The 57,671-nt window shown below is 71.5% G+C and carries 44 protein-coding genes and 1 pseudogene (1 of these 45 running past the window's edge); 22 read left to right on the plus strand and 23 right to left on the minus strand.

The window, feature by feature from the left end:
• Positions 1 to 767: the 5' portion of a Gfo/Idh/MocA family protein gene (locus OHT61_RS09130; protein WP_329036692.1), read on the minus strand. 163 nt of this gene lie to the left of the window's left edge; 767 of the gene's 930 nt are visible here — the first part of the coding sequence; its start codon is at positions 765 to 767; its stop codon lies off the left edge, out of view.
• 195 nt (positions 768 to 962) lie between these two features.
• Between OHT61_RS09130 and glnII the strand changes: the two genes are divergently transcribed.
• From glnII to OHT61_RS09145, 3 genes are all read left to right on the plus strand, one after another.
• The gene (glnII, locus tag OHT61_RS09135) at positions 963 to 1,997 is read left to right on the plus strand and encodes a glutamine synthetase (RefSeq protein ID WP_329036693.1); all 1,035 of its coding nucleotides are present in this window, start codon (positions 963 to 965) and stop codon (positions 1,995 to 1,997) included.
• Positions 1,998 to 2,402: 405 nt separating this feature from the next.
• Positions 2,403 to 3,014: a winged helix-turn-helix domain-containing protein gene (locus tag OHT61_RS09140; protein WP_329036694.1), complete on the plus strand. Its 612-nt coding sequence runs from the start codon at positions 2,403 to 2,405 to the stop codon at positions 3,012 to 3,014.
• 313 nt (positions 3,015 to 3,327) lie between these two features.
• A complete protein-coding gene (locus OHT61_RS09145) occupies positions 3,328 to 4,824 on the plus strand; it encodes a DUF1996 domain-containing protein (protein WP_329036696.1) in 1,497 nt (498 codons plus the stop codon).
• Positions 4,825 to 4,923: 99 nt separating this feature from the next.
• On the opposite strand, the gene OHT61_RS09150 is transcribed toward OHT61_RS09145, so the two are convergent.
• The gene (locus OHT61_RS09150; RefSeq protein WP_329036697.1) at positions 4,924 to 5,400 is read right to left on the minus strand and encodes a hypothetical protein; all 477 of its coding nucleotides are present in this window, start codon (positions 5,398 to 5,400) and stop codon (positions 4,924 to 4,926) included.
• Between the two features lie 110 nt (positions 5,401 to 5,510).
• Between OHT61_RS09150 and OHT61_RS09155 the strand changes: the two genes are divergently transcribed.
• Positions 5,511 to 7,436, plus strand: a complete 1,926-nt coding sequence (locus OHT61_RS09155) for a hypothetical protein (protein ID WP_329036699.1) — start codon at positions 5,511 to 5,513, stop codon at positions 7,434 to 7,436.
• Between the two features lie 68 nt (positions 7,437 to 7,504).
• Positions 7,505 to 8,227 (plus strand): TetR/AcrR family transcriptional regulator, encoded by a 723-nt coding sequence (locus OHT61_RS09160; protein ID WP_329036701.1) that lies wholly within the window; start codon positions 7,505 to 7,507, stop codon positions 8,225 to 8,227.
• A gap of 4 nt (positions 8,228 to 8,231) precedes the next feature.
• Here OHT61_RS09160 and OHT61_RS09165 read toward each other — a convergent pair whose 3' ends face one another.
• From OHT61_RS09165 to OHT61_RS09180, 4 genes are all read right to left on the minus strand, one after another.
• A complete protein-coding gene (locus OHT61_RS09165) occupies positions 8,232 to 8,582 on the minus strand; it encodes a 5-carboxymethyl-2-hydroxymuconate Delta-isomerase (protein WP_329036703.1) in 351 nt (116 codons plus the stop codon).
• Positions 8,583 to 8,741: 159 nt separating this feature from the next.
• Positions 8,742 to 14,048, minus strand: coding sequence for a pullulanase-type alpha-1,6-glucosidase (gene pulA, locus OHT61_RS09170; protein ID WP_329036705.1), 5,307 nt, complete (start codon positions 14,046 to 14,048; stop codon positions 8,742 to 8,744).
• Between the two features lie 93 nt (positions 14,049 to 14,141).
• Entirely contained in the window at positions 14,142 to 15,857 is a 1,716-nt protein-coding gene (locus tag OHT61_RS09175; protein WP_329036706.1) for a carbohydrate-binding module family 20 domain-containing protein, read from the minus strand.
• A gap of 536 nt (positions 15,858 to 16,393) precedes the next feature.
• The gene (locus OHT61_RS09180) at positions 16,394 to 16,831 is read right to left on the minus strand and encodes an ATP-binding protein (RefSeq protein ID WP_329036707.1); all 438 of its coding nucleotides are present in this window, start codon (positions 16,829 to 16,831) and stop codon (positions 16,394 to 16,396) included.
• Between the two features lie 163 nt (positions 16,832 to 16,994).
• Between OHT61_RS09180 and OHT61_RS09185 the strand changes: the two genes are divergently transcribed.
• Both OHT61_RS09185 and OHT61_RS09190 read left to right on the plus strand, forming a co-directional pair.
• Entirely contained in the window at positions 16,995 to 17,873 is an 879-nt protein-coding gene (locus OHT61_RS09185; protein ID WP_329036708.1) for a helix-turn-helix domain-containing protein, read from the plus strand.
• A complete protein-coding gene (locus OHT61_RS09190) occupies positions 17,870 to 18,079 on the plus strand; it encodes a DUF397 domain-containing protein (RefSeq protein WP_329036709.1) in 210 nt (69 codons plus the stop codon). The genes OHT61_RS09185 and OHT61_RS09190 overlap by 4 nt, the downstream gene beginning before the upstream one ends.
• 58 nt (positions 18,080 to 18,137) lie before the next feature.
• Here the strand turns inward: OHT61_RS09190 and OHT61_RS09195 are convergent, their stop codons facing one another.
• The 5 genes from OHT61_RS09195 to OHT61_RS09215 all read right to left on the minus strand — a co-directional run bounded on the left by OHT61_RS09195 (position 18,138) and on the right by OHT61_RS09215 (position 24,145).
• Positions 18,138 to 19,196: a LacI family DNA-binding transcriptional regulator gene (locus OHT61_RS09195; RefSeq protein WP_329036711.1), complete on the minus strand. Its 1,059-nt coding sequence runs from the start codon at positions 19,194 to 19,196 to the stop codon at positions 18,138 to 18,140.
• The gene (locus OHT61_RS09200) at positions 19,181 to 20,863 is read right to left on the minus strand and encodes a glycoside hydrolase family 13 protein (protein ID WP_329036714.1); all 1,683 of its coding nucleotides are present in this window, start codon (positions 20,861 to 20,863) and stop codon (positions 19,181 to 19,183) included. Before OHT61_RS09200 ends, OHT61_RS09195 begins: the two co-directional genes overlap by 16 nt.
• A gap of 97 nt (positions 20,864 to 20,960) precedes the next feature.
• Positions 20,961 to 21,839, minus strand: a complete 879-nt coding sequence (locus tag OHT61_RS09205) for a sugar ABC transporter permease (RefSeq protein WP_329036716.1) — start codon at positions 21,837 to 21,839, stop codon at positions 20,961 to 20,963.
• On the minus strand, positions 21,836 to 22,852 hold the full coding sequence (locus OHT61_RS09210) for a carbohydrate ABC transporter permease (protein ID WP_329036717.1): 1,017 nt from the start codon (positions 22,850 to 22,852) through the stop codon (positions 21,836 to 21,838). Before OHT61_RS09210 ends, OHT61_RS09205 begins: the two co-directional genes overlap by 4 nt.
• A gap of 21 nt (positions 22,853 to 22,873) precedes the next feature.
• Entirely contained in the window at positions 22,874 to 24,145 is a 1,272-nt protein-coding gene (locus OHT61_RS09215) for an extracellular solute-binding protein (RefSeq protein WP_329036719.1), read from the minus strand.
• A 358-nt stretch (positions 24,146 to 24,503) separates the two neighbouring features.
• Between OHT61_RS09215 and OHT61_RS09220 the strand changes: the two genes are divergently transcribed.
• Together OHT61_RS09220 and OHT61_RS09225 are read left to right on the plus strand one after the other, a co-directional pair.
• Positions 24,504 to 25,547, plus strand: a complete 1,044-nt coding sequence (locus tag OHT61_RS09220; protein WP_329036721.1) for a LacI family DNA-binding transcriptional regulator — start codon at positions 24,504 to 24,506, stop codon at positions 25,545 to 25,547.
• A 76-nt stretch (positions 25,548 to 25,623) separates the two neighbouring features.
• Positions 25,624 to 26,580, plus strand: a complete 957-nt coding sequence (locus tag OHT61_RS09225; RefSeq protein ID WP_329036724.1) for a phosphatase PAP2 family protein — start codon at positions 25,624 to 25,626, stop codon at positions 26,578 to 26,580.
• Positions 26,581 to 26,683: 103 nt separating this feature from the next.
• On the opposite strand, the gene OHT61_RS09230 is transcribed toward OHT61_RS09225, so the two are convergent.
• Together OHT61_RS09230 and OHT61_RS09235 are read right to left on the minus strand one after the other, a co-directional pair.
• The gene (locus OHT61_RS09230) at positions 26,684 to 29,680 is read right to left on the minus strand and encodes a bifunctional [glutamine synthetase] adenylyltransferase/[glutamine synthetase]-adenylyl-L-tyrosine phosphorylase (RefSeq protein ID WP_329036726.1); all 2,997 of its coding nucleotides are present in this window, start codon (positions 29,678 to 29,680) and stop codon (positions 26,684 to 26,686) included.
• Between the two features lie 246 nt (positions 29,681 to 29,926).
• Entirely contained in the window at positions 29,927 to 30,712 is a 786-nt protein-coding gene (locus OHT61_RS09235; RefSeq protein ID WP_329036727.1) for a putative protein N(5)-glutamine methyltransferase, read from the minus strand.
• A gap of 326 nt (positions 30,713 to 31,038) precedes the next feature.
• Between OHT61_RS09235 and OHT61_RS09240 the strand changes: the two genes are divergently transcribed.
• Positions 31,039 to 31,692, plus strand: coding sequence for an acyl-CoA-like ligand-binding transcription factor (locus OHT61_RS09240; RefSeq protein ID WP_329036729.1), 654 nt, complete (start codon positions 31,039 to 31,041; stop codon positions 31,690 to 31,692).
• Between the two features lie 40 nt (positions 31,693 to 31,732).
• Positions 31,733 to 32,074: a hypothetical protein gene (locus OHT61_RS09245; RefSeq protein WP_329036731.1), complete on the plus strand. Its 342-nt coding sequence runs from the start codon at positions 31,733 to 31,735 to the stop codon at positions 32,072 to 32,074.
• A gap of 50 nt (positions 32,075 to 32,124) precedes the next feature.
• Here OHT61_RS09245 and OHT61_RS09250 read toward each other — a convergent pair whose 3' ends face one another.
• Complete coding sequence (locus OHT61_RS09250; RefSeq protein ID WP_329036732.1) at positions 32,125 to 32,610, minus strand: hypothetical protein; 486 nt, start codon at positions 32,608 to 32,610, stop codon at positions 32,125 to 32,127.
• 221 nt (positions 32,611 to 32,831) lie between these two features.
• On the opposite strand from OHT61_RS09250, the gene OHT61_RS09255 reads away from it, so the two are divergent.
• Positions 32,832 to 33,746, plus strand: a complete 915-nt coding sequence (locus OHT61_RS09255) for an NADP-dependent oxidoreductase (RefSeq protein WP_329036735.1) — start codon at positions 32,832 to 32,834, stop codon at positions 33,744 to 33,746.
• A 120-nt stretch (positions 33,747 to 33,866) separates the two neighbouring features.
• Here OHT61_RS09255 and OHT61_RS32495 read toward each other — a convergent pair.
• Positions 33,867 to 33,953: pseudogene (locus tag OHT61_RS32495) on the minus strand (glutamine synthetase); the annotation flags it as partial.
• Positions 33,954 to 34,161: 208 nt separating this feature from the next.
• On the opposite strand from OHT61_RS32495, the gene OHT61_RS09265 reads away from it, so the two are divergent.
• A complete protein-coding gene (locus OHT61_RS09265; protein WP_329036739.1) occupies positions 34,162 to 35,844 on the plus strand; it encodes an AIPR family protein in 1,683 nt (560 codons plus the stop codon).
• A 625-nt stretch (positions 35,845 to 36,469) separates the two neighbouring features.
• Here OHT61_RS09265 and glnA read toward each other — a convergent pair.
• A complete protein-coding gene (gene glnA / locus OHT61_RS09270) occupies positions 36,470 to 37,831 on the minus strand; it encodes a type I glutamate--ammonia ligase (protein ID WP_327119220.1) in 1,362 nt (453 codons plus the stop codon).
• 243 nt (positions 37,832 to 38,074) lie between these two features.
• Here glnA and OHT61_RS09275 point away from each other — a divergent pair, with 243 nt between their 5' ends.
• The 5 genes from OHT61_RS09275 to OHT61_RS09295 all read left to right on the plus strand — a co-directional run bounded on the left by OHT61_RS09275 (position 38,075) and on the right by OHT61_RS09295 (position 43,715).
• Positions 38,075 to 38,749, plus strand: coding sequence for a DUF3105 domain-containing protein (locus tag OHT61_RS09275; protein WP_329036742.1), 675 nt, complete (start codon positions 38,075 to 38,077; stop codon positions 38,747 to 38,749).
• Positions 38,746 to 39,501, plus strand: a complete 756-nt coding sequence (locus OHT61_RS09280; RefSeq protein ID WP_329036743.1) for a DUF305 domain-containing protein — start codon at positions 38,746 to 38,748, stop codon at positions 39,499 to 39,501. Before OHT61_RS09275 ends, OHT61_RS09280 begins: the two co-directional genes overlap by 4 nt.
• Positions 39,502 to 39,769: 268 nt before the next feature.
• Entirely contained in the window at positions 39,770 to 40,195 is a 426-nt protein-coding gene (locus OHT61_RS09285) for a CBS domain-containing protein (protein WP_329036744.1), read from the plus strand.
• 106 nt (positions 40,196 to 40,301) lie between these two features.
• Positions 40,302 to 41,870: a multicopper oxidase family protein gene (locus OHT61_RS09290; RefSeq protein ID WP_329036746.1), complete on the plus strand. Its 1,569-nt coding sequence runs from the start codon at positions 40,302 to 40,304 to the stop codon at positions 41,868 to 41,870.
• Positions 41,871 to 41,960: 90 nt separating this feature from the next.
• A complete protein-coding gene (locus tag OHT61_RS09295) occupies positions 41,961 to 43,715 on the plus strand; it encodes an NAD+ synthase (RefSeq protein ID WP_329036747.1) in 1,755 nt (584 codons plus the stop codon).
• Between the two features lie 122 nt (positions 43,716 to 43,837).
• On the opposite strand, the gene OHT61_RS09300 is transcribed toward OHT61_RS09295, so the two are convergent.
• From OHT61_RS09300 to OHT61_RS09315, 4 genes are all read right to left on the minus strand, one after another.
• Positions 43,838 to 45,076, minus strand: coding sequence for an MFS transporter (locus OHT61_RS09300; protein WP_329036749.1), 1,239 nt, complete (start codon positions 45,074 to 45,076; stop codon positions 43,838 to 43,840).
• Between the two features lie 368 nt (positions 45,077 to 45,444).
• Positions 45,445 to 46,467, minus strand: a complete 1,023-nt coding sequence (locus OHT61_RS09305; protein WP_329043163.1) for an endonuclease/exonuclease/phosphatase family protein — start codon at positions 46,465 to 46,467, stop codon at positions 45,445 to 45,447.
• Positions 46,468 to 46,634: 167 nt separating this feature from the next.
• Positions 46,635 to 47,339, minus strand: a complete 705-nt coding sequence (locus tag OHT61_RS09310) for a TetR/AcrR family transcriptional regulator (protein WP_329036751.1) — start codon at positions 47,337 to 47,339, stop codon at positions 46,635 to 46,637.
• Between the two features lie 92 nt (positions 47,340 to 47,431).
• Positions 47,432 to 49,024: an MFS transporter gene (locus tag OHT61_RS09315; RefSeq protein WP_329036753.1), complete on the minus strand. Its 1,593-nt coding sequence runs from the start codon at positions 49,022 to 49,024 to the stop codon at positions 47,432 to 47,434.
• Positions 49,025 to 49,209: 185 nt separating this feature from the next.
• On the opposite strand from OHT61_RS09315, the gene panB reads away from it, so the two are divergent.
• The 3 genes from panB (at position 49,210) to OHT61_RS09330 (ending at position 52,081) form a co-directional block, all read left to right on the plus strand.
• Positions 49,210 to 50,097: a 3-methyl-2-oxobutanoate hydroxymethyltransferase gene (panB, locus tag OHT61_RS09320; protein ID WP_329036754.1), complete on the plus strand. Its 888-nt coding sequence runs from the start codon at positions 49,210 to 49,212 to the stop codon at positions 50,095 to 50,097.
• A 119-nt stretch (positions 50,098 to 50,216) separates the two neighbouring features.
• Complete coding sequence (locus tag OHT61_RS09325; protein ID WP_443049383.1) at positions 50,217 to 51,227, plus strand: ATP-binding cassette domain-containing protein; 1,011 nt, start codon at positions 50,217 to 50,219, stop codon at positions 51,225 to 51,227.
• Positions 51,224 to 52,081 (plus strand): ABC transporter permease, encoded by an 858-nt coding sequence (locus tag OHT61_RS09330; RefSeq protein WP_329036757.1) that lies wholly within the window; start codon positions 51,224 to 51,226, stop codon positions 52,079 to 52,081. The genes OHT61_RS09325 and OHT61_RS09330 overlap by 4 nt, the downstream gene beginning before the upstream one ends.
• A 59-nt stretch (positions 52,082 to 52,140) precedes the next feature.
• Here the strand turns inward: OHT61_RS09330 and OHT61_RS09335 are convergent, their stop codons facing one another.
• A complete protein-coding gene (locus tag OHT61_RS09335; RefSeq protein WP_329036758.1) occupies positions 52,141 to 55,476 on the minus strand; it encodes a BTAD domain-containing putative transcriptional regulator in 3,336 nt (1,111 codons plus the stop codon).
• Between the two features lie 136 nt (positions 55,477 to 55,612).
• Between OHT61_RS09335 and OHT61_RS09340 the strand changes: the two genes are divergently transcribed.
• Positions 55,613 to 56,425, plus strand: a complete 813-nt coding sequence (locus OHT61_RS09340; protein WP_329036759.1) for a site-2 protease family protein — start codon at positions 55,613 to 55,615, stop codon at positions 56,423 to 56,425.
• Positions 56,426 to 56,650: 225 nt separating this feature from the next.
• Here OHT61_RS09340 and OHT61_RS09345 read toward each other — a convergent pair whose 3' ends face one another.
• Together OHT61_RS09345 and npdG are read right to left on the minus strand one after the other, a co-directional pair.
• Positions 56,651 to 56,836 (minus strand): hypothetical protein, encoded by a 186-nt coding sequence (locus OHT61_RS09345; protein WP_329036762.1) that lies wholly within the window; start codon positions 56,834 to 56,836, stop codon positions 56,651 to 56,653.
• Between the two features lie 80 nt (positions 56,837 to 56,916).
• Complete coding sequence (npdG, locus tag OHT61_RS09350; protein WP_329036764.1) at positions 56,917 to 57,627, minus strand: NADPH-dependent F420 reductase; 711 nt, start codon at positions 57,625 to 57,627, stop codon at positions 56,917 to 56,919.
• Positions 57,628 to 57,671: the final 44 nt, after the last annotated feature.

Here is a 57,671-nt window from a genome sequence, read left to right on the forward strand (position 1 = left end):
GGCAGGCTGGACACTCCGGCCTCTCCCCGGACCTCCAGCTCGGTCCCGGTCGCTCCCTCCGGCGCGTCCAGCGCGAGCGTCACGGTGCTCGACGCACCGGAGGCGTGGCGCAGGAGCAGATGCGCGGCGTCCGCCGGTCCGGGGACGGCGGTCACCTCCGTCACCTCGCCCAGCACCGGGACGAGGACCGAGAGCGCGTGCGGGCCGACGTCCCAGAGGCCGCCCTTCTCCCGGCGCCAGGGCGAGGCGCCGAACTCGTTGTCCGCGCCCGGGGCGAACAGTGCGCCGATCCACATGGCCCGTGCCGTGAACCAGCCTCCCTCGGCGGCCCGGTCGGCGATCCAGGCGGCGGTGCCCGCGTCGAACCGCATGGTGCAGAAGACCACGGAGGCGACCCCGGCCCGCTCGGCCGCCTCGGCGACCTCGCGCGCGCCCTCGACCGTGGTCGCGACGGGCTTGTCCAGCAGCAGGTGGCGCCCCGCGGCGGCCGCCCGTGCGGCGAGCGGCGCCTGGACGTCCGGCGGCACGGCGAAGGCGAGCGCGTCGCTGCCGGCCAGGAGCGCGTCGAATCCCTCGTCGCCGGTGAAGGCCTGGGTACCGTGCGCCGAGGCGAGCGCCTCCGCGGCTTCGGGGCGCCGTCCCCAGACACCGCTCAGGACGACGTCCGGATGGGAGGCGAGGGCGGGGGCGTGGGTCATGCGGGCCCAGGGGCCGGCGCCGACGAGGCCGATACGCAGCGGTCCGCCGGAGGCGACGTGTGTGTTCATGCTACAAGTGTGCCTGGACGCGGCCGGGCGGCGCGCCCCGCACCCCGTGCGCCGGGGCGGTACGGCGCCCGGCGGAGGATGCGACACCCGGGGGAAACACCGGTAACACGCGGTTCACATACGGGCAACGGACGGGAAATCGCGTCTTGCGAAGCTGCCCACCACAGACCGCAGCACCCGCAAAGGATGGCGTCCGTGACGTTCAAGGCTGAGTACATCTGGATCGACGGCACCGAGCCGACCGCCAAGCTTCGCTCCAAGACGAAGATCATGCCGGGCAGCCCGTCCACGGACGTGGCGGACCTGCCCGTCTGGGGCTTCGACGGTTCGAGCACGAACCAGGCCGAGGGCCACGCGTCCGACCGGGTGCTGAAGCCGGTCTTCACATGCCCGGACCCGATCCGCGGCGGCGACGACGTCCTCGTCCTGTGCGAGGTCTTCGACATCGACATGACCCCGCACGAGTCGAACACCCGCGCGCTCCTGCGTCCGGTCGCCGAGCGGTTCGCCGGGCAGGAGCCGGTCTTCGGCATCGAGCAGGAGTACACCTTCTTCGACGGCCACCGTCCGCTGGGCTTCCCCGAGGGCGGCTTCCCGGCCGCGCAGGGCGGCTACTACTGCGGTGTGGGCGCGGACGAGATCTTCGGCCGCGACATCGTCGAGAAGCACCTCGACAACTGCCTGAAGGCGGGTCTGGCCATCTCCGGCATCAACGCCGAGGTCATGCCCGGCCAGTGGGAGTTCCAGGTCGGACCGGTCTCGCCACTGGAGGTCTCCGACCACCTGTGGGTCGCGCGCTGGCTGCTGTACCGCACCGCCGAGGACTTCGACGTCTCCGCGACGCTGGACCCGAAGCCCGTCAAGGGCGACTGGAACGGCGCGGGCGCGCACACCAACTTCTCGACGAAGGCGATGCGCGAGGGCTACGACGCGATCATCACCGCGGCCGAGTCGCTCGGCGAGGGCTCGAAGCCGATGGACCACGTCAAGAACTACGGCGCGGGCATCGACGACCGCCTGACCGGCCTGCACGAGACCGCCCCGTGGAACGAGTACAGCTACGGCGTTTCCGACCGCGGCGCCTCGGTCCGCATCCCGTGGCAGGTCGAGCAGGACCGCAAGGGCTACATCGAGGACCGCCGCCCGAACGCCAACGTCGACCCGTACGTCGTCACGCGGCTGATCGTCGACACCTGCTGCACCGCGCTGGAGAAGGCCGGCCAGGTCTGATCCCACCGGGGAGCCCGGGTTCGCCGGCCTCCCCGGCACGGTCGTCGAAGGGGCGTCCCCGCGGACGCCCCTCCGGCGTGCCCGGGCTCTCCGCGTCACCGTGAGGCGGCCGGTTGCGCGGGGCAGCGGCGGGACGTCCGGCACGGGTGCCGTATCGACGGGTGAGAGGGCTCTGATGCACAGCCGTAATCTCTGCTTCAATGGGGACATGGCCAGCTTCCAGCACACCGCGTCGGGTCGCAGCGACCTCGAGCCGTTCTGGCCCTCCCGTCAGCACCACGACTTCGACCGGGTGTGTTGCCGCGCGTGGAACGCGCAGGCCCTCTAAAGCCGCCTCACACCGGCCTTCGGCCCGCGCGCACGACGTACGTCCTCGACGACTCCTCGCGCGAAAGAGCTGACCCCATGGCGAACACCCGTACCCTCTCCACCGCGTCCGCCGCCACGGCGGCCTCCGCGGCCTCCACCACCGTCCGCGCCCCCCTCTCCTCCGGCCGTCCCAGGCTGCGCGCCGTCGACCGCGACGAGGTGGTCGAACTCACCGACGTGGCGGGCTTCCTGCCGCCCGGCGCCACCTGGCTGCCCGCGCCCCAGCACACCCTGCCGGCGCTGCCGGGCCGGCCCCCGATGGTCGGCTACCTGGTGCTCGTGCCCGCGGACCAGCAGCCGGCCCTGGCCGGAGCCGTGGCCACCGCGCAGCAGCAGCTCGTGCCGGAGCCGGTGGGTGCTCCCGCGAGCGGCCCCGTGCTGATCGACTCCACACGGCGCACCGCGGCCGTGGACGGCGTGCCGCTGGACCTCACGTATCTCGAATTCGAGCTGCTGGCCCACCTGGTGGCGCATCCGCACCGGGTGCACACCCGTGACCAGCTGGTGACGACGGTCTGGGGCTACGGGCACGTGGGCGACGGGCGGACCGTCGACGTCCACGTGGCCCGCCTGCGCCGCAAGCTGGGCGCGGAGCACCGACGGGCGATCCAGACGGTTCGGCGCGTGGGCTACAAGTACGCGCCCTGATCGCCGGCGCACGCGGCGGGAGGCCCCGGGGACCCGCTCCCCGGGGCCTCCCGCCGTCCCCGTCACCACCATCCGCGCCGCGATCTCCCCGGAGCACGCGGTGGCTGAGGCGACGGGTCCTCAGCCCGCGAACCGCCTTGCGCGTCCTGCCGCAAGGGGTGCGGCCGAGCCGGCAGGTCTCCTGACGGGGTCCCGTGGACGCCGTCCCGGCGTGATCCGCCGGAGGAATTCCCGGCCGGACTGAACGGCTGGGGCTCCCGGTCCGTATGGGACGTCACGCTTCTGACTCGAAGCCCCGAAGCGGAGGAGTTCCATGGGACGCACATCGCGCAAGAAACATTCGACACTGGCCAACCGGGCGATCGTCGCCTCGGCCGCGCTGATCCTGGGTGGAGGTGGGCTGGTCGCCGTCAACGTCTACGCGAGTGCGGGCGAGAGCGGTACCGGCTCGCCCCCCGGTCAGGCTCAGGCGGCGGCTCGCCAGATGTCCACCATCGACTGCCCCGACGCGGGGACAGCCCTCCCCGACGTACCGGAACAGGCGCGGCCGGAGGTCGATCGCGAACTGGCAGCCATGGATACGCAGATCACCGACGCGTACCGGCAGTTCGCGGACCGCAGGGAGCAGATCTCCCGGGATCCCGGCCTCGCGCAGAACGCGGTACTGGGCCCCTTGCAGAGCAAGCGGACGGCCAGCCTCGACCGCATCGGGATCGCCGTGGAGCGGGTGGCGGGTGACCGCCCCCAGGGGCTCGACGGTCTCGCCGGATGCAGCCTGCGCGCGGACGACGAGGACGGCGGCGGGTCCGGAGGCCAGGGCGACGGCCGGAACGGCGGCCAGGGCCCCGGGGAGGGCGCCGACCAGGGCCAGGACGGCGGTCAGGACGGCGGTGACGACCAGGGAGAGGACCAGGGGCAGCAGGGCAACGGCCCCGAGGCCTCCGACTTCGTCGACATCGAGTCGGTCCAGCCCAACGTCGACCGCCCCCGCCTCCGCCGGGGAGCCTCGCGCGGCACGTTCACCACCTCCTGCGGCCGCAACGAGAACGGCAAGTTCAACCCCGACAACGTCATCGCGGCCCCGGGCGTGAGCAACGGCGCCCACCACATGCACGACTACGTCGGGAACCAGGCCACGGACGCCTTCGCCGGCGACGACGACCTGGCGGCCGGCGAGACGACCTGCCGCAACCGCGGCGACCGGTCGACCTACTACTGGCCCGTGCTGCGCCTGCAGAACGGGCAGGACGAGGACGACGTGGCCGCTGACGGCGGCGGCAAGGACCAGAACACCGGGGAGATCCAGACCCCTTCCCAGGTCACGCTGAAGTTCGTGGGCTCCCCCGCCGGGAAGGTCACGGCCATGCCGCGCTTCCTGCGCATCATCACCGGGGACGCCAAGTCGCTCACCAACGGCGACGCCAACGCGAACGCCTCCTGGAGCTGCACCGGATTCGAGAACAGGCAGCTCAAGGACAAGTACCCGATCTGCCCCGAGGGCAGCCAGGTGGTGCGCTCCTTCGCCTTCCAGAGCTGCTGGGACGGCCGGAACACCGACAGCGCCAACCACCGCACGCACGTCGCGTTCGCGCAGGACGACGGGCGGTGCCCCAGCGGCTTCCGGGCCATCCCGCAGCTGGTGCAGCGCATCGTGTACGACGTCCCGCCGGGCCCCGGCTTCGCCGTGGACTCGTTCCCGGAGCAGCTGCACAAACCGATCACCGATCACGGCGACTTCATCAACGTCTTCGACGACCGGCTCATGAAGAAGGTGGTGAGCTGCATCAACGGCGCCCGCAAGTGCCGCTGACGCGGTGACCCCGCCACCCGGGGTCCCCGTCCGGGCCGGGCCGTGAGCCCGGTGGTGTCCGGACGGGGGCCCCGTGGCCGGCCCCCCGGACCTGCGCGGTCAGCTCCCGTGGTGACCGGAGTGCCCGTCCTCGCTCCCCCCACTGCCACCGGTCCCCGAGTGGTGCGGCGAGGCGGTCTCCACCGTCCCCCCGAGCCGGCCGCGCAGCGCCGCGACCACCTCCGGGTCACCGACGGCGACCCATTTGCGGCCGACCAGGTAGGACCCGCCGTAGTCGTTGGCCTCGTTGATCCACTCCCGCTGCCCCCGGTCGGTGGCGAACGTCGCGAGGACGTAACGCCCGTCACCGGTCGTGCAGTTGGCCTGGCGCAGCTCGTCGGCGTCCGTCTGTACGTCGGGCTCGCAGTCCGCCTTCGAGGCCAGCTGCTCGAGTGTCCCCTTCGCGGTCGCCGGGACGTCGGGCCCGTCGTCACCGTCCGCTCCCCCGCCGCAGGCGGTGAGCAGGGCGAACCCGGCCAGCACGGCTGCGGCGGCCCGGGGGGCCCGTACTCGTCGCCACTCCTGCTGTTGCACCATCCGGCCATCGTGCCCCGGTGGTACCACCCGGCGCGGGGAAACCGCGCAACCCGCTCCCGGGGGCGTGCGTGCCGGAGTGACCATCGCACCATTCGCTCGTTCTGCTGAACATGCCCCCACAGCGAGCAGTACCGCCGCCCGCCGGCCGCCCGTTCGCGACACCGGCCGCCTCGGACCGGACCGAGGCCGCGCCCGCCGAGCACTACGCGCGCCTGGTCCGGGTCGCCTACCTCGTGCTGGCCCCCTCGCTGGGCCGCAACCGCCGTGTCGTGTCGGCCCACTGGCTGGCGCAGCGGGCCCTGGCCGCCGGGGAGGGCGCTGACCCGGGCCACGCGTACGCGTACGTACGGCTCCGGGTGGTGCGCTCCGCGCTGGAGGCCGGGCTGCCGTTGCTGCGGTTCGCCCGGCCGCGCCGGGCGCAGTTCCCCCCGCTGGTCCCGCAGGTGTGGGGGCTGCGGCTGTTCCCGCACTCGTGCGGGGCGGAGGAACTGGCCCTGGAGCAGGCGCTGGCCGGCGTCTCGGGGCCCTCCCGGGCCGCACACGTCCTGCGGGGGCTGGAAGGGCTGGACGACGCCGAGGTGTGCGGGGTGCTCGAAGCGGCCGGGGTCGCGGACCCGCGTGCCGCGCTGCTGGAGGCCGACGCGCTCACGGCGCCCTACACCCTGCTCGCCTCACCGGAGTTCGACCCGTGCTCGCTCCAGGTGAGGCCGGCCGACGCGGCCCGGCGCGGCCGGCGCGGGCGGGCCGTCCTCGCGGGGCTCGGGGCCGCGGTGGTCTGCGGGACGCTGATGCTCGCCCCGGGGGACGGGCTGGGCGGCCCGGGCCCCGCCTCCGCGCCGCTCTACTCCCAGCACCACTCCGCCCAGCGGGCGCTGGACCCCGCCGCGTTGCGCAGGGTGCCGGCCGGGCGCTGGCGGGGCTCGGAGCGTACGGACTTCACCGTCTGGCCGACGCGCGGCGACCGCACCGGGGACACCCGGCTGCTGCGCCGCGCCCTCGCCGCGTGGGCGCGGCCGGGCCCCGGGGTGGCCGCGTCCGCCACGCCCGGCACACCCGACGGGCCCCCGATGGGCCCTCCGCAACTGCTCTACGCGGGCGAGGTGGGCCCGGCGGCGGTGGTGATGTTCCACGACGGTCTGCGCGTGGTGCGGTACGCCGAGCCGCGCAACGCCGACCCGGCCGGGGGCGCGGCCCTGGACTTCGCACGGGTCGACGGCGCGGACGCCGTGTCGGCCAGTGCGCTGGTGGTGCAGCGACGGGGCGGGTGGATCCGCTATCTCACCGCGCCCTGGGTGCGCGGGGCCGCCGTACGCGATCTGCTCGCGCCGTTGCGGGCGCCCCGGGTGCTGGCCCTGGACCCGCACGGCGTGACGGGCCCGGTGGCGGCGCCGGAGCCGTCGGAGGACGGCCGGGCGGACTGCCGGTCCTGGCAGGCGCTGGAGGTGCGGGACGGCACGGCGGTGCGGCTGATGACGGACCTCGGCGAGCTCACCCCCGCCCGCCTCACGTCGGGGGCGCCGTCCGCTCCGCACGACGTGTCGGGCCGTGCCGAGCGGGAGAGCTGGGCGCGCACGGCCTGCCTGCTCCCCGCGGTGCGGTCCCACGGCGTCCGCTCGGTGAACTCCTGGGCGTACGCGCGACAGCAGCTCCCGGAGGGGGCGGGAGCCGCTCAGTGGCTGTGCACCAGGGCGGACACCTGGCGGGGCACGGGGAGCAGGGTCCTGGCGCAGTTCCAGGCGCCGCCGGAGCTGTCGGGCGGCGCGGGGGCGCCCGGTGCGGTCGCGGCGCGTGCCGAGGACTCGCCGGACTGCGGGATGCGCAGGCCGCGGGTACTGGCGGGTGTGCTGTGGAAGTCGGACGGCGGCCGGTGGTACGTACTGGCCGCGGGCTCAGGGCAGTTCGCCTCGCTGACGGCGGACGGCGGGGTGCGGGGCCGGACCGACGGGCGGCTGCTGGCGCTCCCGGCCAGGGAGGGTGACCGGGCGCGGCTGGCGGGAGTGCTGGCGGACGGCAGCCGGGTGGGCGCCCTTCGCTGACCGCTCCGGGAAGCCCCTGGTGGAGGTGGCGGACCGGAGCGTGGTCACTCCCCGTTAGGCTGTCCGGCATGACGACCGGTGTGCGGCGCAGGATGGGCGTCGACGAGCGCAGGGCCCAGTTGATCGGCGTCGCGCTGGAGTTGTTCAGCCACCGCTCGCCCGACGACGTGTCGATCGACGAGATCGCCGCGGCGGCCGGCATCTCGCGTCCGCTCGTCTATCACTACTTCCCCGGCAAGCGGAGCCTGTACGAGGCTGCGCTGAAGCGGGCGGCCGACGAGTTGGCGGGCCGTTTCCTGGAGGCGCACGAAGGTCCGCTGGGGGCCAGGCTGATCCGGGTGATGCACCGCTTCTTCGACTTCGTCGAGGAGCACGGGCCGGGCTTCGCCGCGCTGATGCGCGGGGGTCCCGCGGGTGGTTCGTCCACGGCGGACGCCCTCGTCGACGGGGTGCGTCAGGCGGCGTACGAGCAGATCGTCGCGCACCTCGGTGTGCCGTCGCCGCCCGCGCGGCTCGAACTGGTCGTGCGGTCCTGGGTGTCGCTGGCCGAGTCGACGGCGCTGCTCTGGCTGGACGGGAAGCGCGTCCCGCGTGCGGAGCTGGAGTTGCAGCTGGTGCACGACTTCGCGGCGCTCGCGTCGGTGAGCGCCGCGTACGACCAGGAGATGGCCGGGATCATGCTGCGGGTCTTCGCCCAGGAACCGGCGGACGGCCCGTTCGACGAGCTGCTCTCGCGGCTCGCCGCCCTGGCGCCCGCCGTGCCTGTGGTGCCGCCGCAGCGGCGGGCCTGAGGACTCAGCGCTTGGCGTAGGACGGGTCGAGGTCCCTGGTCTCGGCCGAGGTGTGGACGACCAGGCCGTCGGCGGGCTTCAGGTGGCCGGCCAGCAGATCGAGGATCGCCTCGGCCAGCCGCTCCTTGAGCTCGGGGGTGCGGCCGGCCAGCAGCGCGACCTCGACGTGCACGATCGCGTCGCCCGCCGGGGAGTCCCCGACGACCGACTCCTCGACGCGGCGGAAGCGGGTCTTGCAGCTGGGAATCTTCGTGGTGACGGTCTCGGCGACCATCGGGTGGAGGGCGAGGGCGAAGCCGCGTCGGTCGAAGCCGTCGTCGAGCTCGGCGGAGTAGTCGACGGTGATCTGCGGCATGTGGTGCTCCTGAGTGCGGGTGCGAAGGGACTTCCGGACCTCAGCCTTCCCCGGCCGCCCCTCCCGCACAAGCCCGTTCCGGCCGGTGGGACCGGACGAGGACGGCCGGCCCCGCCTCGGCACCCGGAGGGCGGAGGCGGGACCGGCCGGTGCGGGCCGTCAGCGCGCGGAGAACACGGCGACCGTGCGTCCCGGCACGGTGAAGCTGCCCGACGTCCTTTCGTACGAGGACTTCCGGACGGTGGCGTCCGAGCCCGCGGCCTGGACCGGGTGCAGGGCGTAGGACTTTCCGGCCAGGCCGGGGACGGTCTGGCTCCGCGTGTCCGGGGTGGCGTTCAGGACGACGACGAGCCCGCCGAGGCGCATGGTGATGACACCGGGCGTCTCCTCGGTGCCGGAGAGCGGGAAGGACAGGGTGTCCTGCACCTGGGCCGTGGTGGTGAGGCCGAAGTCCCGCTCCGTGGTCCGGATGGTCAGCAGGTCCTGGTACGCGGCGGACGCGCCCGTGATCTCCGCGCACCCGGGGGTGAGCGCGGCGGAGGTCAGCAGCGGCTTGCCGTAGGTCCACTTGTCCTTGTTGTCGGCGGCCGGTGGCAGCCCCCGGCCGAAGCCGTTGCCCTTGCGGCAGTCCCAGTGCAGCGCGTTGAACCAGTCACCGCTGTCGTAGGAGTTGCGGTCCAGCGACTTGGAGCGCAGCAGGTCGGTGCCCGCCTGGGAGAGCGACGGGCCCTGGGAGAGGACGGCGGTCGCCATCGCGACGACCTGCATGCGGGCCCGGTCGGCGGCCGGGGTGTCCGCCGGGAGCTTGAAGGCGAGGGCGTCGTAGAGGGTTTCGTTGTCGTGGGCGTCGGCGTAGGCGAGGGCGTCGCCGGGTGCCGCCGCGTATCCGGCGGGGGCGCCGTTGTAGTCGACCGCCGATCCCTTGACGGTGCGGCCCCGGGTGTCGGTGAAGGTGTAGTCGGCGAGGTTGCCGGTGAGGCCGACCTTGATCAGGTCCTGGTAGTGGAGGAGCCGCGCCTTCTGCTCGGCCTCGGTACCGTTGGCGGCCGAGGTGTTGGGGTCGGTGTAGAGGCCGGAGGCGAAGCCCTGGACCCGGGGGTCCTCGTCGAAGGGGCCGCCGCCGCGCACGGCGTCGCGGGCCCGGTCGGAGAAGGTGGCGACGCCGGTTGTGGCCATGTTCTTCTGGGTGGCCTGGACGAAGCGGGCGTCGTCGGCGATCTCACCGAAGTTCCAGCCCTCGCCGTACAGGATGATCTTCTTGCCGTCGACGCCGTCCTTGGCGGGGGTCAGCTCGTCGAGCGCCTCGCGGACGGCGAGGATGTTGGCCTTGGGGTGGTGTCCCATGAGGTCGAAGCGGAAGCCGTCGACCTTGTACTCCCTGGCCCAGGTCACGACCGAGTCGACGACGAGCTTGCCCATCATCGTGTTCTCGGTCGCGGTGTTGGCGCAGCAGGTCGAGGTGGCGACCGTGCCGTCCTCCAGGAGCCGCTGGTAGTAGCCGGGCACGATCCTGTCGAGGACGGACTTGTCGTCCTGGCCGGCGGCGACGGTGTGGTTGTACACGACGTCCATCACGGTCCGCAGTCCGGCGCCGTTGAGCCCCTGGACCATCCGCCGGAATTCGACGGTGCGCTTCGTCCCGTCGGGGTCGGAGGCGTAGGAGCCTTCGGGGACCGTGTAGTGCAGGGGGTCGTAGCCCCAGTTGAAGCCGTCCTTCGCCGCCGCCTTCGTGACGCAGGCCTGCTGCTCCTCGGAGTCGGGGGCGTACACGGACAGGTCGCAGGCGGGCTGCTGCCGGTCGGACTTCTTCTCCGGGATGGTCCCGATGTCGAAGACGGGCAGCAGGTGCACGTAGCTGGTGCCGGAGTCCGCGAGCTCCTTCAGGTGCTTCATCCCGTCGGAGCGGGTGTCGGTGAAGGCGAGGTACTCCCCGGGGTGCCCGGACGTGGGGTCCGTGATCGAGAAGTCGCGGACGTGCAGCTCCTGGATCTGGGCGTCGCGCAGCGGGACGGCGGCGGGCTTCCTCAGCCGGGACCAGCCGTTGGGCGCGAGCTTCGGGTCGTCGAGGTCGACGACGAGGCTGCGGGCGGAGTCGGTGGTCAGGGCGGTGGAGTAGGGGTCGGTGACCTTGTTGGTGACCAGCTTCTGGACGGTGGGCGCCCAGACCTGGACGGCGTAGCGGTAGGGCTTGCCCGTCCAGGACTTCGTGCCGGTGACCGCCCAGACGCCGGTGCGGTCGTCGCGCCGCATCGGGACGGTCCTGCCGTCGAGTTCGAGGGAGACCGTGCGGGCGGTGGGTGCCCAGACGGACAGCGTCGGGCTGCCCTCGCGGAAGACCGGGCCGAGGGCGGCGCCGCTCGCCGCCTTCCCGTACAGCTCGTCCAGCACTCCGGCGGTCTGGACGCCGGTGGCGGCGAGCAGGGCGCCGTTGGCTGCGCGCTGGGTGGCGATCAGCTGGCCGCGCAGCGACTCACGGACGCGGTCCCGGTCCCGGGTGTCGACGGTGAAGGCCGGATAGTCCTTGAGGTGCGGGTACCTGGCCTTCTGCGCGTCGGTGAGCTCGGTGGCGCCGAGGCGGAGCCACCGCCCCTCGTCGGACAGGGCGCCGTCGACGACGGAGATGCCGCCCTTCTCCGCGTACACGAGCTGCTGGCTGGTGGCTTCGGTGGCCTTCACCTTCCAGACGACGGTGTTCGCGTCGATCCACTGGGCTTCGGCCTTGGCGAGGTCGGGCGCCGGGGCGCCGCCCGTCTGCGGGAGCAGGTAGCCGGGCCGGCCGCCGAGCATCCAGACCTCGTGCCCGTAGGAGGCGATGTCGAGGGACTGGTCGCTGGGGAGGTCCTTCTCGTCGCCCTTGTGGAGGATGTAGCTGAGTGAGGTGGCGCCGTCGGTGAGCGGGACCTCGAAGGTCACGCCGTACGCGTCGGTCCTCACCGGCTGCAGCGGCTTGGCCCAGTCCGTGGGGGCGGCGGCCCCGGTCCAGGTGTGCAGGCCCCAGCCGGCGTAGTCGCCGTCGGCCCGGTGGTAGTGCAGGACGGCCTTGGAGGTGTCCTGGGGAGGGGCTTCGGGGGCCTCGGCGGACTGTTCGTCCTTGCCCTGCTCGATCCAGACCTGGCCGGTCCTCGCGAGGTCGACGGTCCGCTCGGGCCCGTCGGGAGTACCGCCCTTCTCGACGGTGTACGGCACGGTGCTGGCGCCTTCGTCGAGGTCGATCCAGGCGAAGGCGCCGTAGGCGTCCCGTCCGGCGAAGTCCGCGGTCGTGTCCCCGGACTTGAGTTGCCAGCCCTCGTAGTCGCCGTCCGCGCGCTTGTAGTGGACGACGGCCTGGTCGCGGTCGACGGCGACGGGCTTCGGGGCGGGCGGGGCCTGGCCGGCGGCCGTGGAGGCGAGGGCGCTCGCGGTGCGTCCCGCGCGGTCGACGACGACGGCCTTGTAGCGCAGCGGGGTCCCGGCCTTCACCGAGGCGTCCAGGTGCTGGGTGACCTTGTAGGGGGCGTGGTCGGCGGAGCCGAGGGTGGTCCACTTCCCGTCACCGGTCTGTGCGGCGAACACGACGCGGTTCAGGTCGCCGCCGTCGACGTCGGCGCCGATCTCCACGGTGCCGGTCGCTCCGGCGGCCGGTGCCTTCAGGGCGATCGAGGGCTTGGTGGCGGGGGCGCCGAGCGGCTTGTCGGCACGGAGCACGATGCTGGACAGCGCGGGCACGGTGATCTCGACGGCTTTGTCGGCGCCGCTGCGGACGGAGCCGGAACCGCCGTACAGCGTGCGGAAGTTCATGCCGGCCGACTCGGTGGGGAGCTTCACCGTCCGCGCGTCGGCGCTGTTGTTGGACGCGACGAGGTATTCGTACGGGCGCTTGGTGTCCGTACGCGAGAAGGCGTGGACGGAGTCCTTGGCGTAGCGCTCGGTCTGGGTGCCGTCGCGCAGGGCCGGGTGCTCCCGGGTGAGCTTCGAGAGGGCGGCTACGGACCGGTAGAGAGGGTGTGAGGTGTCGTACGCGTCGGACGCGTGGGTGCGGTCGGTGCCGATCTGGTCGTCGTCGAGGTAGTCGGCGGTCTTCGAGGCGAAGAGCGTCTGCCGGGCGTCCTTGTCACCGCCCGCACCGGTGTAGCCCTGCTCGTCGCCGTAGTAGATGACCGGGTTCCCGCGGCCGAGGAACATCAGCTCGTCGGCGAGGCGGGCGCGCTTGAGGAGTTCGGCGTCGCCGGCCTCCGGGTTGTCCTGCTTCAGGAAGGTCCCGATGCGGCCCATGTCGTGGTTGCCGAGGAAGGTCACCTGCTCGTAGGCGTTGGCCCTGTCGCTGGTGTAGCGGTAGTCGTCGGCGTAGACGGCGGCGAGCTTCGAGGCCGGGGCGCCCTGTGAGGCGTACTGCCGGGCGGCTTCCTGGAAGGGGAAGTCGAGGGTGGCGTCGAGACGGCCCCGGGTGACGTACGGCGAGGTGATCGCGGTGTCGGCGGAGTAGACCTCGCCGAACATGAAGAAGTCGTCCCGGCCGCGCTCGGCCGCGTAGTCGTCGAGCGCGGTCGCCCACCGGGTCCAGAAGTCCAGGTCGACGTGCTTGACCGTGTCGATGCGGAAGCCGTCGATGCGGAAGTCGCGGACCCACTTCTCGTAGATCTTCTCCATGCCGGAGACGACCTCGGGGCGCTCGGTCCACAGGTCGTCGAGACCGGAGAAGTCGCCGTACTCGGTGGACTCGCCGGCATAGGTCGAGTCACCCCGGTTGTGGTACATCGTGGTGTCGTTGAGCCAGGCCGGGACCTTCTTCCCCTTGTTCTCGGGGGTGTAGGGGAACGAGTCGGCGTCCACCTCCGCCATGCCCCCGGCGTCGTCGAACGGACGCCCGTCCTCGTCGAGATAGGGGAAAGCGCCCTTGGGCTTGTAGGCGTACTTCTTCTCGGCGTAGTCGACGGTGTCGGCCGTGTGGTTGGTGATGACGTCGAAGAAGACCTTCATGCCCTTGCCGTGGGCCTTGTCGATCAGCTTCGTGAGATCGGCGTTCGTCCCGAAGTGCGGGTCGACCTGGGTGAAGTCGGTGATCCAGTAGCCGTGGTAACCGGCCGAGGCGTTGTCCCCGGTGCCCTGCACGGGCCGGTTCTTGAAGATCGGCGCGAGCCAGATCGCGGTGGTACCGAGGCCCTTGACGTAGTCGAGCCGCTGGGTGAGGCCCTTGAGGTCGCCGCCCTGGTAGAACCCCTTGTCCGTGGGGTCGAAGCCCGTCTCCAGCCGCGAGCCGGTGAGACCGCCCCGGTCGTTGGAGGTGTCTCCGTTCGCGAACCGGTCGGGCAGCACGAAGTAGAACTGCTCGCGGGTCAGGTCGTGCCTGGCCGGCTCCTTCGCGAGCTTCGCGTCCGAGGGCGGGGACGGCGGTCCGGGCGCGGCGGACGCGGAGGCCGCCGGTACGACGGGCAGCAGCGCCGCGCACAGTGCGGCGACGGCTCCCCGGCGGAGGGTGGTTCGGGACACGGGAAGGTACTCCTCGGCTTCGGGGATCGGGCGGTGGAGCGGTGCGGGCCGGGGACGCTCACCCTCGCGTCCCCGGCCCGGCGGTGAAGGGGGTCAGCTGCGCCAGACGTCGGCGGTCAGCGTGACCTTGCCGGACGACGGCACGGTGGCGGTGCGGTTGGCACCGCTCTCCCAGGTGACGTTGCCGCTCGCGTCCTTGCGGAGGTACTTGTACTCGAACGAGGTCCCGGCGGGCAGGGCCACGTCGAGCTTCCACACGGGGTACGTCGCCGGGTCGAGCTTCAGGGCGCTGCCGGGCGCCCAGTTGCCGAGGGCCGGCTGGTTCCCGGTGACGTAGATGTTCTGGCCGAGCTGGGTGGTGGCGTTGACGCCGAAGGAGGCTCCGGACTGTCCGTTGCCCGGGTCCGGGTCGGGGGTCGTGCCGCCGCCGGCGCAGGTCCGGGCTCCGGCGTGCAGGGCCACGGCGGTGCCGGCGCCCAGGGTGGCGGTGAACTGGCCGGAACCGTTGACGGTGACGCCCCTGCCGGACTGGACGTCGCAGTAGTCACCGGCGGGCAGTGAGGTCTGGAAGGTCCGGGTCAGCGAGGAGCCTTCGTGGTTGATCGCCACGTAGGCCTTGGAGCCGCGGCCGAAGGCGATCTGGTCGCCGCCGTTGTCCCACCAGTTCGAGACGGCCTGACCGCGGGCGGCGTTGCGGAAGCCGACCATGGAGGAGATCTCGCGCCAGGCGTGCTGGCATTTCCAGCCGTCGCTGTAACAGGCGTTGACCTGGCCGCCGTTGGGCGGACCCGCGTCCTTGTCGGACCACTCGTAGCCGGAGTGGACGTCCGGGGAGCCGTAGGGGTACGCCAGCATGAAGACGCTCGCCAGGGTGTACTTGGCGCCGTCCTTGTAGTTCAGGGTGTCCCCGCCGCGCTCGGTGTCGTGGTTGTCGACGAAGACCGCGGACTTCCCCGACTCCATGAAGCCCCAGCCCTCGCCGAAGTTCTTGAGGTTGGCGAGGTTCTCGTTGTTGAAGACCTGCTTGAGGCTGCGGGCGTAGCGGAACTCCTGCACGTCGCCGCTGCCGAGGTACTCCGAGGGCGACACCGCCTCGCCGGCTCCGTGGATCGCCTCGTGCTTCCAGTAGACGCCGGTGTTGCTCAGCCGGGACTTGATGTTCGCGAGGTCGGCGGCCGGCATGTGCTTGGCGGCGTCGATCCGGAAGCCGTCGACGCCGAGGGACAGCAGGTCGTTGAGGTAACCGGCGATCCTGCCGCGTACGTAGTCCTCGCCCGTGTCCAGGTCGGCCAGACCGACCAGTTCGCAGTTCTGGACGTTGGCGCGGTCGCCGTAGTTGCTGATCTGCGCCTGGCAGTCGTTCATGTCGTTGACCGAGTAGAGCCCCGGGTAGTCGTACTTGCCGTACGAGGAGCCACCCGTGCCGGTGCCCGAACCGGCCGACATGTGGTTGATGACCGAGTCGGCGATGACCTTCACGCCCGCGGAATGGCAGGTGTTCACCATGTTCGCGAAGGCGGTGCGGTCGCCGAGACGTCCGACGATCTTGTAGCTGACGGGCTGGTACGAGGTCCACCACTGGCCGCCCTGGATGTGCTCCTGGGGCGGGGAGACCTGGACGAAGCCGTAACCGGCGGGCCCGAGGCTGTCGGTGCAGGCCTTCGCCACGGAGGCGAACTTCCACTCGAACATCACGGCGGTGACGTCCTTGCCGCCGGGCGGCGCGGCCTGGGCGGTGCCGGCGGGTATGGCGAGGACGGCGGCGCCCGTGGCGAGGGCGAGCGCGGCAGACAGGGATCTGCGTGCCATGACTTTCCTCCTGCGGTGGGGGAGGTGCGGGGGATGGCGGAGCAGCCTCACGTGGCAACGCGCCGTGCCGTCCAAGGCCTTGAAGGTTCTTGCAGCAAGAATGCAAAACCTTCGGTGCGGCAGACCGTACGAGTCCGGCCAGTCCCGGTCAACCCCCGTGACACGACACGATCACCTCCCGCTCACATCTGTGAAATACGGGAGATCGCCACCTGCAAGGGCTTACGCAACTTATTGCGGGGCTGTTAAGTTCATCCCGACTCCGGTCCGGCCGGCCGGGGGTCCGGCACCCCGGACCCCACGCGCCCGTCCGGCCGGGCCGGTCACGCCACGGAGGGGCCCGGACGTCGCTTCCCCGCCGGCCCATCCCGGGCCGACGTCCGGGCCTCTCCTGTGCGCTGCGAGGTCACGCTTGCCGGAGAACGGAGTCGATGGCCAGGCCCGACACGGGGGCGCGCGAGCCCAGCATGATCCGAACGAGAGACCCCGACGTCACAGCCCACCGGACCGCGCGCTCGCGCGACCCGGTGGGGCGGTCACCGCACGAGGTCGACTTCGGCCCACACCGTCTTGCGCGGGGCGGGCCCCGCATCGGTGCCCCAGCGGTCAGCGAGCGCCCCGACGATCAGCAGGCCGCGCCCCGACTCCGCCTCCCCGGCCGGCAGGCCGACGGCCTCGGGCGCGGGAGGCAGTCGTTCGCCCCGCGCGTCGGTCACCTCGATCCGCAGCAGCGCACCGCGATGGACCGCGAGACACAGCCTGAAGTCCCGGCCCGGTACGCGGCCGTGCGCGATGGCGTTCGCGGCCAGTTCGGCCACGATGTGGGCGGCCGGTTCCGCGGGCAGCCCCCAGTGGCCCAGATGGGCGGTGGCGAGCAATCGGGCGAGCCTGGCCCCCCGGCGGGTGGGAGAGAGCAGCACCGTGAACTGCCGTGTCGGAGCGGAATGTTCGGTTCGGGTGATTTCTTGGGTCACGCCTCCCAGCCTGGACCCGCCTGCCTACCGTGAAGAGCGACAAGGCGGTTACGTACGGTGATTGTCCAGTCCTTGTCCGGTGCTGTCCCGGCTGTCCAGGGTGACCAGCCGGGGACGACAGAGGTTGGTGGAGAACCGCAGGCGCGTCGGAAGTGGGGCACGGATGAGCGTGGAGCAGGTCGGTACGTCAGGCGGCGGCGAGGGAGCGGACGAACCGGGTTGGGAGGTCGACCCCGATGACGAGTCGGGAGCGGCGCTGGTCGCCTCCGTAGGCCGTCAGATCAAGGCCTGGCGGGAGTCGGCGGGCATGCGGGCCGGCGAGTTCGGGGCCGCGATCGGGTACGGCGAGGACCTGGTCTACAAGGTCGAGGGTGGCCGCCGCATCCCCCGGCCGGAGTTCCTGGACCGCGCGGACGACGTGCTGGGGGCGGGCGGGAAGCTCGCCATGCTGAAGCGGGAGTTGGCGGAGGTCCGGTATCCGAAGAAGATTCGGGAACTGGCGAAGCTGGAGGCCAGAGCGATGGAACTCTCGGCCTACGGCAGCCACAACCTCCATGGCCTTGTGCAGACGGAGGAGTACGCGCGGGCACTCTTCGGGATGCGCCGCCCGGCATTCACTGCGGACGAGGTGGAACGGCTCGTGGCCGCTCGCCTGGCCCGACAGTCGATTTTCGAGCGGTCACCCGCACCTGAGCTCAGTTTCGTGCAGGAAGAGGTGACGCTCCGGCGCCACCTCGGGGGCAGAATGGTGATGCGTGGCCAGCTTGAACGCCTCCTGATCCTGGGGCAGTTGCGGAACGTAGAAATCCAGGTCATGCCGACTGAACGCGATGACCACGCAGGTATGGGAGGGGAGATGCAGGTACTGAAATTCGGGGACGGCTCAGCCGTAGGACGCTCCGAGGGCGACTTCGGGAGCCGCCCGGTCTCCGACCCGAAGCATCTCCGAATCATCGAACTACGGTGTGGCATCATCCGGGCTCAGGCTCTCACGCCTCGGGAGTCGCTGGCCTTCATCGAGCAGGTGCTAGGAGAGACATGACCCGCAAGCCCTCCGCCGGAGAGTACACGGAGCTGGAGTGGTCCAAGAGCAGCTACAGCGACAGCAGTAACAGCAATGAGTGCGTCGAGGTGGCGACCACGCCCGGAACCGTGCACGTGCGCGACTCCAAGAATGCCCGGGGCCCGCTTCTCGAGTTCGCCCCCACCACATGGGACGCCTTCCTGACCTACGCCTCGGAGCGCTGAGAGGGGCCGGGTCCCCCCTCCGGACCCGGCCCCTCCCGCCTCCCGCCCCCGCTCGGCGTCAGGCGCTCCGCACCGCCGCGGTGGACCCCCGTACCACCAGCTCGGGCTGGAACACGTACTCCGTGCGCTGCACGGGGCTGCCGCCTATCTCCTCCAGCAGCGCGCCCACGGCCGCCGCCGCCATCGCCTGCACCGGCTGGCGCACGGTCGTCAGGGGCGGGTCGGTGAAGGCGATGAGCTGGGAGTCGTCGAAGCCGACGACGGAGACGTCGCGCGGGACGTCGAGTCCTCTCCCCCGGGCCGCCCTGACGACCCCGAGCGCCATCAGGTCGCTGCCGCACACGATTCCCGTGCAGCCGCGGTCGAGCAGCGCCCCGGCCGCGACCTGGCCGCCCTCGACGCTGAACAGCGTGGAGCAGACCAGGAGTTCGGCCTCCTCCCGGCCCATCCCCAGCACCTCTGCGGCCGCGTCGACGAAGCCGTCGCGCTTGCGCCGGGAGGGCACGTAGCGCTGCGGCCCGATGGCCAGGCCGATCCGCCGGTGACCGAGTTCGGCGAGGTGCCCGACGGCCATCCGTACGGCGGCCTGGTCGTCGGGCGAGACGAACGGGGCGCTGATGCGCTCGTTGTAGCCGTTGATGAGGACGAACGGCACGCCCCGGTCGCTGAGCGCCGCGTACCTCGCCGGGTCCGCCGAGGTGTCGGCGTGCAGCCCGGACAGGAACACGATCCCGCCGACGCCTCGCTCCACGAGCTGTTCGACGAGCTCGTCCTCGGTCGCGCCGCCGGGGAGCTGGGTGCAGAGCACAGGCGTGTAACCGTGCCCCGCGAGCACCTGCTCCACGGACTGCGCGAAGGCCGGGAAGATCGGGTTGGTCAGTTCGGGCGTGACCAGCCCGATCAGGCCGGCGCTGCGCTGCCGCAGCCGTACGGGGCGCTCGTAGCCCAGGATGTCGAGCGCCGCGAGCACCCGCTGACGCGTGGTGTCCGCGACGCCCGGTTTCCCGTTCAGGACACGGCTGACGGTGGCCTCGCTGACTGCCGCCTGTCCGGCGATGTCGGCGAGCCGCAGCGCCGGGCCGGTCCTGGGTGCGGGGACGGTCACACCGTCCACCACACCGTGGTGTCGGCGGGCAGGCCGACCGTGCCGCCGTCGACGGCGACCGGTCCGCCGGCGAGCAGAGGGACGCCGGGGACGGTGATCCGCACGGGGGCGCCCGTGGTGTTGACGGTGCACACGAAGCCGGGGCGGCCGAAGGCGAGTACGCCTTCGGGGGCGTCCAGCCACTCGACGTCCGTGCCGGCGCCGAGTCCGGGGTGCTCACGGCGGGCGGCGATCGCGGCCCGGTACAGCTCCAGCGTGGAGCCCTCCGCGCCGCTCTGCGCCTCGACGGACAGCTCGCCCCAGCTGTCGGGCTGCGGGAGCCAGCTGCCGCCGCTGCCGAAGCCGTAGGAGCTGCCTCCGCGGGTCCACGGGATCGGCACCCGGCAGCCGTCGCGGAAGCCGTCCTGCCCCTCGGCCCGGAAGTACGACGGGTCCTGGCGCACCTCGTCGGGCAGGTCGGTGACGTCGGGGAGGCCGAGCTCCTCGCCCTGGTAGACGTAGGCGGAGCCGGGCAGCGCCAGCATCAGCAGGGTCGCGGCGCGCGCCCTGCGCAGGCCGAGTTCGCGGTCACCGGGGGTACGGATCTGGGTGCCCAGGCCCGGCGGGTTGGCGAAGCGGGTGGCGTGCCGGGTGACGTCGTGGTTGGACAGCACCCAGGTGGTGGGCGCGCCGACCGGACGCATCGCGTCGAGCGAGGTGTCGATGACGGCGCGGAGTTCGTCGGCGTCCCACGCGGTCGACAGGTACTGGAAGTTGAAGGCCTGGTGCATCTCGTCGGGGCGCACGTAGTTGGCGGTGCGTTCGACGGTGGGGGTCCACGCCTCGGCGACCAGGATGCGGTCGCCGGGGTACTCGTCGAGGATGGTGCGCCAGCTGCGGTAGATCGCGTGCACACCGTCCTGGTCGAAGAACGGCATGCCGTCGTCGGCGCTGCCCAGCAGCTTCAGCTGGTCGCGGGACCCGAGGTCGGGCAGTCCCTCGGCCTTGACCAGGCCGTGGGCGACGTCGACGCGGAAGCCGTCGACGCCCATGTCGAGCCAGAAGCGCAGGATCGAGCGGAACTCGTCGGCGACGGCGGGGTGTTCCCAGTTGAAGTCGGGCTGTTCGGGCGCGAAGAGGTGCAGGTACCACTCGCCGGGTGTGCCGTCCGGGTCGGTGGTGCGCGTCCAGGCGGGTCCGCCGAAGATGGACTCCCAGTCGTTGGGCGGGAGTTCGCCGTCCACGCCCTTGCCGGGGCGGAAGTGGTAGCGCTCGCGCAGCGCGGAGCCGGGACCCTCGGCGAGGGCGCGCTTGAACCACTCGTGCTGGTCGGAGGAGTGGTTGGGCACCAGGTCGACGATGATGCGCAGACCCAGGCCGTGGGCCTCGCGGATCAGTGCGTCGGCGTCGTGGAGCGTGCCGAACATGGGGTCGATCGCCCGGTAGTCGGCGACGTCGTAGCCGGCGTCGGCCTGCGGCGAGGCGTAGAAGGGGCTGAGCCAGACGGCGTCGACGCCGAGGTCCCTCAGGTACGGGAGCCGGGCGGTGACACCCGTGAGGTCGCCCATGCCGTCGCCGTTTCCGTCGGCGAAGCTCCGCGGGTAGACCTGGTAGATCACCGCGTCCTGCCACCAGCCGGTGCGGTGGCCCGGGGCGTCGTCGGACGTGCCGGTGGAGGGGGCAGCGAGGTGCTGGGTCATGTCGTCCCTGGGGTGTCTGGGTGGGGGGCGGCGCCGGGACCGGGTCGGGGATCCGGCGCCGCCGTGACGTGGCGTGCGGTCGTGCGGACTGGGCGCGTCAGCCCTTGACGGCTCCGGCGGACATGCCGGTGACGAGGTGCTTCTGCGCGAAGAGGAAGACCAGTGCGGCGGGGATGGCGATGAGCACGGACGCCGCGGTCATCGGGCCCCACTGGGCGCCGTACTGGTTGACGAACTTCTGCAGTCCGCCGGCGAGTGTGAGGTTCTCGTCGCCGACCATGAAGGCGGAGGCATAGGCCACTTCGCCCCAGGCGGTGATGAAGGAGTAGAACGCGGTGACGGCGAGGCCGGGCTTGGCGAGCGGCAGGATGAGCCGCCAGAACGTGCCGAAGGGGGTGAGCCCGTCGACCTGCCCCGACTCGTCGATCTCCATGGGGATCGTGTCGAAGAAGCCCTTCATCATCCAGGCGCAGAACGGCACCGAGATGGTGAGGTAGGTGATGACGAGGCCGGCCGGCTGGTTGAGCAGGCCGATGGTCGACATGATGTTGTAGATCGGCACGATCAGGACGGCGACCGGGAACATCTGGGTGATCAGCAGCGTCCACATCAGCCCGCGCTTGCCGGGGAAGCGGAAGCGGCTGACGGCGTAACCGGTGGTGGCGGAGACGAAGACCCCGATGACGGTGGAGAGTCCGGCGACGACGACCGAGTTGCCGAACCAGCTCAGGAACTCGGTGTCCTTGATGAGGTTCGTGTAGTTCTGAAACGTCGTCTCGCGGAAGAAGTCCGTCGTCGTCGCGAACCTGGCCGGCTTCAGGGAGGTCAGCAGGACCCACAGCACCGGGAAGACCGCGATCACCGAGGCGATGATCAGGGTGAGGTGCAGGGCGACGGAGGCGGCCGGCGAGCGGTCGCCGCGGCGGCGGACCTTGCGCGCGCCGTGCCGGCTCGGGGTTGCCGTGGCGGTGGTCACCAGTTGTCTCCCTGCGTGCGGAGCACTCGCCGGTACACCATGGCGAAGAGCATCAGGAGTACGAGGATCAGCACGCCCCAGGTGGAGGACTGCGCGAAGTCGCGCGGGCTGATCTCGAACGAGAACTTGTACGCCTGCGTCACCAGGATCTGCGTGGCCTCACCGGGTCCGCCGCGGGTCAGCAGGAAGATCACGGGGAACATGTTGAAGGTCCAGATGGTGGAGAGCAGGATCACCGTCGTGGACACCGGGCGCAGCCCGGGCAGGGTGATGTGCCGGAAGCGCTGCCAGGCGGTGGCGCCGTCCATCTCCGCGGCCTCGTAGTGCTCCGCGGGGATCGACTGCAGCCCGCCGAGGAGGGCGACCATCATGAACGGCACGCCGAGCCAGACGTTGACGGCGATGACCGACAGCTTGGCCCACGTGGGGTCGTTGAGCCACGGTATGCCGTCGATCCCGGCGCCGCCGAGGATCTTGTTGAGCAGCCCGCGGTCCTCGTTGTAGAGGAAGCGCCAGGCGAACACCGAGACGAAGCCGGGGATGGCCCAGGGCAGGATCAGGGCCATGCGGTAGGCGGAGCGTCCGGCGATGCGGCGGTTGAGGATGTTGGCGAGGCCCATGCCCAGGCAGAACGTGATGCCCACGCAGGAGACCGTCCACACCAGTGTCCAGCCGAGCGTGCCGAGGAACTGGGTACCCGTCAGCGCGTCGACGTAGTTGTCGACGCCCACGAACTCGTAGGTGGCGGGCAGTTCGTTGACACCGATGGACCGGGCGACGTTGCGCTCGTTCGCGTCGGTCAGCGACAGGTAGATGCCGCGGACCAGCGGGTATCCGATGATCACGCCGATCACGATCACGACCGGGGCGACCATGGTCCAGGCGTACCAGTGGACCGACATGGCCCGCCGGAGCCTGCTCGGTGGAGCGGATTGACCAGTACCGCGGCTCCGGCCGCGGGCGACGTCGTCGCCCGCGGCCTTCGCCACCGACTGGCTGGTGTGGACAGCCATCAGCCGGCCTGCCTTCCTGAGTTACTTCCAGCCCTTGAGGAGCTTGCGGTAGGAGTCGCCGGTCGTCGAGGCGGCCTTCTCCGGCGTGGTCTGGCCGGTGAGCACCTTGGTGTACTCGGTGACGAGCGGCGCGAAGAGGCTGCCGGTCTCCGGGATCCAGGGGCGCTCGACGGCGGTCTCGACGACGGGCTTGAAGAACTGCACGATCTCGCTGTGGACGGCCTGCTCCTTGGCGTAGGCCGAGGTGCGGGTCGGGAGCAGGTTCAGCTCACCGGCGGTCTGCGCCTGGGTCTCCACCGAGGTCATGTACTCGACGAACGCGTAGGAGGCGTCCAGGTTCTTGGAGCCCGCGTACACGGCCAGGTTGTGACCGCCCTGCGGGGCGCCCTGTCCGGCGGAGCCGGCCGGGACCGGGGCGATGCCGAGGTTCGCCTTGTCGGCGAACTCCTTGCCGGTCAGGGTGTCGGCGACGGCCCAGGGGCCGTTGATCATCATCGCGACCTTGCCGTCCTTGAACGACGACTGCATGTTCTCCCAGCCGTCGGTGGCGTCGGTCTTCGCTGCGCCGGAGTCGACGAGGTCCTTGACGGTCTTGAAGGCCTTGACGCCCTCGGGCTTGTCCACGGTGACGGACTTGGAGGAGGCGTCGACCAGGTCGCCGCCCTCGCCGTAGAGGAAGGAGAGGAACCAGTACGCGTCGTCGCCGCGGAGGTAGAGGCCGGTCTTGCCGGTCTTGTCCTTGATCGTCTTGGAGACGGTCTTGAGGTCGGCGATGTTCTTGGGGACCTCGACACCGGCGTCCGCGAAGATCTTCTTGTTGTAGAAGATGCCCATGGAGTCGATGACCTGCGGGACCGCGTAGGTCTTGTCCTTGTACTTCGTGGACGCGGCCGCCTGCTCCAGGAAGTCGTCCTGGTCCTTCAGCGCGGCGGTGCCGTCCAGCGGGGCGAGGTAGCCGAGGTCGGCGAACTCGGGGGTCCAGGCGACCTCGGAGCGGATGACGTCGGGGGCACCGGCACCGGCCTGGGCGGCGTTCTTGAACTTGTTCTGCGCCTCACCGAAGGGGACGTTGACGTACTTGACGTCGACCTTCGGGTGCTTCTTCTCGAACCCCTCGGCGAGCTTCTTGAAGACCTTGTCCTCGCTGCCGACGGTCGAGGTGTCCCACCACGTCACCGTGCCGGAGAGCTCGCCCGAGCTCTTGCTGCCGCCGGACTCGTCGTCGCTGCCGCAGGCGGTCGCCGCGAGCGCCAGGGCCGCGACCAGGGCGGTGGCCGTTATGCCACGTCGCATCTGAACTCCTTCAACTGCCGTACCGCTCCGTCGCGGCGCCGGGTCGACGTGAACGTAACAAGGATGAAAGACGACCGAAAGACCTTGCGGAAGATTTCTGCAAGCACCGGCGATCGTTACATTGGCGTGTCCGCAAGGTTGCCGTCAAGCCTCTTGACGGAACCGGCGGATGCCTGCCCATGCCTGGCCAGGACCATGCGTCCGCCGGTAGGACGATCGGATCGGGTGGGCGGAGAACCGTCCGCAAGCTCTTGCAAGAAATTGCCGCCGCGGGCCCCGAAGGCGCTGCCGACCGGGTCGGACTGCCCGAATACCGCGCATGGTGGGCAATCCGACACGCGCCCGGTACAGTCCCCTCATGACCGCACGGCTTGCCGATATCGCAACTCAGGCGGGGGTCAGCGAAGCGACGGTCAGCCGCGTTCTGAACGGCAAGCCCGGTGTCGCAGCGGCCACCCGCGAATCCGTCCTCGCGGCGCTCGACGTGCTCGGCTACGAACGTCCCGTGCGCCTGCGCCGGCGCAGCGCGGGCCTGGTCGGCCTGATCACGCCCGAGCTGGAGAACCCCATCTTCCCGGCCCTGGCCCAGGTGATCGGCCAGGCGCTGACCAGGCAGGGCTACACGCCGGTGCTGGCGACCCAGACGCCGGGCGGCTCCACCGAGGACGAGCTCACCGAGATGCTCGTCGACCGGGGGGTCTCGGGCATCATCTTCGTCTCGGGGCTGCACGCCGACACCTCGGCGGACATGCAGCGCTACGAGCAACTGCGGGCCCAGGGCGTCCCGTTCGTGCTGGTCAACGGCTTCTCCCCCAAGGTGCAGGCGCCGTTCATCTCCCCCGACGACCGGGCGGCGATGCGGCTCGCGGTGACGCACCTGGTGGCCCTGGGCCACCAGCGCATCGGCCTGGCGGTCGGACCCAAGCGCTTCGTGCCGGTGCTCCGCAAGATAGAGGGATTTCACGCCACGATGCAGGAGCAGCTGGATCTCACGGCCGGTGCCGTGGAGGAGTTGATCCAGCACTCCCTGTACACGCTCGAAGGCGGCCAGGCAGCCGCCTCTGCGCTGATCGAGCGCGGGTGCACCGCGGTGGTGTGCGCGAGCGACATGATGGCGCTGGGCGCGATCCGGGCGGCGCGCAGGCTGTCGATGGAGGTCCCGAGGGACCTCTCGGTGGTCGGCTACGACGACTCCCCCCTCATAGCGTTCACCGACCCGCCGCTGACCACGATCCGTCAGCCGGTGACGGCGATGGGCCAGGCCGCCGTGCGCACGCTGCTGGAGGAGATCGGTGGCACGCCCGCACCCCACAGCGAGTTCGTGTTCATGCCCGAGCTGGTCGTACGCGGTTCGACGGCCTCCGGGCCGGGCCCGTCCCCGGCAGGCCGCCCCCGCCCGTGAGGAACAGAACGTGCAAGCCGAACCCGTCCGTAGGATCATCGGGCGGAGGGGGACGTATCTGGCAGACTCTGCGCCTATGGGTGAATCGCACGTGACCACACAGCAGGACCGCACGGCGGCCACCCCGTCACCCGTCGCGGACGGAGGGACGGAGTCCGGTTCCACGCGCGCGGTCAGCGGGTCACGCCTGCGCACCCGGTTCTCGCTCACGACCCTCCGGGCCCCGCGCCGTCCGCGCCTCTGGTTCGAGATCCTGCTCATCGCGGTCAGTTACTGGCTGTACTCACTGGTGCGCAACGCGGTACCGGAGCAGAAGGACGCGGCCCTGCGGAACGCCGACTGGATCTGGTCGGTCGAGCACAGCCTCGGACTCGCCTTCGAGGAATCGGTCAACCACGCCGTCAATTCGGTGACATGGCTGATCGTGTCGATGAACTACTACTACGCGACACTGCACTTCGTCGTGACCATCGGTGTGCTCATCTGGCTGTTCCGCCGCCATCCAGGCCGTTACGCGGCCACCCGCCTCGTCCTGTTCGCGACGACCGCCGTGGCACTCCTCGGCTACTACCTCTACCCGCTGGCCCCGCCCCGGCTGATGAGCGGCGGGGGGTTCTTCGACACCGTGATGCTGCACCAGACCTGGGGGTCGATGGCCTCGGGCAACTTCAAGCACATGTCGAACCAGTACGCGGCGATGCCGTCGATGCACATCGGCTGGTCCCTGTGGTGCGGCCTGACCATCTTCGCCCTGGCGTCCGCGCCCTGGGCGCGCATCCTGGGCCTGCTCTACCCCATGGCCACGCTGGTCGTGATCGTGGCGACCGCCAACCACTTCTGGCTGGACGCGGTGGGCGGCATGGTGTGCCTGAGCTTCGGCCTCGCGCTTTCGTACGCCTGGTACGGCGTGCTGCCGCACCGCCTGCCGAAACAGGTCGCCACCCGCGCCGGACGCCTGCGCGCGCTGCGCCGCAATCCCGGGCCACGCGTGCGTCCGCGCGCCACCGCGTCGAGCGCCGCCGAGAAGGCCTGACCCCGCCGGAACCCTCCGGACAGCCCTTCCCGGAGCGCTCCGGGCGGACAACCCCTTCACGCGGACCCTCCCGACGTGCGCCCGGCCCGGAGGCCGGGGCCGCTCAGCCGAGCGCGCCGTAGAACCTCTCCTCGACGACGGCCCGTGCCCGCCGGGTGATCCGCCGGTAGTCGTCCAGCATGTCGCCGACGTGCCCCGGCTCGTACCCGAGGTAGCGCCCCACCGCGGTCAGTTCGCGCGGGTTCGAGGGGAAGGTGTCGCCCGGCCGGCCGCGCACCAGCATCACCGCGTTGCGCACCCGTGAGGCGAGGACCCAGGCCTCGTCCAGCGTCTGCGCCTCCTCGGCCGGGATCAGGTCCGCCGCGCACGCCGCCGCGAGGGCCTCCCGGGTGCGCGTGGTCCGGAGCCCGGGCTCGGCCCAGCCGTGCTGCATCTGCATCAGCTGCACGGTCCACTCGACGTCGCTCAGCCCGCCCCGGCCCAGCTTGGTGTGGAGCGTCGGGTCGGCGCCGCGCGGCATCCGCTCGGACTCCATGCGCGCCTTGAGCCGGCGGATCTCGCGCACGGCGTCGTCCCCGAGGCCCTCGACCGGATACCTCAGCGGGTCGATCAGCTCGACGAACTCCTGGCCCAGGTCCGCGTCACCGGCCATCGGCTCGGCGCGGAGCAGCGCCTGGCTCTCCCAGACCAGCGACCACCGCCGGTAGTACGCCGCGTACGACTTCAGGGTGCGGACGAGGGGGCCGCTCTTGCCCTCGGGACGGAGGTCGGCGTCGATGAGGAGCGGCGGATCGGCGGTCGGCAGTTCCAGGAGCCTGCGCATCTCGGTGATGACGGTGTTGGCGGCCCGCGTCGCCTCCTCGTCGTCGACCCCTTCCCGGGGCTGGTGCACGAACAGGACGTCGGCGTCGGAGCCGTACCCCAGCTCGTGCCCGCCGAAGCGGCCCATCCCGATGACGGCGAACCGGGTCGGCAGGGTGTCCCCCCACCGGGCGCGGACCGCGGCGCGCAGGGCCCCGGAGAGCGTGGCCGCGTTCAGGTCGGTGACCGCCGAGCCCACCCGGTCCACCAGCGCGCCGGGATCGGGTTCCGCCGGGCTGTCCTCGGTGCCGTACGAGCCGATGAGGTCGGCCGCCGTCGTGCGGAACAGCTCCCGCCGCCGCACCCCGCGCGCCACCGCGACCGCCGCCTCGGCGCCCTGCGCCCGGCCTACCGCGGCGAGCACCTCCTGGTCCAGGTGCTCGCGCCGGCGCGGCTTCAGCCCTTCGGGGTCGCCGAGGATCGCGACGGCCTCCGGGGCCCGCATCAGCAGGTCGGGGGCGAGGCGCCCGGCGGACAGCACCCGGGCGAGGTTCTCGGCGGCGGCGCCCTCGTCGCGCAGGAGGCGCAGGTACCAGGGGGTCTTGCCGAGCGCGTCGGAGACCTGCCGGAAGCCGAGGAGTCCCGCGTCCGGGTCGGCGGAGTCCGCGAACCAGCCGAGCAGCACCGGCAGCAGCGTGCGCTGGATGGCCGCCTTGCGGGACACCCCGGACGACAGGGCCTCCAGATGCCGGAGCGCCGCCGCGGGGTCGGCGTAGCCGAGGGCTTCGAGGCGTACGACGGCGGCCTTGGGGCTGAGCCTGCTCTCACCGGGGGCGAGCTGGGCGACCGCGTCCAGGAGCGGCCGGTAGAAGAGCTTCTCGTGCAGCCGCCGCACCACGGACGCGTGCCGGCGCCACGCCCGGTTGATTTCGGCGACCGGGTCCGTGCGCAGCCCGAGCGAGCGCCCGAGCCGCCGCAGGTCGGCCTCGTCCTCGGGGACCAGGTGCGTGCGGCGCAGCCGGTAGAGCTGGATGCGGTGCTCCATGGCGCGCAGGAAGCGGTAGGCCTCGTCCAGCTGGGCGGCGTCGGCCCGGCCGACGTAGCCGCCGGCCGCGAGGGCGCGCAGGGCCTCCAGCGTGGACCCGGAGTGCAGGGTGCTGTCGCTGCGGCCGTGGACGAGCTGCAGGAGCTGCACGGCGAACTCGACGTCCCTCAGCCCGCCGGGGCCGAGCTTGAGCTCACGGTCGATCCGGTCGACGGGGATGTTGTCGACGACCCGGCGGCGCATCTTCTGCACGTCGCCGACGAAGTTCTCCCGTTCCGCGGCCTGCCACACCAGCGGTGACACGGCGGCGACATACTCCGCGCCGAGGCCGGGGTCGCCGGCCACCGGCCGGGCCTTCAGCAGGGCCTGGAACTCCCAGGTCTTCGCCCAGCGCTGGTAGTAGGCCAGGTGGGAGGACAGGGTCCGCACCAGGGGCCCGTTGCGGCCCTCCGGGCGGAGGTTGGCGTCCACGGGCCAGATGGTGCCCTCGACGGTGGTGTCGGAGCAGATGCGCATCATGTGGGCGGCGAGGCGGGTGGCGGCCTGCAGGGCGCCGCTCTCCTCCGCCCCGGCGACGGGCTCGCCCACGAAGATCACGTCGACGTCGGACACGTAGTTCAGCTCGTGCCCGCCGCACTTGCCCATCGCGATGACGGCCAGCCGGCACTGCGCGGCGTCGGCGGGGGCCGCGGCGCCCGCGATGGCGAGTGCGGCCCGCAGGGTGGCCGTCGCGAGGTCGGCCAGCTCGGCGGCGACCTGGGCGACGTCCGTCGTCCCGCACACGTCGCGGGCCGCGATGGACAGCAGGGACCTGCGGTAGGCGACCCGCAGCCCGTCCGGGTCCACCACGTCGTCGAGCATGCGTTCGAACTCGGGGACTCCGGGGTGCAGGTCGGTGGCCTCGTACGTGACGAGGGCGTGCCAGTCGTGCGGATGCCGCGCCAGATGGTCCCCGAGCGCCTCCGAGGCGCCCAGTGCGCCGAGGAGCCGGTCCCGCAGCGGTTTGGCCGTGACGAGGGTGTCGAGGAGGACCTGCCGCTCGGCGGGCTCCTCGGCCTCCACGAGCCGCACGAGGCTGTTCAGCGCGAGATCGGGGTCCGCGGTCGCCCCGAGCGCGTCGAAGAGGACCGGATCGGCCCGTACGGACGACAGTTCGGGCAGATCGAGCAGTCTCTCGGCGGCGGACGGATCGGTGAAGCCGTGCCGCAGCAGCCTGGTGAACGTACTGCTCCTGCGTCCCGGCACCGTCGTCATTCCGTGTTCTCCCGCCAGCCGACCCCACATGTCCGCCCTTCGAGCCTAGCCCTGTGCGGGTGAATACGGAGAGGGGGCGCAGGCCCGGCTTCCTCCAGGCCCGCCCGGACGGGGGTGGAGGAAGCCCACGGCCCGTCCGGACGGCTGAGCGCCGGTGCCGTGGCGCCGGTCCCGTGATCCGTGACGCCCGCGCCCGCCGGGGATCGCGGGACGGCCCTCAGCCCGCAGGGGATCGCGGGACGGCCGTCAGCGCGGGCGCGTACCGATGACGACGGTGGCGTACCACTCCTCGGAGACGACGACGCGCGGGATCAGCCCGCTGCCGCGCAGCGCCTCCTGGGCCCGCGCCGCCTGCCGCTCACTGGCCTCGACCAGCAGACTGCCTCCCGGTGCCAGCCAGGACGCCGCCTCCGCGGCCACGCGCCGCATGACGTCGAGGCCGTCGCCACCGCCGTCGAGCGCCACGCGCGGCTCGTGGATGCGTGCCTCCGGGGGCAGCAGCGCGACGTCACCCGTCGGCACGTACGGGACGTTGGCGAGGAGGACGTCGACGCGTCCGCGCAGGGAGCGCGGCAGGGGCTCGAACAGGTCGCCCTCGTAGACCGTCCCCCGGTCACCGACGTTGCGCCGCGCGCAGCGCACCGCCGCGGGTTCGACGTCGGCGGCGTGCAGTTCGGCCCCGGGCAGCGAGGCGGTCAGGGCGGCGCCCAGCGCCCCCGAACCGCAGCACAGGTCGACGACGACCGCCCGCTCCGGAGCGAGGGCGGCGGCCTGCCCGACGAGGAACTCGGTACGCCTGCGGGGCACGAAGACCCCGGGGTCGACCGCGATCCGCAGCCCGCAGAACTCGGCCCAGCCCAGGACGTGTTCGAGCGGGAGGCCGGCCGCGCGCCGCTCGACCATGGCGGCGAGTTCGGCGGGTCCGTCGGCCGTGGAGAGGAGAAGGCCGGCCTCGTCCTCGGCGAATACACAGCCTGCGGCGCGCAGCGTGGTGACGACTGCGGAGAGATCGAGCGGAGGGAATTCCTGCATGGGGCGGAGCCTTTCGGGAAAAACCGATGGGCGCTCCGCGGCCGCTCAGACCCGTCGGGGCCGGCGACGACGAGAGGTGAGCACCCGTCCTGCGACAGCGTTGATGGGTCTCACCTCCTGGGTCGGTCCCGGTCTCGGGAGGGGTCAGACTACCCGACCCCCGAAGGAGCGGTACCCGTGCCGGCGGTGCGCATCGGCAGGTACGGGGCGCGCGTCCGCGCGTCCGCGGCCTCATGCCGGTGCCTCACCGCACATGCGCGTCGGGACGTGGGCCCCGCCGGATTCTGCCCGCCGCACACCACGTGGAGGCGGTAGATAATGGCCGTATGGAGAGCTCTGTGGGACTGCGCGAGCGCAAGAAGGCAGCCACCCGGCAGGCCGTGCACGAGGCGACACTGCGCCTGACCGTCGAGAACGGCTTCGACCACGTGACGGTGGAGGCGGTCGCGGACGCGGCCGGCATCTCCCGCAGGACCTTCTCCAACTACTTCACCAACAAGGAGGACGCCCTCCTCTACGGCGAGGAGCAGCAGATCGGCTCGCTGGTCCGAGCCGTCCGCGAGCGCCCCGCGGACGAACCCGCGTGGACCGCACTCAGGGCGGCTGTGGCGGAGTTCTCCGAACGCGTCGCTCCCCCGGAGCGCGAGTGGGCCGTCCGCACGAGGCTGGCCATGGGCCACCCCTCGCTCCTCGCCCGCCAGCTGGGCAACCACGCGGCGATGGAGAGGGATCTGGCGGACGCCATAGCCCTGCGCCGCGGGCCCGGCGGCGGGCCGGTGCGGCCGATGGTCCTGGCGGCCGCCTTCCTCTCCTCGCTCCGGATCGCGATGCGCATGTGGATCGAGGAAGACCTGGCCCGGGAGCCCGGCGAGGTCATCGACGAGATCCTCGACGAGATGGGCCGGGACTTCCGCACGGAGGACCGGGCTCCGGGCGCCGGGTCCCCGGACGCGGCGGGCGGGACGCCCGCGCCGCGCTGACCGGCGTACGCACCACGGGGCGCCCGGATACCCTCCGGCCATGACGCAGCCCGACATACCCGGGACCCCGGCACGCTCCGCACCCTCTCCTGAGGGCCCCCGACCGCTCCGCAGGATCACGCTCACCGCGCTGAGCGTGTTCCTGACGGCCTGGGCCCTGTGCTGGATCAAGGCGTACGCGGTGAACGACGACCTCCCCAACACCTGCCACGACATCCGCCGGCAGCGCTTCCCGACGGAGGTGGCCTGCGCCTCCGCGGACGGGACCCTCACCGGAGGGAACCCGGGCTGGCTGGTCGCCCTGTTCTTCGCCTCTCTCGTCGTGACCGTCCTGTGCGGGGGCCTGGCCCTCGCGGTGTCGTCGGCCACCCGCGGACGGTGAGTCGGCCGCGCCGGGCGGCCCCTGGAGGTGAGTCGGGCGCTGATGGACGGTCAGCCACGCCGGGCGGCGCCGTCGGGCCACACGACGTCCACCGGCACCCCCGCCCGGCGGGCCTCCTCGACCAGGTCGGCGGTCCCGCCGCCCCGGCCGGAGGGCGGCGCCCCGTCCCACACGGCGACGACCCGGTCCGCACGTCTCAACAGCTCGGAGTTGGCGGCCTCGTAGGCGGCGCGGCCGACGGATTCGTACGGCAGGGTGTGCACCTCGACGGCGGCCTCGCAGAGGTGGTCGAAGACCGGGCCGTCCTGCGGCTTCACATGGACGTCGCGGTAGTCGAGGGACGGTATGACGACGACGAGGCGGCCGCCCATGGCGCTGACCTCCTCCGCGAAGAGCGAATCGGCCCCCGCGGCGATGCACGACACCCCGGTGAGGCCCGCGCTGTACGGACCGAGGACCTCGCGCAGCGCTGCCCGCACGAGCGGCACGGTCTCCTCGGTCAGGTCGATGTGTCCGGTCACGGCGATCGTCGTCATGCGCCGCCCCTCCTCAGCTCGGCAACGGATCGTGGGACGCGGACGCATCCCACGCACCGGGGTCTCGCGGCCACCGGCGCAGGAATACAGCTGCCCCGGCCACCCGCGCCCACGCCCACGCCCGGAGGACGCGTACGGTGCCGGGCCCGGACGGAGAACTGCGTACGGTGTGCGGGGGGTGCGCCATGCCGGGACGCACGGGACCAGGTCAGGAGCGAAGGATGAGGGCAGTCCGTTTCAGCCGGTTCGGGGGCCCGGAGGTCCTGGAGATCGTGGACCTCCCCGACCCGCACCCCGGCCCGGGACAGATCAGGATCGCGGTCCGCTCCGCCGGCATCAACGCGAGCGACTGGAAGAAACGCGCGGGCCTGATGGACCCGGAACTCCCCCAGACCATGGGGTACGAGGCTGCGGGATACGTCGACGAACTCGGCGAGGGCGTGACGGACACGGCCCTGGGCGACCGCGTGTTCGGCTTCTGCGACGAGGGGGCGGCCCAGGCCGAGCTGGCGGTGCTGTCCTCCTACGCGCCGGTCCCGCCGTCCCTCGACTTCGCCGGGGCCGCCGCGCTGCCCGCCGCCGTCGAGACGGCCACCCGCGCGCTCGACCAGTTGGGCGTGCGGAGCGGCGGCACGCTCCTCGTCAACGGCGCCTCGGGCAGCGTCGGCAGCGCGGCCGTCCAGCTGGCGGTGGCGCGCGGCGCGCGCGTCATCGGCACCGCCGGTCCGGCGAACCACGACTACCTGCGCTCGCTGGGAGCCGAGGCCGTGACCTACGGCGAAGGGCTCACCGACCGGGTGCGCGCACTCGCTCCCGACGGTGTCGGCCTCGCACTCGACGTCGCCGGCAGCGGGGTGCTGCCCGAGCTCATCGCTCTCGCGCACGGCCCCGAACACGTCGTCACACTGGCGGACTTCAGCGGCGCGCAGGAGCACGGCGTGCTGTTCAGCCGCGGGGACTCCGGCCGCGCGGTCCACTCCCTCGGCGGGATCGGCGCACTGATCGAGTCCGGCCGCTTCGCGCTCCCCGTGACGCGGACGTTCCCGCTCGACGGGGTCGCGGACGCGCACCGGGCCGGGGAGAGCGGCCGGGTGCGCGGGAAACTGGTGCTCCTGGCCGGGGAGCAGGCGGGGTGACTCGGTCATACGGGGACGGCCCCGCCCGCCCTGAATCAACTTCGGGCCGACGGTGAGATCCCCGTCGGCCCGAAGCCACGTACACGCACCCCATGGGCGCCGGCATGCGCTGAACTGCGCCTACAGCACCGGCAGCAGGTTCTTCAGCTCGAAGGCCGTGACCTCGCTGCGGTACTCCTCCCACTCCTGCTTCTTGTCGCGCAGGAAGTTGCGCGGCGGGATCAGCTCGAACGGGCGTGTAATACCGCTTCGTCTGCACAGCTGAAGCGTTCTGACCACAGGCTGCGGCCCGCTCATGCCAAAAGCAGTACGCACCCACCCACGCCTAGATACTGTATGCACTCATCGCCAGACGGCCCTGAGGGTCAAGTGGAGCGTACGCGGAGGGGCAATGGACAGGGTTACTCGCGGGCTAATGGAAAGCTGGGCAAAAGATGCGGGCGTTGGACACCTGAAGGAGTATGTCGCCTTCGAACGCTTCGTTAACTTCATCGTCCTCTCCCGCCATCACGACCAGCAGTTCAGTGTAGAAGATTTCTCTTGCGGAGATGACGGCACCCTTGGAATCGATGGCTTCGCTCTCTCGATTAATGGCGAGCTAGTCCCCGACATGGCAGAATTGGAAGACGCTCTTTCCGGCAGCGGGGCGATTGAAGTGTCGATCACGATGACCCAGGTAAAGACATCCCCGAGTTTCGATTTGGGCGATTTAAGCATCTTCTCTGATGCATCGATCACTCTACTCACAGAGGACGAGCCGCCGCACCCTAACCTGGAAGATCAGCAGAATATACTGCATCGAGTCTTGCAAGAATCTAGCAGGTTTCGCGAAAATCCGGTATGCCGACTCTACTACGTAACCCTCGGGACATGGAATAATCGCGGGCCTATCGTTCGGAAAATGGACGATACACGAAAACGACTTCTGGGATCAAACTTGTTTTCGCGCGTCGATTTTCACGTTTGGGGTGCCAGTGAAGTGCAGAGCAACTGGCGCGCCATCGATTCCGCTCTAGAGGTGACAGTCCAATTTGAGAACCGCACCACGCTACCCGAGGTGGAAGGAGTTCGAGAGGCCTATCTTGGCGTGCTTCCTGGCAGCGAATTCATCAAGCTGGTAACTGACGACGAAGGGGAAATTCGCAAAACCCTCTTCTTTGACAACGTTCGCGATTTTCAAGGCGAGACCGATGTCAACGCGGATATCAGACAAACGTTGGCAGCCGGCGATCGCAGCCGGTTCTGTGTTCTCAACAACGGTGTCACTGTTGTTGCACATGACCTCAAGGCCACGGGCAACCGTTTGACCCTCGTCGATTTCCAAGTCGTGAACGGATGCCAAACCAGCCACATTCTCCACTCGGAAAGGGAAAACCTGGACGGAGTGTACGTCCCCTTTCGGCTGATTGTCACCCTGGACGACGACGTGGCAAAAAGCATTACGAAAGCAACGAACAAGCAGGGGCAAGTAACCAAGGAGAATCTTTTCGCTCTTTCAGAGTTGCAAAAGAGAATCGAAGCTTACTTCAATTCATTCGAGACGGAGCCTGGCAAGCGCATCTACTACGAAAGGCGCTCACGGCAATGGTCAGGCTCAGCTCAAGTTCGCGGCACCTGGCGGGTAATTTCACTCCGAAATCTCATGCAGGCATTCGCCTCGCTTTATTTGCGCATCCCGCACACGGCCGCCCGCTATTATGGCGACCTTCGAGACCGTGTAGGTAACGACGTCTTCTCCGACGCACATAATGAAGCCTACTACTACTCCGCTGCCTATGCCTTCTGCAAGTTGGATCACTTCTTCAGGAGCGGGGCGATCGCCCGGGAGCTAAAACCTGCCCGCTATCATCTCCTGGCTGGAGTAAGGACCATTTATCTGGCGTCAAGCTCTCCGGAAAAAGTGGAAAGCATCGACAAGAAAGCCGAAAAAGACTGCAAGCCCTTCAATTCATTCCTGTGGGACGATGATCGCTACCTCGAATCCCTTCAGGTTTGCGCGAAAGTGCTCGTTAAGCTCGCCGGCGGCCAAGAGATCAACCGCGATTTCGGGCGCACGCGAGATTTCACTGAACAGTACCTTTCGGAACTTCTCAAGTAGCGTTTCCGATTCAGCTAACACACTTACATCCCGGTGACGCACGTCGAATTCAGGGCATCATAGGCGCTGCACGAAGAACTCCCGGTGCTGTCGCTGGCCTTCCGGGTTTCGGGGCATTCGATAGTTTCCGACGCAGTAGGGGTAGCGGTACTTGGTTCTTGGCGCCGGGTGGCAGTCCGGAGTCTGTTCCCTAAGGTTTGGTAACACGGGCCGGGTAGGGCGATGTGAGCGCGCACGCTCCGAAAACTGCTATAACCCGGGCCTGCATGAGCCGATTGCATGTGACGGGGTTCCCCCAAGGCGGCTGAGAACGCGGGGAGGGAATGGGTGGGGCCACAGCCTGCGAACGACCATCAGGAATCAGGTCCAGCGGTCTGCCGCCTCGCGAGGTTGCCCCGCCCGAGGCTCTGCATCGCGAAGCGACAGGTGTGCTCCAGATGGAAGCGGTGAAATGCTGGCCCAAAAACGGTCGATTCCGTCCGGAGTGGCAGCGGCAAGCTCGCCCCTCAACAGAACTCGCGTCGGCCCGCCCGCCCTGAATCAACTTCGGGCCGACGGTGAGATCCCCGTCGGCCCGAAGCCACGTACACGCACCCCATGGGCGCCGGCATGCGCTGAACTGCTCCTACAGCACCGGCAGCAGGTTCTTCAGCTCGAAGGCCGTGACCTCGCTGCGGTATTCCTCCCACTCCTGCTTCTTGTTGCGCAGGAAGAAGTCGAAGACGTGCTCGCCCAGCGTCTCGGCGACCAGCTCGCTCTTCTCCATCAGCGAGATCGCCTCGCCCAGGTTCTGCGGGAGCGGCTCGATGCCCATCGCGCGGCGCTCCGAGTCGGACAGTGCCCAGACGTCGTCGTCGGCGCCGGCCGGGAGTTCGTAGCCTTCCTCGATGCCCTTGAGGCCCGCCGCGAGCAGGACGGCGTACGTGAGGTAGGGGTTGGCGCCGGAGTCGATGGAGCGGACCTCGACGCGGGCCGAGCCGGTCTTGCCGGGCTTGTACATCGGGACGCGGATCAGCGCGGAGCGGTTGTTGTGGCCCCAGCAGATGTACGAGGGGGCCTCGCCTCCCGCGCCCGCCGAGCGGGAGGAGCCGCCCCAGATGCGCTTGTAGGAGTTGACCCACTGGTTCGTCACGGCGGAGATCTCCGCGGCGTGCTTGAGCAGGCCCGCGATGAAGGAGCGGCCGACCTTGGAGAGCTGGTACTCGGCGCCCGACTCGTAGAAGGCGTTGCGGTCGCCCTCGAAGAGGGAGAGGTGGGTGTGCATGCCGGAACCCGGGTACTCCGAGAACGGCTTGGGCATGAAGGTCGCCTGCACGCCCTGCTCCAGCGCGACCTGCTTCATGACGAGGCGGAAGGTCATGATGTTGTCGGCGGTGGACAGCGCGTCGGCGTACCGCAGGTCGATCTCCTGCTGGCCCGGGGCGCCCTCATGGTGGCTGAACTCGACCGAGATGCCCATGGATTCGAGCATGGTGATCGCCTGGCGGCGGAAGTCCATGCCGACGTTCTGCGGGGTGTGGTCGAAGTAGCCGGAGCTGTCGGCCGGGGTCGGGCGGCTGCCGTCGACCGGCTTGTTCTTCAGCAGGAAGAACTCGATCTCCGGGTGGGTGTAGAAGGTGAAGCCCAGGTCGGAGGTCTTGGCGAGGATGCGCTTGAGGACGTAGCGCGGGTCGGCGAAGGAGGGTGAACCGTCCGGCATCAGGATGTCGCAGAACATCCGCGCCGTCCCGGGGGCCTCGGCGCGCCACGGGAGGATCTGGAACGTGCCGGGGTCCGGCTTCGCGATCATGTCCGATTCGTATACACGGGCGAAGCCCTCGATGGCCGAGCCGTCGAAGCCGATGCCCTCGTCGAAGGCCTGCTCCAGCTCGGCCGGGGCCACGGCCACGGACTTGAGGTAACCGAGAACGTCGGTGAACCACAGGCGTACGAAGCGGATGTCACGCTCCTCAAGCGTCCTGAGGACGAATTCCTGCTGCTTGTCCATAGCCACATCCTTGCAGTTCAGACGGTCCGTTCACCACCGCCGGGGGTAGGGGGACACCTCAGTATCACGACCCCGGATTTCACCCACATTACGCACACGGTGTGAGAGAGGGCACGCGACCACCCACTACGATCGGCGCCCATGGTGTGCAAGGGGCCGGGGCCCTCCCCACGGCCCGCGCGCACCCGGTTCCCCGCTCGGCCCCCCGTCCCTCCCGACCCCTTGGCAGAAGGACCCGACGACATGAGCTTCGACCGCAGGACCCGCGTAGAGCAGATGCGCAGTGCCGACCGTGCGCGCGACCGCCGCAACCGGGTCCTCGCCATAGGCGTGAGTGCCGTCGTCGTGGCGGGTCTGGTCGGGTTCGGGTCGTACATGGTGCTGGAGAAGTCCGAGGCCAAGGAGCGGAACGCGGAGAGCCGGGCCCAGGACTCCAAGCAGACCGAGCAGGACAGGAAGGACCTCGCCGCCGAACCGATCGCGGGCGAGAAGACGTGGGACGCGAAGAAGCTGACCCGCAACCACGTGACGACCGAGGTGACGTACCCGATGGAGCCGCCCGTCGGCGGGGACCACAATCCGGCCTGGCTGAACTGCGACGGCGTCGTATACGAGAAGGCCGTCCCGAACGTCAACGCCGTGCACGCCCTGGAGCACGGTGCGGTCTGGGTGACGCACACGGACAAGGCGTCCGGCGCCGACGTCGGCAAGCTCGCGTCGCGCGTCAGGAGCACCCCCTATTCGCTGATGTCCCCGTACGAGGGACAGGCGGGCGCGATCATGCTCAGTGCCTGGGGCAAGCAGGTCACGGTGGACAGCGCGGACGACCCCCGGGTGGCGCGGTTCTTCGCGAAGTACGTCCAGGGCGCGCAGACGCCCGAGCCCGGGGCCCCCTGCACCGGCGGGGTCGACGGGTGAGCCCCTGGCGCACCGGCCGCGTCCGGTGGGCGGCGGGCTCCGCCGTGTGTCTGGCCCTGCTGTTCGCCGGTGCGGCGACGGTCGCCTCCGCGCGGGACGACGGGTCCGCGCCCTCACCCCGTACGCCCGCCGCCGACTCGGCGGACGCGGGCTTCGCCCGGGACATGGCCGTGCACCACCAGCAGGCCGTGGAGATGTCCTTCATCGTCCGGGACGTGACCGCCGACGAGGACGTACGGCGTCTCGCGTACGACATCGCCAACACGCAGGCCAACCAGCGGGGCATGCTGCTGGGCTGGCTGGACCTGTGGGAGCTGCCCAAGACGGCCCCGGACGGCGCGCCCCCGATGGCCTGGATGTCCGGCGCCGGTGGACACGGCGGCCCCGGGCACGGGAGCGGTGGACACGGGGGTGACGGCCACGACACTGCGGGCATGGACGGCATGCACGGCATGGAGGACGCGGAAGGCACCGCCGGTACGGACCGCGACGGGGCGCTGATGCCCGGGATGGCGACCCGGACCGAGCTGAAGCGGCTGGGCGGGTCCGACGGGCGGAAGGCCGAGATCCTCTTCCTGCAGCTGATGACCGACCACCACAAGGGGGGCGTCGCCATGGCCGAGGGCTGTGCCGAGCGGTGCACGGTCCCGGCGGAGAAGCGGCTCGCCCGGGGCATGGTGGAGGCGCAGCGGTCCGAACTGGATCTGATGGCGGACATGCTCGCCGAGCGCGGGGCCGCGCCCCGCGGGTGACTCCCGTGGTTTTGGACCGGAGGCCCGTGAGGTACGGACCCGTGCGGCCCGGACCGCCGGCGGCCCGTGGAGGACTCCGCACCGCCGGCCCCGGGTGCCACGAGGGCGGGGGCGCCACGAGGCCGGGGCTGCCCGGGGCCCGTGCCCGTATCCGTGGCGTACACCCGCGCGGGTGATCCGCCAGCGGTCGCGGGCGCCGGGCGGGCCCACCACAATGGTGGTGGCTCGGGGTCGTACGGCATGCCCACCGGCACGCGGGAGGAATCACATGACCACCGCCAAGGACATCATGAGCAGCGGGACCCACTGGATCCCCGCCCACGAGACGCTCGACCGCGCGGCACAGATGATGCGTGACCACGACGTCGGCGCCCTGCCCGTCTCCGCCAACGGGGAGCAGGACAGGATGGTCGGGATCATCACCGACCGCGACATCGTGACCAAGTGCGTGGCGTCGGGGCACGACCCGGCGCAGGTGACGGCGGCCGAGCTCTGCGACGGCACGCCCCGCTGGATCGACGCGGGCGCCGGTGTCGAGGCCGTGCTCGACGAGATGCAGAGCCACCGTATCCGCCGGCTCCCGGTCATCGAGGGCAAGAAGCTCATCGGGATGATCAGCGAGGCCGATCTGGCCCGGCACCTCTCCGACGAGCAGGTCGCCGGCTGGGCCGAGAAGGTCTACGCCGGCTCCTGAGGTCCCCGCCGCGTCCCGGCCCGGTCTCCCCCGCCTCCGCGGGGGTCCCGGGCCGGTCGGGTGTCGGGGCGCCCTCCGTATACCCGACGAGGGTACGGTGCGCAATATGTCTGAAATGCCCAGTCGTCGCGCCGTACTCGGCTCCAGCCTCGCCCTGGCGGGCACGGCGGCCCTCACCACCCGGTCCCACGCCGCCCCGCGCCGCGCCCCCTCGCCCGCGCGGGCCGCCGCCGACACCTACGTCGCCCCCGACGGCCCGGAGGTCGCGGCCGCCGAGGCCAAGCGCGGCACCGGCCCGCTGCGGAAGGTCTCCCTCACCGCCGGCGCCTCCAGCCTGGAGCTGGGCGACGGCCTCACCGTCCCCACCTGGTCCTACGGCGACCGGCTGCCCGGCCAGGCCGTCCGGGTCACCGCGGGCGACCACCTCGAACTCACCCTCGCCAACCGCCTGACCCAGTCGACCTCGATGCACTGGCACGGTCTCGCGCTGCGCAACGACATGGACGGCGTCCCGGGCCTGACGCAGAAGGCGATCGAGCCCGGCGCCGACTTCACCTACCGCTTCGCGGTCTCCCAGCCGGGTACGCACTGGATCCACCCGCATTCGGGCGTCCAGCTCGACCGCGGGCTGTACGCGCCCCTCATCGTCGAGGACCCGAAGGAACCCCTCGCCTACGACAAGGAGTGGGTGGTCGTCCTCGACGACTGGCTCGACGGGGTGGAGGGCTCCACCCCCGACGCGGTCCTCGACGAGCTCACCAAGGGCCGGGGCAGCAGCCACGACGCCACGGCCCACACGGCGAAGGCGCGCCGCGGACGCAGGGCCGCCGACGGGGACGCCCCCTCGCGGCTCATGGTGGGCGCGAGCAGCGACCTGCTCGGCGGCCACGCCGGCGACGTCGCGTACCCGCACTACCTCGTCAACGGCCGCCGGGCGAACGCCCCTTCGGTCTTCGAGGCCAAGCCCGGGGACCGCATCCGGCTGCGCGTCATCAACGCGGGCGGGGACACGGCGTTCCGGCTGGCGCTCGGGGGCCACCGGATGACCGTGACGCACACGGACGGCTTCCCCGTGCAGCACACCGAGACCGACGCCCTGCTGCTGGCGATGGGCGAGCGGTACGACGTGCTGGTGACCGCCGGGGACGGGGTCTTCCCGCTCACCGCGCTCGCCGAGGGCAAGGACGCGCAGGCGCTGGCCGTGCTCAGGACGGCGTCGGGCGAGATCCCGCCCGCCGACGCCCGGCCCTCCGAGCTGGACGGCGAACTCGTCACCGCCGACCGGCTGGTGGCGGACGAGTCGGTGGCCCTGGCGGACCGCGAGCCCGACCGGACCGTGCGCATGACGCTGACGGGCTCCATGGACGCGTACGACTGGGGCTTCGACGGCAAGCCCTACGCCCCGACGGCGCGGCAGCCCGTGAAGGCCGGGGAGCGCGTGCGGCTGGTCTTCACCAACCGCACCTCGATGTGGCACCCGATCCATCTGCACGGCCACACGTTCGCGCTGGCGGGTACGGCCCTCGGCGCCCGCAAGGACACCGCGGCGGTCCTGCCCGGCCGGTCGCTGACGGTGGACCTGGACGCCGACAACCCCGGCCTGTGGATGCTGCACTGCCACAACGTGTACCACGCGGAGGCGGGCATGATGACGGTGCTCGGCTACCTCCGCTGAGCACCGTGCGACGGCGTCCCCGCGCGGGACGGGCCCGGTGGACGGCGGCTCGCCAGGACATCGCGTCAGTCAGACGATTACACTGGTTCCGTGCCTCAACTACGTCTCGCACTGAACCAGATCGACGCGACCGTCGGTGACATCTCCGGCAACTGCGAGTCGATCGTCCACTGGACCCGGCACGCCGCCGAGCAGGGCGCCCACCTCGTGGCGTTCCCCGAGATGGTGCTGACCGGCTACCCCGTCGAGGACCTGGCCCTGCGCTCGTCCTTCGTCGAGGCGTCACGGGAGGCGCTGCGCGCGCTCGCCTCCCGCCTCGCCGCCGAGGGCTTCGGCGAACTGCCGGTCGTCGTCGGCTACCTGGACCGCTCGGAGCACACCGCGGTGCGGTACGGGCAGCCCGCGGGGTCCCCGCGCAACGCCGCCGCGGTGCTGCACCGCGGCGGGGTCGCGCTGAACTTCGCCAAGCACCACCTGCCCAACTACGGCGTGTTCGACGAGTTCCGGTACTTCGTGCCCGGCGACTCGATGCCCGTGGTGCGGGTCCACGGCATCGACGTGGCCCTGGCGATCTGCGAGGACCTCTGGCAGGACGGCGGGCGCGTCCCGGCCGCGCGCGCGGCCGGTGCCGGACTGCTGCTGTCCGTCAACGCCTCGCCGTACGAGCGGGACAAGGACGACACGCGGCTCGAACTGGTCCGCAGGCGCGCCCGGGAGGCGGGCTGCACGACGGCGTACCTCGCGATGATCGGCGGCCAGGACGAACTGGTCTTCGACGGCGACTCGATCGTCGTCGACAAGGACGGCGAAGTCATCGCCCGGGCACCCCAGTTCGCCGAGGGGAGCGTGATCCTGGACCTGGACCTGCCGGCCGCGTCGGCCGTGGCGCCGTCGGGCACGGTCGACGACGGGCTGCGGATCGACCACGTGGTGCTGAGCGAAGAGCCGCTCCCCGCCTACGAGCCCGAGCTGACGGGCGGCTGTGCGGAGCGGCTGGACGACGACGAGGAGCTGTACTCGGCCCTGGTGGTGGGGCTGCGCGCGTACGCCGCGAAGAACGGCTTCAGCAGCGCGCTGATCGGGCTCTCCGGCGGCATCGACTCGGCACTGGTCGCCGCGATCGCCTGCGACGCGCTCGGCGCCGCGCACGTGTACGGCGTCTCGATGCCGTCGAAGTACTCCTCGGAGCACTCCAGGGGAGACGCCGCCGAACTGGCCCGGCGCACGGGGCTGAACTTCCGCACCGTACCGATCGAGCCGATGTTCGACGCCTACATGGGCTCGCTGGCCCTCACGGGGCTGGCCGAGGAGAACCTGCAGTCCCGGCTGCGCGGCACGATGCTGATGGCCCTGTCGAACCAGGAGGGCCAGATGGTGCTGGCCCCGGGGAACAAGTCCGAGCTGGCGGTGGGTTACTCCACCCTGTACGGGGACTCGGTCGGCGCCTACGGGCCGATCAAGGACGTGTACAAGACCTCGGTCTTCCGCCTGGCGAGGTGGCGCAACCGGGCCGCCGAGGAGCGCGGGCAGGTCCCGCCGATCCCGGAGGCGTCGATCACCAAGCCGCCGAGCGCCGAACTGCGCCCGGGCCAGGTGGACACGGACTCGCTGCCCGACTACGACGTGCTGGACCGGATCCTGGAGATGTACGTCGACCGGGACCAGGGCAGGGACGCCATCGTGGCGGCCGGCTTCGACGACGCCCTGGTGACGAAGACGCTGCGGATGGTGGACACGGCCGAGTACAAGCGCCGGCAGTACCCGCCGGGCACGAAGATCTCGCCGAAGGGCTTCGGCAAGGACCGCAGGCTCCCGATCACCAACCAGTGGCGCGAGTCGACCTGACGCGGCCGCGCCCCAGGGGGAGTTGCGACCCGGGGGCGCACCGTGGCGGCGCCTCCGCGGCCCGGACGCCGACGGGTCCGCGCACCGGTGCGCGGACCCGCGGGCGGTGGGAAGGGCGCGGCTCAGGACGCGGAGGAGCGTGCTCCCGCCTGCTCCCGCACCGGGGACTCCCCCGCCTCACCGGCGAAGGCGCCGGAGGCGACCACGCGGGACGCGCCGGGGGCGCGGTCCAGGAAGCCGGCCGTGGCCGCGATCCCCAGCCCGGCGACCGCCAGGACGGCACCGACGAAGGCCGGCGACGTCCAGCCCCAGCCCGCCGCGATGGCCACACCGCCGAGCCAGGCCCCGCCCGCGTTGGCGAGGTTGAAGGCCGAGTGGTTGGAGGCGGAGGCGAGCGTGGGCGCGTCCTTGGCCTTGTTCATCACGAGCATCTGCAGCGGCGTGGTGGTCATGAAGCCGATGCCGCCGAGCAGCACCACCATGACCAGCGCCGCCCACCGCACGTGGACCGTGAAGGGGAAGACGACGAGGACGACGGCGAGGGCGGCCAGCGAGCCGTAGAGGGTGGGGCGCAGCGCCCTGTCGGTCAGCGGCCCGGCCGCGAGGGCGCCCAGGGTCATCCCGATGCCGAAGAGCGCGAGCACCAGCGTGACCGAGGACTCGCCGAAGCCCATCGCCTCGGTCGTCATCGAGGAGAGGTAGGAGTACACGGCGAAGACACCCGCGAAGCCGAGGACCGCGGTGAGCAGGCCGAGCAGCACCTGCCGGTCGCCCAGGGCCCTGAGCTCCCGGCGGACGTTCTGGTGCGCCTCGACGGGGATCTGCGGGACGAGGCGGGCGAGCGCCGCCATGGCGGCGAGGCCGATGACCGCGACGACCAGGAAGGTGGCGCGCCAGCCGAGGTGCTGTCCCAGCAGGGTCGCGGCGGGGACACCGATGATGTTGGCGACGGTGAGCCCGAGGAACATCGTGGCGACCGCGCGCGCCTGCCGCCCGTCCGGCACGAGGCGGGCGGCGACGACGGCACCGACACCGAAGAAGGCGCCGTGCGGCAGCCCCGCCAGGAACCGGCCGGCCATGAGCCAGCCGAAGCCGGGCGCGAAGGCGGAGGCGGCGTTGCCGACGGTGAAGACGGCCATCAGCAGCAGGAGCATCCGCTTGCGCGGGATGCGGGAGCCGAGACCGGTGAGCAGCGGGGCACCGAGGACGACGCCGATCGCGTACGCCGAGACGAGATAGCCGGCGGTGGGGACGGACGTTCCCAGATCGTCCGCGACGTTGGGCAGCAGGCCCATCATCACGAACTCGGTGGTGCCGATGCCGAAGGCGCTCACAGCGAGGGCGAGCAGGGCCAGGGGCATGGTGGGGACCTTTCGGGCGTGGCCACCCGGCCCGTGCGGGGCGGGAGGCGGCGGTGTGCTGGCGGGAGCGTCGGCTTCGTTGCCGGGACGGGTTATGTATCCCGTCGGAACAAAGTCTCTCAGACGTTTTATGCCCGGAGGTGAACGAGCCGTTGCGCCGAGGTGTGATGTGGGCATCACTCGGCGGGGCCGCGCACGACCGTACCGGGCGAAACCAGCCCGCGCACCCGCCCGCAGGCACCCCTGACCCCCGCCGGAGGAGGTTCCCCACCACCCGGCTCCCTTGCGCGCAGGGTCAGTTGGGCCGCGGGCTCCGCGTTCCGGAGCCCGCGGGCCGGCGGATCCGACGCGCCGTCAGGGCGCGGCACTCACAGTTCGACGCGTGCGGCGATCGGGAGGTGGTCGCTGGCCGTGGCGGGCAGGGACCAGGAGGCGAGCGGTTCGACGCCCCTGACCATGATCTGGTCGATCCGCGCCATCGGGAAGGACGCCGGCCAGCTGAAGCCGAAGCCGTCACCGGCGGCGCCCTGCGTGGAGCGCATCTGGGAGGTGACCGCGTGCAGCGAGCGGTCGTTCATCGTGCCGTTCAGGTCACCGAGCAGGACGACCCGCTCCACCGGTTCGTGGGCGATCGCCTCGCCGAGCGCGTCCGCGCTGTTGTCGCGCTGGTTGGCCGTGAAGCCCGCGTTCAGCTTGACCCGCACGGACGGCAGGTGGGCGACGTACACCTTCACGGGGCCCTCGGGGGTGGCGACCGTGGCGCGCATGGCGCGGGTCCACCCCAGCTTGATGTCGACGGGCCTGGAGTCCGACACGGGGTACTTGCTCCACAGTCCGACGGTGCCCTGCACGGAGTGGTGCGGGTAGCGCTCGGCGAGCGCGTCCTCGTAGGCCGACACCTTCCCGGTGGGCAGTTCCTGCAGGGCGACGACGTCCGCGCCCGAGCCGGCGACCTCCCGGGCGGTTCCCGCGGGATCGGGATTGCCCGCGTTGACGTTGTGCGTCGCGACGGTGAGTTCGCCGCCGTCGCCCGACTTGTCGCTGAACAGCAGGCCGCCGAAGAGGTTGAGCCAGACCGCGACGGGCAGGACCAGCGCGATCACCGCCGTCGCCGAGCGCCGGAGCAGGCCGAGCGCCAGCAGTACCGGCACCAGGAGGCCGAACCAGGGCAGGAACGTCTCGGTGAGGCTGCCGAGGTTGCCGATGGTGTTGGGGATGTCGGCGTGCAGGATCAGCACGAGGGTCAGGGCGACCGAGCAGAGCGCGAGGATGATGCCGCGCCGCCAGATGCCCCGGTCGGAGGCGAGTTTGCGGCGCCAGGCCCCGAATCGGGAACCCGGCCGCGCGCCCGCGCCGGTGCTCTCGGTGTCCGCCTCGTACGCCTGCACCATCGCGCCCGTCCTCACTGCCTTGCCGTCCACATCACCGCGCCTCACGACCCTAGGCGATGCGTGACGCCATTCGTGCCGCCCGCGGCGGCCGTTCTGCGATCAGGACGACCGGGACGGCGTGACGGGTTCCGGCCGGCGTCGCGTTCGTCCGTCTTGTGACGAGACGATCACATCGCGGACGCCGCCGTTCCGGCGGCCGTGACGTGCGGATCCGCCGGCCGGGGCGCGAGCCCCTGGAGCAGGACCAGGATGATGCGGTCCGCGAGGTCCTCCGGCAGGGGTGCCTCGGGCCGGTGGACGGTGCGTACGAGCATGGGACCGAGGAACAGGTCGTCCATGAAGTCCACGTCGAGGTCGTCGCGGAGTTCCCCCGCGTCCACGGCGCGTCGCACGGCGGCCACCATGGCGGCGCGGCGGGGCGCGATGACGGTGCTCTGGTACTCGGTCCACAGCCGGGGGTGCTTCTTCATCTGCACGAACACGTTGTGCAGGAGGGTCGAGGAGCGCTGGGCGAGGCCGCGCGTCCGCATGGATTCCAGCAGGACGCGCAGGTCGTCGAGGCCCGCGGTGCCCGAGACGGTGGGTTCGGCGGGCTCGATGTCGCGCAGGACGTCGACGAAGATCTCCTCCTTGCCGCTCCACCGCCGGTAGATGGTGGCCTTGCCGACGCCGGCGGTGCGGGCGATCCGCTCGATGGACAGGCCGTCGAGCGTCTCGCCCGCCTCCAGGAGTCCGACGACGGCGTCGAGGATGGCGCGCTCCACGGCCGCGCTGCGGGGCCGGCCGCGGCGTGGCTCCGGGCCGGGGGCGGCCGGGTCGTGGGGCCCGTCCCGCTCCGGTTCGTCCCCCGGGTTCTGTGCCGCCTGCCGCACGTGGGCCGCCTCTCGCTGCGCCGTTCGCTCTTCGCCGTCGTCCCGATTCTCGCCGACCGGCGGACGCGGAGCGACCGCCGGCCGGTGGGGTATCAGGACTGCAGCACCCGCTCCTCGCTGACCTCGGGCGCGGCGGCCGGCGGCCTGCCGGGCAGGAAGGCGGCCACGACGGCGGCGCCGACCAGGGCGACGGCCGCGGAACCGAGGGCGGTGACGTGCATCGCGCCGATGAACGCGTCGTGCGCCGCGGCGACCAGCGGCCGGCCGGCGGGGCCGAGCTTCTCCGCGACGCCGAGGGTCGCCTCGATGGACTCCCCCGCGGCGTCCCGCGCGCCGGCCGGTACGCCGCCGAGGTGGCCCTCCATGTCGCCGCGGTAGACGGTGGAGAGCACCGAGCCGAGCACGGCGATGCCGAGGGCCCCGCCGACCTGGCGGAACGTGTTGTTGATCGCCGAGCCGGAACCGGCCCGCTCGCGGGGCAGCGCCTGCATCACGGCGACGGTGACGGGCGGCATGATGTGGGCCATGCCGGTGCCCTGGACGAAGAAGACGAGGCACAGCACCCAGAGCGGGGTGTCCGCGTCGAACAGGGCGAAGGCCGCGAGACCGGCGGCGACGAGGAGCATGCCGACGGTGCAGACCGCGCGGGCGCCGAAGCGGTCGACGACCAGCCGGGTACGCGGCGCGAACAGCATCTGCGCGACGGCGAGCGGCAGGATCAGCAGACCGGACTCCAGCGCCGAGTACCCGCGCACGCTCTGCAGGTAGAAGGCGGAGAAGAAGGTGACGCCCATCAGCGCGAAGAAGACCAGCGCTATGGCGGCGACGGCGGCCGAGAAGGCGGGCTTGCGGAAGTAGCTGATGTCGATGGACGGGTGGCTGCTGCGCTTCTCGTGCCAGACGAAGCCCGTCAGGACCAGCAGGCCGCCGATCAGCGGTGCGAGGACGGTGACGTCGGTGAAGGAGGCGAGTTCGCCGCCCCGGATGATGCCGTACACCAGCAGGACCAGGCCGATGATGGACAGGACGACCCCGAGCGGGTCGACGCGGCCGGGGTTCGGGTCACGGGAGTCGGGGACGAGCAGGGCCATGGCGACCAGGGCGACGATCACCACGGGCACGTTGACCAGGAAGATCGAACCCCACCAGAAGTGCTCCAGGAGCACCCCGCCGGTGATCGGGCCGATGGCGATGCCGAGGCCCACGCTGCCGGCCCAGATGCCGATGGCCTTGGGCTGCTCGTCGCGCTCGAAGACGTTCATCAGGACGGCGAGGGTGGCGGGCATCACGAACGCCGCGCCGAAGCCCATGAGTGCGCGCCAGGTGATGAGCTGGCCGGGCGAGGTGGAGAGCGCGGCCAGGCCGGAGCCGATGCCGAAGACCAGGATGCCGGCCAGCAGGACCTTCTTGCGGCCGATGCGGTCGCCCAGCAGTCCGGCGGTGAAGAGCAGCCCGGCGAAGACGAGCGTGTAGGAGTTGATGGCCCACTCGAGCTCGCTCTGGGTGGCGCCGATGCCGGTCGGCGCGGGGCTGGCGATCGTCTTGACCGCGACGTTCAGGATCGAGTTGTCGAGGACGACGATGAGCAGGCTGAACATGAGGACGCCGAGGATGGCCCAGCGACGGCGGTGGACCGCCTCGGGGACACGGGGCGCGGCGGCAGGGGCGCCGGACGGTATGGACATGGCGAGGACTCTAGCCGACTTCCAATACGAGACCGTCTCGTATTGGAAAGACTTTACCCGGCCGCCGCGCACCGTTCACGGGGCGCCGGTGGGCCCACTTCCCGGGAACGGCCGCGGGATGCCACCATGGAAGGGATCCGGGGACGCCGTCAGGGCGCCACGAGATGACGAAGGAGCCGTTGGCCATGTCGCTTCAGGCTGCGCAGAACCAGTCCGCAACACCCCCCGCGAGTCCCGCTCCCGGCGCCGGGAAGGCGCTGTACGGAGGCGCGCGCACCCGCCGCATCACCGTCCACGACATCGCCGCCGCCACCGAGCGCGGCGAGAAGTGGCCGATGCTCACCGCCTACGACGCGATGACCGCGTCCGTCTTCGACGAGGCCGGCATCCCGGTCATGCTCGTCGGCGACTCCATGGGCAACTGCCACCTCGGTTACGAGACCACCGTGCCCGTCACCATGGACGAGATGGCCATCCTCTCGGCCGCGGTCGTACGGGGCACCGAGCGCGCCCTCATCGTCGCCGACCTGCCCTTCGGGGCGTACCAGGAGGGCCCCGTCCAGGCCCTGCGCAACGCCACCCGGCTGATCAAGGACGCCGGTGTCGGCGCGGTCAAGCTGGAGGGCGGCGAGCGCTCGCACGAGCAGATCCGCCTCCTGGTCGAGGCCGGCATCCCCGTCATGGGCCACATCGGCCTGACGCCGCAGTCCGTCAACGCCATGGGCTACCGGGTGCAGGGCCGCGGCGAGGAGGCCGCCCAGCAGCTCCTGCGCGACGCCAAGGCCGTGCAGGACGCGGGGGCGTTCGCCGTCGTCCTGGAACTCGTGCCGGCCGAGCTGGCCGCCGAGGTCACCCGCTCGCTCCACATCCCGACCGTCGGCATCGGCGCCGGGCCCGACACGGACGCCCAGGTGCTGGTCTACACCGACATGGTCGGGCTGACCGGCGGCAAGGTGCCGCGCTTCACCAAGCAGTACGCGAACATGCGCCAGGTGCTCGCCGACGCCGCCAAGGAGTACGCCGAAGAGGTCGTCGGCGGTACGTTCCCGTCCGCGGAGCACACCTTCCACTGACCACCGCCGCACCACCGACAGCCCGCCGACTTCCCCCATCGGCGGGCTGTCGCCTTCGCCCGGCCCGCTGTCAGCGCCGTGTCGGTGACTTGTCGGTGGGGCCTGGTGTCATGGGTCCCATGAAGCAACACGACAAGAACCTCAGGAACGGCGGGAACGCCGTCGAGGTACGGGGGCTGGTCAAGCACTACGGCACGACCAGGGCGCTGGACGGGGTCGACCTCGACGTGCGCGAGGGCACCGTCCTCGGCGTGCTGGGCCCCAACGGCGCCGGCAAGACCACTCTCGTACGCTGCCTGTCCACCCTGATCCTGCCCGACGCCGGGCACGCGGTCGTGGCGGGCTACGACGTGGTGAAGCAGCCCCGCCAGCTGCGCCGGACCATAGGTCTGACCGGGCAGTACGCCTCGGTGGACGAGAAGCTGTCCGGCTGGGAGAACCTCTACATGATCGGGCGGCTGCTCGACCTGCCGCGCAAGCAGGCCAGGTCCCGCGCCGACGAGCTGCTGGAGCGCTTCTCGCTCACCGACGCGGCCCGGAAGGCCGCGATGGAGTACTCCGGCGGCATGCGGCGCCGGCTCGACCTCGCCGCCTCCATGATCGGCAGCCCGGCCGTCCTCTACCTGGACGAACCGACGACCGGCCTCGACCCCCGTACCCGCAACGAGGTCTGGGACGAGGTGCAGCGGATGGTCGCGGAGGGGGCGACCGTGCTCCTGACCACGCAGTACATGGAAGAAGCCGAACAGCTCGCCAGTGAGCTCACCGTCATCGACCAGGGCAAGATCATCGCCCGGGGCGGCGTCGACGAGCTCAAGGCGAAGGTCGGCGGCCGCACCCTGCAGATCCGGCCCTCCGACCCGGCCGAACTGGCCGCCATGGCGCAGGCGCTGCGGGAAGCCGGTCTCGACGGCGTCGCGGGCGCCCAGGCGGTCCCGGACGAGGGGCTGCTGTACGTGCCGATCCTCAGCGACGAGCAGCTGACCGCCGTGATCGGCCTGCTCGGCACCCGGGGCTTCTCCCTCGCCCACGTCGCCACCGCGCTGCCCAGCCTGGACGAGGTCTTCCTCGCCATCACGGGCGACAAGGCCACCGTCACCGACTCGATCCCCCAGGAGGTCGCGGCATGAGCACGACGACTCTGACGCCCACCCCCACCGGCGCCGCGCCGTCCGCGCCGGCCGCGGATCTCCACGACGAGGGACGGATCGGGCTGCGGAACAACCTGCGCCACATCGGGGCTCTGGTGCGGCGCAACCTGCTCCAGATCAAGAAGGATCCGGAGTCGATGTTCGACGCGCTCCTGATGCCGATCGTCTTCACGCTGCTGTTCGTGTACGTCTTCGGCGGCTCGGTCGGCGGCAGCCTGGGCGGCGGCAGGCAGGAGTACCTCAACTACCTGATCCCGGGCCTGATGGCGATGATGGGCATGAACATCGCCATGGCCGTCGGTTCCGGTGTCAACGACGACTTCCGCAAGGGGGTCATGGACCGGTTCCGCACCATGCCGATCGCGCGCTCCTCGGTGCTCATCGCGAAGATCGTGGTCGAGCTCGGCCGGATGATGGTCGCCACGCTGATCCTGCTCGGCATGGGCTTCGCGCTCGGCATGGAACTGCAGGAGTCGATGCTCGGACTCGTCGGGGCCATCGCGCTCTCGGCCGCGTTCGGCGCCGCCATCATGTGGATCTTCATCCTGCTCGGCCTGACCATGAAGACCGCCCAGTCGGTCCAGGGGATGGGGATGCTCGTGCTGATGCCGCTGCAGTTCGGATCCTCCATCTTCGCCCCGACCGGGACCATGCCCGGCTGGCTCCAGACGTTCACGGACTACAACCCGCTGTCCAACCTGGCAGACTCCGCCCGCGCCCTGATGATGGGCGGCCCGCTCGCGCACTCGGTCTGGGTGACGCTCGGCTGGACCGTGGTGATCACCGGCGTGACGGCCCCGCTCGCGGTCTCCAGGTTCCGCAAGAAGTCCTGACCTCCGAAGGCCGTCCCGTGGCCGGCGCCGCGCACCGGCCAGGGATCACGGGACAGCCCTCACGCGTCCCCGTACGTGCGTGCCAGGGCGGTGGCCTCCTCCAGGGTGAGGCCACCGCCCTCGGCGTACGCGGCCTCGTGGACGGCGCCGTCCGGCTCCGCGGCGCGGGCGGCGCGCTCCGCCTCGGCCAGGTTCTCCCGTTCGATCGCCGCCGGTACGTGGCCCTTCGGCAGCAGCTCCCGCTGGAGGCCGAGCAGCATCGCCGCGTCCCGGCCGGCGCGCTCACCGCCCATCCCGGCGACGGCCCGGGCGAGGGTCGTCAGATGGGCGGACGTCATCTGCGGCGCCACCATCCGCGCCAGCGGACTCCGCGAGTGGTCCAGGGCGTACAGGGCGCCGGTCAGCGCCTCGGCGTGCCGGCCGTCCATGGCGTCGAGCCAGGCCAGCATGCCCACGACGAAGCCGTCGAAGATCGCCGCCGTCTCGGAGCCGAACTCGCCGCGCAACGCGACGAGCTGCTCCCGCGCCTCGGCTGCCCGGCCTGTCCGGCCCAGCCACTGGGCGAGCGAGAGCCGGGCGGCGGGGCGCGCCTCGTTCACCGCGGTCCGGCCTTCGGCGAGCACTTCGCGCAGGATGCGCTCACCCTCCTCGCCCCGGCCCGACTCGCACAGCGCTGAGGCGTACCTGGCCCGCAGCAGCTCCACCTGCGACTGGGCCCCGAGCCGCTCCGCGTATCCGACCGCGGCCCGGAAGTCCTCGGCCGCCGCCGCGACCTCACCGGCGCGCTCGTTGGCCTCGCCCCGTGAGGAGTAGGCCTCCGCCACGCCCCACACGTCCCCGATGCGGACGAAGATGTCCAGGCTCTCGTCGGCGTCCTCGCGGGCCTCGCCCGTCCACTCGGGCCGGTTCGCCAGGAGGTTGGCCCGCAGCTGGAGGGCGGCGGCGAGCTCCCAGTCGTAGCCGAGCTCGCGGCAGGTGCGCACCGTCTCGTCGGTGACGTCCCGCAGATCCTGGGACTCGGCCTCACCGGCGAAGATGATCGCGAACAGCCAGAGGGAGCCCGGCATCCGGCAGGTCTGCGGCTGGCCCGCCCGGTAGGTACGGGCGATCACCCGCAGCCGCGCCCGGCCCTCACCGGTCGTCCAGTCGCCCGACGCGTGGTCCAGGCTGGCCATCTGGATCAGCCGCACACCGCGCCTGGCCTCCTGGAGCTGCTCGGGTTCCCAGGGCGGCGGCCGGTCCGTGCAACGTTCGAGCAGGGCGGGGGCCGGCTCGGAGGCCTCTCCGAAGGGGTCGGGGCCGAGGGCGCCCGCGGCCTCGGCCCAGTGCCGGGCCTCGGTCCGCAGATCGCGCATGTGCCAGTACCAGGCCAGGGAGAGCACGAGGCAGAGCGCCTCGTGCTCGTCGCCCGCCGCCGTCGCGCGGCGCAGGGCGGTGCGCAGGTTCTCGTACTCGTGCCCGAACCGCCCGAGCGCGGCGAGCTGGCCGGGACCGCGGAGTTCCGGGTCGGTGGTGCGGGCCAGCTCCCGGTAGTGGACGAGGTGCCGGCGTTCGGCCGCGGTCCGCTCCCCCGCCTCGCCGAGGCGCTCGGACGCGTATTCCGCGACGGTCTCCAGGAGGCGGTAGCGCATGTCGCCGTCGTCGCCGGGTGCGGCCACCACCAGGGACTTGTCGACCAGCGAGCCGAGGAGCGGTGCCACGTCGCGTGCGTCGGCCAGGGCGGCCCCGGGCAGGGAGCAGACCTCCTCGGCGGCGGCGAGGTCGCACCCGCCGGCGAACACGGACAGCCTGCGCAGCGCGGCGCGTTCGTCCCCGTCGAGCAGGTCCCACGACCAGTCGACGACCGCGCGCAGGGTCTGCTGCCGTGGCAGTACGGTGCGGCTGCCGCTGGTCAGCAGGCGGAAGCGGTCGTCGAGACGGTCGGCGATCCGGCGCGGGCCGAGCATGCGCAGCCGGGCCGCGGCCAGTTCGATGGCCAGGGGGAGCCCGTCGAGGCGACGGCAGATCTCGGCGCAGGCCGCCGCCGTCTCCGCGTCGGCGTCGACCCGGAAGCCCGGCCTGGCGGCGGCGCCGCGGTCGGCGAACAGGCGCAGGGCCATGGGGTCCGGCAACGGGTCCACCGGGCGCACCAGTTCACCGGGGACGCCGAGGGGCTCCCGGCTCGTCGCGAGAACGGTGAGGCCGGGACACCGGGCGAGGAGGTGGTCCGTGAGCCGGGCAGCCGCGTCGACGACGTGCTCGCAGTTGTCGAGCAGCAGGAGCATGCGCCGCTGGGAGCAGTGCTCGACGAGGTGGGCGACGGCGCTCCCCGCACCGGCCACGGCGCCCCGTTCCACGGCGCGCAGCCCCTCGGCCCCGGCCCCGCGCAGCACGGTCTCGCGGGCGCCGAGCGCGCCGAGGACGGCCTCGGGCACCGCCTCCGGATCGTCGACCGGGGCGAGTTCGGCCATCCAGACACCGTCGGGCCAGGACGCGGCGGCCGCCTCGGCGGCCTCCTGGGAGAGCCGGGTCTTCCCGGCGCCGCCCGGACCGAGGAGCGTGACCAGCCGGGCCCGGGTCAGGTCCTCGCGCAGGTCCGCGATGTCCGCCTCACGCCCCACGAAGCTGGTGAGCCTGGCCCGCAGGTTCCCCCGGCGCACGGGCGGCGCGGCGGGTGGGGCCGCCGGCTCGGGCGGGTCGCCGTGGAGCAGCTCCGCGTGCAGGGCGCGCAGGGCGGGGCCGGGATCGGTGCCGAGCCGGTCGGCGAACAGGGTGCGGACCTCGTCGTACGCCGCGAGGGCCTGCGCGGCGCGTCCCGCGTCCCTCAACGCCCCGATGCGCAGGACCTGCAGGGGCTCGTCGAGGGGGTGGTCGGCGCAGAACCCGGCGAGTTCCGCGAGCGCCTCCTCGGCGCGGCCCAGGGCGAGGACGGCCTCGATGCGGATCCGGCGCGCGTCGAGCCGCCTGGCGTCCCACCGAGCGGCCGCGACGGCGCGGTCGGGCAGATCGGTGAGCGCGGGCCCGCGCCACAGGGCGAGGGCGTCGTCGAGGACGGCGACGGCCTTCAGCGGGTCGCCGTGCTCCATGGCCCGCGCGCCCTCGCCCGCGAGCCGCTCGAAGCGGTACAGGTCGACGTTCCCCGGCTCGGCGGCGAGGCGGTAGCCGCTCTCCGCCGATTCGACGGCCTCCGGTCCGAGCGCGCGCCTGAGCCGGCCCACGAGTGCCTGGAGTGCGCCGACCGCGTCGGCGGGCGGGTCGCCGTCCCACACCTCGTCGACGAGGGTCCCGGCCGGGACCGTGCGGCCCGGACGCTGGGCGAGCACGGTGAGCAGGGCGCGCAGCCGCGCCCCGCCGAGGTTGACGGCCGTGCCGTCGGCCCGGAGGGCGCGGGTGGTTCCGAGGATGCCGTAGTGCACGGGCCCATTGTCCGCGACGGCCCTCTCCCCGTGGAACCACCACCCGGCGGCGAGACGTTCCCGCCGTGCCACCCGTAAGGTCGGGGGCCCGTCCCGTGCCGCGCCGCCGCGGCCCAGCGCTTCTGGAGTGTCCTCGATGACCACCGCGTTCCGCCGCCCCAGCGACCGGCGGGTCAGTCCGATCTTCCTCGGGATCGTCGCCGTCATGGCCGTCGCGGGCTGGGCGGTGTGGACCGGCTTCGCCGAGCAGACCGGCTTCGCCGTCTTCCTGTTCGTCACCGCCGCCTGGATCGTCTCGCTCTGCCTCCACGAGTACGCCCACGCGCGCACCGCGCTGCACAGCGGCGACATCTCGATCGGGGCCAAGGGTTATCTGACGCTCAACCCGCTCAAGTACACCCACGCCCTGCTGAGCATCGTGCTGCCCGTGCTCTTCGTCATCATGGGCGGCATCGGCCTGCCGGGCGGGGCGGTCTACATCGAGCGGGGCCGGATCAGCGGGCGCTGGAAGCACAGCCTGATCTCGGCGGCCGGGCCCCTGACGAACGTGCTGTTCGCCGTCGTCTGCACGGCCCCGTTCTGGCTGGGCGCCCTGGACGGCGTCCCGGTCTCCTTCCGGTTCGCCCTGGCGTTCCTGGCACTGCTCCAGGTGACGGCGGCGATCCTGAACTTCCTTCCGGTCCCGGGGCTCGACGGTTACGGCGTGATCGAACCGTGGCTGTCGGACGGCTTCCGGCGCCAGGTGGCGCCGTTCGCGCCCTTCGGGCTCATCGCCGTCTTCGCGCTGCTGTGGATCCCGGAGGTCAACGGGGTCTTCTTCGACGCGGTGGACGCCCTGCTGCGGGGCCTGGGCGTCAGCGAGGTCGAGACGTACTGCGGCCTCGACGCCTACCGCTTCTGGCAGGAGTGGTTCGGCGACCAGGACCCGGGGTGTGCGCTGATCCGCTGAGGGCGGATCCGCCGGGGTCCGCCCCGTGGTCCCCGGCGGACCGCCGCGCGGCGCCGGACGCGGTGCACCGCGAGGCGTCGGGGCGTTCGCCCACCGGACGTGTCCGGGCGTCCCGGCGACGCGGCGCCTGCCGTACGCGGGACCACGCGGCGCCCTGCCGTACGCGGGACCGCGCGGGGTGCCGCAACCGCCGTCGCGCGCCCGCCGGGATGGGCGGGGCAGACCTCAGCCGGTGGCCCCGGCGCGGGTCTCCGCCCTGTGCTTGCGGACGTAGAACCAGGTCATGTTGGACGAGAGGCCGGCCAGCAGCACCCAGACGATGCCGAGGAAGCTGCCCTGGACGAAGGCGACCACGGCCGCGGCGACGGCGAGGACGCAGACGGCCAGGGAGTAGAGGGCGAGGCGGGGCATGAGGGCGGGTGCTCCTGTCCGGGGATGGTGCGCGGTCCCGTCCAGTGTCCCTCATGCCCGGTTCGGCTCCCGGCACGGGCTCACACGTCGGTGGTGCGCAGCCCCGCGTGTGCCTTGTAACGGCGGTTGACGGAGATCAGGTTCGCCACCAGGGACTCGACCTGGTGCGCGTTGCGCAGCCGGCCGGCGAAGACGCCGCGCATCCCGGGGATACGGCTCGCGAGCGCCTGCACGGTGTCGGTGTCGGCACGCGCCTCGCCCAGCACCATGACGTCGGTGTCGATCTCGTCGATCGTCCCGTCCTGCAGCAGCACCGCGGACAGGTGGTGGAAGGCGGCGGTGACCCGGGAGTCCGGCAGGAGGGCGGCCGCCTGCTCGGCGGCGCTGCCCTCCTCGGGCTTCAGGGCGTAGGCGCCCTTCTTGTCGAATCCCAGCGGGTTGACGCAGTCGACGACGAGCTTGCCGGCGAGTTCCTCGCGCAGGGACCGGAGCGTCTCGGCGTGGCCGTCCCACGGCACGGCGACGATCACGACGTCGCTGCGGCGCGCGCACTCAGCGTTGTCCGCACCCTCGACACCGAGGCCCAGTTCGGCCGCGGCCGCCTCGGCGCGGTCGGCGGCGCGTGAGCCGATGACCACCTTCTGCCCGGCGCGGGCGAGACGGTAGGCGAGGCCGCGGCCCTGGGGGCCGGTCCCGCCGAGCACGCCGACCGTCAGGCCGGAGACGTCGGGGAGGTCCCACGGGTCCTTGGCGGGGGGCTTGGGGGCGCTGCCACTGTCATTCGTAGTCATGGCGCCGACCCTACTTCCAGGTAGCCGCCCAGAATCCCCGCCCC

Source organism: Streptomyces sp. NBC_00178 (genome assembly GCF_036206005.1).
GTDB lineage: Bacteria > Actinomycetota > Actinomycetes > Streptomycetales > Streptomycetaceae > Streptomyces.

Bases quoted from the DNA above. Each gene is read 5' to 3' on its own strand.
- OHT61_RS09290 (WP_329036746.1), top strand. From the start codon at position 40,302: ATGTCTGAAATGCCCAGTCGTCGCGCCGTACTCGGCTCCAGCCTCGCC.
- OHT61_RS09340 (WP_329036759.1), top strand. From the start codon at position 55,613: ATGACCACCGCGTTCCGCCGCCCCAGCGACCGGCGGGTCAGTCCGATC.
- OHT61_RS09245 (WP_329036731.1), top strand. From the start codon at position 31,733: ATGACGCAGCCCGACATACCCGGGACCCCGGCACGCTCCGCACCCTCT.
- OHT61_RS09315 (WP_329036753.1), bottom strand. From the start codon at position 49,024: ATGTCCATACCGTCCGGCGCCCCTGCCGCCGCGCCCCGTGTCCCCGAG.
- OHT61_RS09325 (WP_443049383.1), top strand. From the start codon at position 50,217: ATGAAGCAACACGACAAGAACCTCAGGAACGGCGGGAACGCCGTCGAG.
- OHT61_RS09145 (WP_329036696.1), top strand. From the start codon at position 3,328: ATGGGACGCACATCGCGCAAGAAACATTCGACACTGGCCAACCGGGCG.
- OHT61_RS09220 (WP_329036721.1), top strand. From the start codon at position 24,504: ATGACCGCACGGCTTGCCGATATCGCAACTCAGGCGGGGGTCAGCGAA.
- OHT61_RS09230 (WP_329036726.1), bottom strand. From the start codon at position 29,680: ATGACGACGGTGCCGGGACGCAGGAGCAGTACGTTCACCAGGCTGCTG.
- OHT61_RS09285 (WP_329036744.1), top strand. From the start codon at position 39,770: ATGACCACCGCCAAGGACATCATGAGCAGCGGGACCCACTGGATCCCC.
- OHT61_RS09150 (WP_329036697.1), bottom strand. From the start codon at position 5,400: ATGGTGCAACAGCAGGAGTGGCGACGAGTACGGGCCCCCCGGGCCGCC.
- OHT61_RS09225 (WP_329036724.1), top strand. From the start codon at position 25,624: ATGGGTGAATCGCACGTGACCACACAGCAGGACCGCACGGCGGCCACC.
- OHT61_RS09190 (WP_329036709.1), top strand. From the start codon at position 17,870: ATGACCCGCAAGCCCTCCGCCGGAGAGTACACGGAGCTGGAGTGGTCC.
- panB (WP_329036754.1), top strand. From the start codon at position 49,210: ATGTCGCTTCAGGCTGCGCAGAACCAGTCCGCAACACCCCCCGCGAGT.
- OHT61_RS09140 (WP_329036694.1), top strand. From the start codon at position 2,403: ATGGCGAACACCCGTACCCTCTCCACCGCGTCCGCCGCCACGGCGGCC.
- OHT61_RS09300 (WP_329036749.1), bottom strand. From the start codon at position 45,076: ATGCCCCTGGCCCTGCTCGCCCTCGCTGTGAGCGCCTTCGGCATCGGC.
- OHT61_RS09275 (WP_329036742.1), top strand. From the start codon at position 38,075: ATGAGCTTCGACCGCAGGACCCGCGTAGAGCAGATGCGCAGTGCCGAC.
- OHT61_RS09305 (WP_329043163.1), bottom strand. From the start codon at position 46,467: ATGGTGCAGGCGTACGAGGCGGACACCGAGAGCACCGGCGCGGGCGCG.
- OHT61_RS09185 (WP_329036708.1), top strand. From the start codon at position 16,995: ATGAGCGTGGAGCAGGTCGGTACGTCAGGCGGCGGCGAGGGAGCGGAC.
- OHT61_RS09215 (WP_329036719.1), bottom strand. From the start codon at position 24,145: ATGCGACGTGGCATAACGGCCACCGCCCTGGTCGCGGCCCTGGCGCTC.
- glnA (WP_327119220.1), bottom strand. From the start codon at position 37,831: ATGGACAAGCAGCAGGAATTCGTCCTCAGGACGCTTGAGGAGCGTGAC.
- OHT61_RS09200 (WP_329036714.1), bottom strand. From the start codon at position 20,863: ATGACCCAGCACCTCGCTGCCCCCTCCACCGGCACGTCCGACGACGCC.
- OHT61_RS09330 (WP_329036757.1), top strand. From the start codon at position 51,224: ATGAGCACGACGACTCTGACGCCCACCCCCACCGGCGCCGCGCCGTCC.
- OHT61_RS09250 (WP_329036732.1), bottom strand. From the start codon at position 32,610: ATGACGACGATCGCCGTGACCGGACACATCGACCTGACCGAGGAGACC.
- OHT61_RS09155 (WP_329036699.1), top strand. From the start codon at position 5,511: ATGCCCCCACAGCGAGCAGTACCGCCGCCCGCCGGCCGCCCGTTCGCG.
- OHT61_RS09255 (WP_329036735.1), top strand. From the start codon at position 32,832: ATGAGGGCAGTCCGTTTCAGCCGGTTCGGGGGCCCGGAGGTCCTGGAG.
- OHT61_RS09165 (WP_329036703.1), bottom strand. From the start codon at position 8,582: ATGCCGCAGATCACCGTCGACTACTCCGCCGAGCTCGACGACGGCTTC.
- npdG (WP_329036764.1), bottom strand. From the start codon at position 57,627: ATGACTACGAATGACAGTGGCAGCGCCCCCAAGCCCCCCGCCAAGGAC.
- OHT61_RS09175 (WP_329036706.1), bottom strand. From the start codon at position 15,857: ATGGCACGCAGATCCCTGTCTGCCGCGCTCGCCCTCGCCACGGGCGCC.
- OHT61_RS09345 (WP_329036762.1), bottom strand. From the start codon at position 56,836: ATGCCCCGCCTCGCCCTCTACTCCCTGGCCGTCTGCGTCCTCGCCGTC.
- OHT61_RS09160 (WP_329036701.1), top strand. From the start codon at position 7,505: ATGACGACCGGTGTGCGGCGCAGGATGGGCGTCGACGAGCGCAGGGCC.
- OHT61_RS09240 (WP_329036729.1), top strand. From the start codon at position 31,039: ATGGAGAGCTCTGTGGGACTGCGCGAGCGCAAGAAGGCAGCCACCCGG.
- OHT61_RS09265 (WP_329036739.1), top strand. From the start codon at position 34,162: ATGGAAAGCTGGGCAAAAGATGCGGGCGTTGGACACCTGAAGGAGTAT.
- OHT61_RS09235 (WP_329036727.1), bottom strand. From the start codon at position 30,712: ATGCAGGAATTCCCTCCGCTCGATCTCTCCGCAGTCGTCACCACGCTG.
- OHT61_RS09210 (WP_329036717.1), bottom strand. From the start codon at position 22,852: ATGGCTGTCCACACCAGCCAGTCGGTGGCGAAGGCCGCGGGCGACGAC.